We start from the raw sequence: 57,193 nt of genomic DNA, 5'->3' as shown, positions 1-57,193 counted from the left end.
GTTCGTGACGCAGCAACTCTAAAAGCCCTAGTGCAGGTTCTACTCCCGTTACACCGTGAGGTAAGTGTCATGAAGCGTCTGTTGTCTGTATTCGCCCTGGGGGGGGCGGTCGTGCTGGCTGGTTGCGTCGCGCCGACGCCCAAGCCGAACGACCCGTACTACGCGCCGGTTCTGCCGCGTACCCCGCTGCCGGCTGCAGCCAACAACGGTTCGATCTACCAGGCCGGTTTCGAGCAGGGCCTGTACACCGACCGCAAGGCGTTCCGCGTGGGTGACATCATCACCATCACCCTCAACGAACGCACCTCGGCGAGCAAGAACGCCGGTTCGCAGATCCAGAAGAACAGCAAGGCCGACATTGGCCTGACCTCGCTGTTCGGCTCCAACCCGAACACCAACAACCCGTTCGGCGGCGGCGACCTGTCGCTGGAAGCCGGCTACAGCGGTGACCGCACCACCAAGGGCGACAGCAAGGCCACCCAGGGCAACACCCTGACCGGTTCGATCACCGTCACCGTGGCCGAGGTGCTGCCCAACGGCATCATCGCCGTGCGCGGTGAAAAGTGGATGACCCTCAACACCGGTGAAGAGCTGGTGCGTATCGCCGGCCTGATCCGTGCCGACGACATCGCCACCGACAATACCGTGCCGTCGACTCGCGTGGCTGATGCGCGCATCACCTACTCGGGCACCGGTTCGTTCGCCGATGCCAGTCAGCCCGGCTGGCTGGACCGCTTCTTCATGAGCCCGCTTTGGCCCTTCTGAGTACGGATGAACATGTTCAACGTTAGGCAGTTGATAGCCGCGACCCTGCTCCTGTCCTGCGCGTTCGGTGCCCATGCCGAACGCCTCAAGGACATTGCCAGCATCTCCGGCGTGCGTTCCAACCAGTTGATCGGCTATGGCCTGGTGGTGGGGCTCAACGGCACGGGTGACCAGACCACCCAGACCCCGTTCACCCTGCAGACCTTCAACAACATGCTGTCGCAGTTCGGCATCAAGGTGCCGGCCGGCTCCGGCAACGTGCAGCTGAAGAACGTCGCGGCGGTGTCGGTGCATGCCGACCTGCCGGCCTTCGCCAAGCCGGGCCAGGTGGTGGATATCACCGTTTCGTCGATCGGCAACTCCAAGAGCCTGCGCGGCGGCAGCCTGCTGATGACCCCGCTCAAGGGGATCGACGGCAACGTCTACGCGATCGCGCAAGGTAACCTGGTGGTCGGCGGCTTCGATGCCGAGGGCCGTGACGGCTCGAAGATCACCGTCAACGTTCCGTCGGCCGGCCGTATTCCTGGCGGTGCGTCGGTCGAACGTGCGGTGCCGAGTGGTTTCAACCAGGGCAACAGCCTGACCCTGAACCTCAACCGGCCTGACTTCACCACCGCCAAGCGCATCGTCGACAAGGTCAACGACCTGCTCGGCCCTGGTGTGGCCCAGGCCGTTGATGGCGGCTCGGTGCGGGTCACCGCGCCGATGGACCCGAGCCAGCGGGTCGACTACCTGTCGATCCTCGAGAACCTCGAGATCGACCCGGGGCAGGCGGTGGCCAAGGTCATCATCAACTCGCGCACCGGTACCATCGTCATCGGCCAGAACGTCAAGGTCTCGCCGGCGGCGGTGACCCACGGCAGCCTGACCGTGACCATCACCGAAGACCCGATCGTCAGCCAGCCGGGGCCGTTCTCCAATGGCCAGACGGCGGTGGTTCCGCGTTCGCGGGTCAATGCCGAGCAGGAAGCCAAGCCGATGTTCAAGTTCGGCCCTGGGACCACGCTGGATGAGATCGTCCGCGCGGTTAACCAGGTCGGCGCGGCACCGGGCGACCTGATGGCCATCCTCGAAGCACTGAAACAGGCCGGCGCCTTGCAGGCCGACCTGATCGTGATCTGAGGACGCCGCGGATGAATTCGAAAAGCCTGGTCTCCAGCCACGCCGACAGCGGTGCCTACACCGACCTCAATCGCCTGAGCTCGCTCAAGCACGGTGATCGCGACAGCGACGCCAACGTGCGCAAGGTGGCCCAGGAGTTCGAGTCGCTGTTCATCAGCGAGATGCTCAAGGCCTCGCGCAAGGCCAGCGATGTGCTGGCCGACGACAACCCGATGAACAGCGAGACGGTCAAACAGTACCGCGACATGTACGACCAGCAGCTGGCCGTGAGCATGTCCCGCGAGGGTGGCGGTATCGGCCTGCAGGACGTGCTGGTGCGCCAGCTGTCGAAGAACAAGAGCACCCCGGTCAATACCAGCCCGTTCCCACGCGTCGACGGCAGCGCGCCGACGCTGTGGGGCAACAAGGTGGCCGACCCGGTGCAGGCAACCCAGTCCACGGCCACGCGCAACGACGTTGCCGCGCTCAACTCGCGGCGCCTGGCGCTGCCTGGCAAGCTCACCGACCGCCTGCTGGCGGGTATCGTGCCTTCGGCCACCAGCCCGGCCGCGGCCACCAATACCGCCGCCGTGCCGGCCCGTGACGGGCAGCAGGTGGCCAAGGCCATCGCCATCCCGGACAACGGCCTGCGCATCACCGGCCGTGCCGTGGCGCAGCCGCCGCTGGCGCCGAAGAAGGCCTTTGCCGACAGCGACGAATTCGTCGCCACCATGCTGCCGATGGCCGAGCAGGCCGCCAGGCGCATTGGTGTCGACCCCCGTTACCTGGTGGCCCAGGCCGCCCTGGAAACCGGTTGGGGCAAGTCGGTCATGCGCAACAGCGATGGCAGCAGCAGCCATAACCTGTTCGGCATCAAGGCCAGCAGTAATTGGCAAGGGGATTCGGCGCGGGCGATCACCAGCGAATTCCGCGACGGCCAGTTCGTCAAGGAGACGGCGGCGTTCCGTTCCTACGATTCGTACCAGGACAGTTTCCATGACCTGGTGAGCCTGCTGCAGAGCAATTCGCGCTATCAAGATGCGGTGAAGTCGGCCGATAACCCAGAACAATTCGTGCGAGAACTGCAAAAGGCCGGGTACGCCACCGACCCGAACTACGCCAGCAAGATCTCGCAGATCGCAAGACAGATGAAGTCGTACGAGAGCTACGCAATGCTCGGTACCACAACGAAACTTTAAGGGTATGGAACCATGGCGAGTCTGATCAATATTGGCATGTCGGGACTGTCGGCCTCCCAGGCGGGCCTGCATACCACCGGCAACAACATCGCCAACGCCGATGTCGCCGGCTATTCCCGCCAGCAGAACGTCCAGCGCGCCAAGGGTTCGCTCCAGGAAGGCCAGGTGTTCATGGGCACCGGCACCACCCTGGGCGATGTCCGTCGGGTGTACAACGCCTTCCTGGACGCTCAGTTGCAGACCGCCACTTCGCTCAACAGCGACAGCACCGCCTACCTGAACCAGGTAACGCCGCTCAACAACTTGCTGTCCGACAGCAGCACCGGTATCACCGGCGCGCTGACCAATTTCTTCTCCGCCCTGCAGAGTGCTGCCAACAAGCCGACCGAAGACGCTTCCCGTCAACTGTTGCTGAGCAATGCCGAGGCACTGGCCAGCCGCTTCAACAGCCTGTCTGCCCAGTTCAAGGAGCAGAACAGCAACATCAACGGCAACCTCAGCTCGATGACCTCGCGGATCAACGAGCTGACCTCCAGCATTGCGCAGTACAACGAGCAGATCTCCAAGGTCTCGGCGGTCACCGGCCAGCCAAACGATCTGCTCGACCAGCGCAACGAGGCGGTGCGCCAGCTCAACGAACTGGTGGGGGTGCAGACCGTCGAGCGTGACGGCAGTATCGACGTGTACCTGAAGAACGGTCAGTCGCTGGTGCTGGGCAAGACCACCAACAAGATGAGTGCCGAGCCAAGCGCCACCGACCCGACCCAGTTCTCGGTCAAGCTCGATCGTGGCAGCACCACCATGGATGTCACCAGCAGCATCAGCGGTGGTGAAATGGGTGGCCTGCTGCGCTACCGCAGCGAGACCCTGGCACCGGCCATGAACGAGCTGGGCCGCATCGCGCTGGTGGTGTCGCAGCAGATCAACTCGCAGCTCGGCCAGGGCATCGACAAGAACGGTGAGTTCGGTGCGGCGCTGTTCGGCGACATCAACAGCGACAAGGCCATGTCCGCGCGCAGCACGCCCAAGGTCGGCAACAGCGGCAGTGCCTCGCTGAACGTGGTTATCCGCGACACCGGCAAGCTGAGCACCAGTGATTACCAGGTGACTTTCGTCGGCCCGGGCGCGGACAAGTACCAGGTCAAGAAGCTGCCTGACGGCACTGACATGGGCACCTACAGCACCAATGACGATCCGGCACCCATCATCGACGGCTTTAGCCTCGACCTCAAGAGCGGTACTGCAGCGGTGGGCGATAGCTTCAAGATCACCCCGACCCGTAATGCCTCGGCGGAAATCGGCGTGGTGCTCACCGATGCCAAGCGCCTGTCGCTGGCCGCGCCGCTGACAGCTACTTCGGGTGCCGGCAATGTCGGTACCGGTGTGATCACCCAGCCGGTGCTGACCTCGGTGCTGGATATCGCCGACCCGGCACAACGTCTGGAACTGCAGACCGGTATCAAGTATTCCACGCCGGTGCGCCTGGTGTTCGGTAACGAAACCACCTCGCCGCAGACTTACGAAGCCTTCGATGCCAAGGGCAACAGCATTGGCACGGGCACCTTCGTTCCGGGGCAGAGCAACACCCTGAAGTTCGATGTGCCGATGATCGACTCGGCAGGCAACCCGATCAATGACGCCAGCGGTAACCAGAAGTCGTTCAGTTTCGAAATGGATGTCGCCGGTGCGCCCAAGGATGGCGACAGCTTCACCGTATCGCTGACCGGCGCCGGCTCTTCGGACAACCGCAACGCGCTGTCGCTGCAGGAATTGCAGACCAAGCAGACCATGGACGTGGGTTCGACCAAGGGCATCAGCATCACCGACGCCTACGGCAAGCTGGTGGAAAACGTCGGGGCCCAGGCCAAGCAAGGCCAGATGGACACCCAGGCAACCGGCGTCATCCTGACCCAGGCAACCGGTGCCCGTGATTCGGTGTCCGGTGTGCAACTGGATGAAGAAGCCGGCAACCTGGTCAAGTACCAGCAGTACTACACGGCCTCGTCGCAGATCATCAAGGCGGCGCAGGAAATCTTCAACACCCTGATCGCCGCGCTTTAAGGAGTCTTGACCCATGCGTATTTCCACGGCCCAGTTCTATGCGTCCAGCGCGGCAAACTACCAGCGCAACTATTCCAACCTGGTCAAGACCAACGAGGAAGCCAGTTCCTTCGTGCGCGTCAACACCGCTGCCGATGACCCGGTGGGGGCAGCGCGCCTGCTGCAACTGGGCAACCAGGCGGACATGCTGGCTCAGTTCAAGACCAACGCCACCAACATCACCAACTCGCTGAACCAGACCGAGACCACGCTGGACTCGATCAATACGATCCTGTCGCGGGTCAACGAGCTGGCACTGGAGTCGGGCAATGCCGGCTACACCGACACCGAGCGCAAGGCCAAGGCGGCCGAACTGGGCCAGCTGGAAGACCAGTTGTTGAGCCTGATGAACAGCCGCGACGAGAACGGTCAGTACCTGTTCGCCGGCTCCAAGACCGACACCGCGCCGTTCGTGCGCAATGCCGATGGCACCTACTCCTATCAGGGCGACCAGACCCAGCTGGAGCTGCAGGTCGGCGACATGCTCAAGATGGCGGGCAACAGCACCGGCTACAGCGTGTTCGAGCAAGCCCTGAACACCAGCCGCACGTCCACCACCCTGACCGCTCCGCCAGTGGATGACGGCCGGGTGAAACTGTCCAACGGCCAGGTGTCAGGCAGCGTCACCTACAACGACCGCTTCAAAAGTGGCCAGCCGTACACCATTACCATGCTCAGCAGTACCAAGTTCAGCATTACCGACAGCCAGGGCAACGACGTCACCGCAGAAGCCTCCCAGGGTGGCAGCTTCGACCCGAATACGGCGGGCGGTTCGATGGTCAGCTTCCGTGGCGTGGACCTGCGCCTGAACATCAACCTGCAGGATGGCGATGTCGCCGACACTGCCGTGGCGGGCCACACCTTCACGCTGCAGAGCAAGCCGGACACCATCACTGCCACGCGCAGCCCGGGCAACCCGTCGAACGCACAAGTGTCGTCGATCAGCGTCACCGACCCGACCAAGTACAAGGCGATGTTCCCGAGCGGTGGTGCGGTGATCAAGTTCACCAGCGACACGGACTTCGAGCTGTATGCCCAGCCGCTGACCGCAGACAGCCGGCCTGTGGCCAGTGGCAGCATGGTGGGCAACGTCGCCTCGGCAGCAGGTGTGGATTTCACGTTCACCAGTACCCCCGCGCAGCAGTCCGGTGACCAGTACATGGTGCAAGTCGACAACCACCAGACCCAGAACGTCCTGGACAGCGTGGCCAAGCTGCGTACTGCCCTGAGCCAGCCGATCGATGGCGACAATGCCGCCTACCAGCAGCTGCGCGCCGACCTGGATTCGGCCATCGCCAACATTCAGAGCGGCCAGGATGCCCTGAGCCGGGCGGTTACCGATATCGGTGCGCGGGGCAAGGCGCTGGAGATCCAGCAGAACACCAACGAAAGCCTGAGCATCGCCAACACCACCACGCAGTCGTCGATCCGCGACTCCGACCCGTCCGAGGTGCTGATCCGCCTGACTCAGCAGAAAACCACGCTCGAAGCCTCCCAGCAGGCGTTCGCGCGCATCAGCCAGTTGAGCCTGTTCAACGCCCTCTGAGTGCGCCTGTTGCCGTCACCCTTAGCCCGCCCGGGGCGAGGGCTGACGGCGCGTTGTTTCCCCCATGGTAGCGACTGTTCTGAATCCTCTGCGGGCAGTCACCTGTCGAGAGATTTGCCCCGTGTACCCAGCCCCCTTAGTCAGTCTCGTCATCCCCGCGTGCAACCCTCGGTTCTTCCGGGCGGCCCTGGCCAGCGCCCTGGCCCAGGACTACGACAACCTCGAAGTCATCGTCTGCGACGACAGCCACGGGGCCGAGATCGAAACGGTGGTGGAGGAGTTGCGCGGGCTGGCCAGTCACCCGCTGGTGTATCTGCGCAACCCACAGCCGCTGGGGTTTGTCGGCAACCTGCAGTTGGGCTTTGAGCACAGCCAGGGCGACTACATCAAATTTCTCTGCGACGACGACCGCCTGATGGCCGATTGCGTGTCCAGCCAGGTGCGGCTGTTCCAGGCCCATGACGACCTCAGCCTGGTTGCGACCCGACGGCTACTGGCCGACGCCGACGATTGCACCCTGCCGCAGCGTCTGGAAACCAGCCCGGTCACCTGCGGCGCCACGCTGTTCAATGGCGACGACCTGCTGGACTTCTTCGAGACTCGCCAGCTGAACTTCATCGGCGGCCTGAGCAGTGTGCTGATGCGTGCCGGTGACTTGCGCGAACTGCTGCCAGCACTGGCGCCAGGCTTCGTGGCCATGCTCGACTTCGTGCTCTTTGTGTGCCTGTTGCGCCGCGGGCACCTGGGCGTCACTGCCGGGGTGCACTGCATCGAACGGGTCCACCCGGGCCAGCTGAGCAGCCAGAGCGACATGAAGGCCGCCGCCGTCGCTGAAGCGCAGCACCTGCGCGATATGTTCGCCGCTCGCACCGGCGAGCGTGAACCGTTCAGCGGCTGGATACGGGTGCAAGTCCTCCGGGGGGATCAACAGGATGACCAGCGCACCTGGGAGAACCTGTTCCTGATACACACGCTGCGCTGCCTGCAGGCGATCCATGATTCCCAGGTTGGCAGCGACAGCAACAGTTTTGCCGAGCTTTACGGCCAATGGCTGGCCTGCCGACAGGACCCACTGGTACTGGCGCGGCTGATGCGCCTGAGCGAGCACTGGCCAGTGCGCCCGCGCATCGTGCCGGTGGTGATCGACAGCGAGGGCGACCCTCAGGCGCTGCAGGTGACGCTGGATAGCATCGCCCGCCAGGCCTATGCCGCAGATGCAACCCTGGTGCTGTCTTGCTCGCCTCAGGCGGCCGCGCACGAAGCTCGCGTCATCAGTCAGCCGTTGCAACCTGACTGGGCAGCGCAACTGAACACGCTGGTCGAGCAACTGGACGGGGTGGACTGGGTCTACCTGCTGCGTGCCGGCGATCGCCTCAACGGTTTCAGCCTCATGCTGCTGGCCGAGCGCATCGTGTCGCGCCCGCAGATCACTTGCTGCTACGGCGATGAAGGCGGCCTGCGCGACGATGAGTCAGTGGAGCCGGTGTTCAAGCCCGACTTCAACCTCGACCTGATGCGCGGCTATCCCTACACCGGCCGCGTGCTGGCGTTCTCCCGCAACGCCATCCAGGCCTCGGGTGGTTTCGCGGCCGGCTACCGCGAGCTGGCACCTCACGACCTGCTCTGGCGCCTGGTGGAAGGCCATGGCCCGCAGGTCATCGAGCACATTTCCGAAGTGCTGGTGGAGAGCTCTTTCGGCTATGCCGCCTGGCTGTCCTCGGCGGCGGTGATCGAAGAGAACCGCCAGTTGCTTGATGCGCATCTCAAGCGCCTGGGGGTGGCCTACCAACTGCGTAACAGCGACGGGGCGATCAATCAGGTGCGTTACCTGCACGCCACGCAGCCGCGGGTGAGCCTGGTGATCAGTGTCCGGGACCAGCTGCCGGCGCTCGAGCGCTGCCTGGAAAGCGTGCTGGAGAAGACTGCCTACGCGAATTATGAAGTGTTGATCGTGGACAATGCCAGCCAGGGTGCCGAAACCCAAGCCTGGCTGGCCGCCCTGCAGCAAGTGGGCAGTGACAAGCTGCGGGTGCTGAGCCTTGGCGAGGAAACCAGCTTCGCCGCGCTGCAGAACCTGGCCGCGCAGCAGGCGCGGGGTGATTACCTGCTGATGTTGAGCCCGTACGCCGTGGTCACCGAACCGGATTGGCTCGACGCGATGCTGAGCCATGGCCAACGTCAAGAAGTCGGCGCAGTGGGCGCGAAGCTGTGCGATGCCCGGGGTCTGGTGGTCCAGGCCGGCAGCGTGCTGGGCCTGCGCGGCGGGGTGGCTTCACCCTTTGTCGGCGAGCCGGTGGAGGCGGGCGGCTACATGCAGCGTTTGCAGGTGACGCAGAACTACTCGGCAGTGGCTGGCGACTGCCTGCTGGTTCGCAAACAGCTGTTTCTGGACCTTGGTGGGCTGAACGACACGTTGTTCAGCCTCACCTTCAGCAGTATCGATCTGGGCTTGCGGCTGGGCCAGGCAGGTTATCTGGTGGTATGGGCGGCCGACGCCCGGCTGGTACTGGACCCTCCAGCGGCCGCAGCGGTCGATGTGGCCCGTGATGCCGAGCGCCAGGCCCTTGTGGCGCAGCAGCACGAGGCATTCTCCCGGGCCTGGATGCCACTGTTGGCACGGGACCCGGCCTATAACATCAACCTGACCATGGGCGGCTCCGGATTTTGTCTGGACCCTGGCCTGAAGGCAGGCTGGATGCCATTCATTGATCGCTCGCTGCCCCATGTGCTGGCGTTGCCGATGAACACTGGCGCAGTCGGGCATTACCGGGTGATCCAGCCACTGGTGGAGTTGGAGAAGGCCGGCTGGGTGACTCAGCAGCAATACTTCGAGATACCTACCAATATCAAACTGGAGCGCGCTTCGCCGGACGTGGTGATTGTGCAGGGGCGTTACCAGGAAAACTTCGTCAAGGAGATCGAGCGCCTCAAGACGTTCTCCAAGGGCTTCTGCATCTACGAACTGGATGACTATGTGATCGATGTGCCGAAGAAGAACGACCATCTCAAGCATGTGCCTGATAGCCTGGAAAAGTCGCTGCGTCGCGGTATCGAGCGTTGCGACCGGCTGGTGGTCTCGACCCAGGCCCTGGCCGATGCGCTGTACGGCGCCCACAGCGACATCCGGGTGATGCCGAACATGCTCGCCGAGGACCTCTGGGTCGGCCTGCGCAGTCAGCGCCGCAGTTCGCGCAAGCCGCGGGTTGGCTGGGGTGGTGGTACCAGTCATAGCGGTGACCTGGAGGTCATCGCCGAGGTGGTCAAGGCCCTGGCCAGCGAGGTGGACTGGGTATTCTTCGGCATGTGTCCGCCGGCGCTGCGCCCTTACGTCAAGGAGTTCCACCCGCCGGTGGCGCTGGAGCTTTACCCGGCCAAACTGGCCAGCCTGAACCTGGACCTTGCCCTGGCGCCGCTGGAGTACCACATCTTCAACGATTGCAAGAGCAACCTGCGCCTGCTGGAGTACGGTGCCTGCGGCTACCCGGTGATCGTCACCGACACCCGAGCCTACGAAGGCTACCTGCCGTGCACGCGGATCAAGACCAATTCGACGGCGGAGTGGCTGGATGCGATTCGCATGCATCTGGCCGACCCGGATGAAAGCTACCGCCTCGGTGACCGCTTGAAGCAAGAGGTGCTACGTGACTATGTGCTGCGCGAAGAGCATGTGCAGCACTGGTACAGCGGCTGGATGCCGGGCTGAGCGCGCGGCTTCAGCGGTGCGGGCTTGCTCCGCGCTACCGGCAAAATCAGTGCCGTCGCCATCCGCACCCCACTCTGGCGCGTTTCCTGCAAGTCCCCCTTGATATCGCCATAAATCGTGCAGCCACACGAGCCATGGCCGGTGACGAACAAGAGGGGACAACATGAAGGCGGTAATTCTGGCCGGTGGACTGGGCACGCGTATCAGCGAAGAGTCCCATCTCAAGCCCAAGCCCATGATCGAGATTGGCGGCAAGCCAATTCTCTGGCACATCATGAAGCAGTACTCTGCCCATGGTATCCATGACTTCGTGATCTGCCTGGGCTACAAGGGCTATGCGATCAAGGATTTCTTCGCCAACTACTTCCTGCATACCTCGGACGTCACCTTCGACATGCGCGCCAACCGCATGGACGTGCACCAGAACTACAGCGAGCCCTGGCGTGTCACGCTGGTCGACACCGGTGAAGAAACCATGACCGGCGGCCGTCTGCGCCGGGCCGCGCGCTACCTGGAGGGGGAAAAAGCCTTCTGCTTCACCTACGGCGACGGCGTCTCGGACCTGAACATCGGCGCCCTGGTGGATTTCCACATGGCCCATGGCAAGCTCGCCACGGTGACCGCCGTGCAGCCCCCGGGGCGCTACGGCGCACTGGAGCGCGACGGTGAGCAGGTGCGCGGTTTCGTCGAGAAGCCCCGCGGCGATGGTGGCTGGATCAATGGCGGTTTCTTCGTGCTTTCGCCCAAGGTGATCGACTACATCGACGACGACCAGACGTCCTGGGAGTCCGAACCGCTTGCCCGGCTGGCTGCTGCGTCGCAGCTCAACGCGTTTCAGCATGACGGTTTCTGGCACCCGATGGACACGCTGCGCGACAAGAACCACCTGGAGCATCTCTGGCAAAACGGGGAGGCCCCATGGAAGCAGTGGGCCTGAGCCCGGCGTTCTGGCAGGGCAAGCGTGTCCTGCTGACCGGCCATACCGGTTTCAAGGGGAGCTGGCTGGCCCTCTGGCTTCGTGAACTGGGGGCGCAGGTCACAGGCTTTGCCCTGGACCCGGGAACCGAACCCAACCTGTTCGAGCTGGCCCATGTCGGCCGTGAGATCACCGATGTGCGCGGCGACCTGCGCGATCTCGGCGCGTTGCTCGAAACCGTGGCCGAGGGGCAGCCTGAAATCGTCCTGCACCTGGCGGCGCAACCGCTGGTGCGCGAGGCCTACCGCGACCCGCTGGGCACCTACTCCAGCAATGTCATGGGCACCCTTCACCTGCTGGAAGCCATGCGCCAGGTCGGTGGTGTGCGGGCCTGCGTGCTGGTGACCACCGACAAGGTCTACGCCAACCAGGAATGGCCCTGGCCGTATCGCGAAAACGAGGCGCTCGGCGGGCACGACCCGTACAGCAGCAGCAAGGCCTGCTGCGAGCTGCTGGCGCAATCCTATGCTGCTTCGTTCTTCCCGGCGGACCAACATGCCGAACACGGGCTGGCGTTGGCGACCGCGCGTGCCGGCAATGTGCTGGGCGGTGGCGACTTCGCTGCCGATCGGTTGATCCCGGACGTGCTCAGGGCGTGGTCGGCGGGTGCGCCCGTGACCCTGCGCTATCCCCAGGCCGTGCGCCCATGGCAGCACGCGCTGGAGCCGCTGGCCGGTTACCTGCAGCTGGCCGAGCGCCTGTATCGCCAAGGCCCGGCGTATGCGGGTGCCTGGAATTTCGGGCCCGGTGAGCAGGACATGTGCAGCGTCGGCGAAGTGGTGGCGAATCTCGCCCGCCAGTGGCCGGCGGCACCGGGCTTGCGGGTCGAGCCGAGCGCGCTGCACGAAGCCGGCCTGCTGCGCCTGGACAGTTCGCGTGCGCGACAACTGCTGGGCTGGCGTACGCGCTGGTCGCTGCATGAGTGCCTCAAACACACCCTGGACTGGCACCTTGCCTGGCAACGCGGCGACAACATGCGTGCCTTCACCCTTGACCAGCTGAACCTGTACGCGGAGTTGTCGTGACTGATCTGCTGCTGCATGCCTTGCCCCTCGACGGTCTGTTCAGTGTCCAGCACAAACGCCACGGCGATGCCCGTGGTCAGTTCGCCCGGCTGTTCTGCGAAACCAGCCTGGGCGCACTAGGCGCGCCATTCCTTGTGCGCCAGATCAATCATTCGCATACCGTCGGGCAGGGCAGCGTGCGCGGCCTGCACTATCAGCTCGGCGATACCCCGGAAGCCAAGCTGATCACTTGCCTGCGTGGCGAGGTGTGGGACGTGGCGGTGGACCTGCGCCAAGGCTCGCCGACCTTTCTGCACTGGCACGCCGAGCACTTGCGGGCCGGCGATGGGCGCAGCTTGCTGATCCCGGCTGGCTTCGCCCATGGCTTCCAGGTGCTGAGCGACGAGGCCGAACTGCTCTACCTGCACAGCGCCGACTATGCCCCGGGTCGCGAAGGCGGGCTGTCGGTGCACGATCCAAGGCTGGCCATCAGCTGGCCGCTGGCTGTCAAGAATCTGTCAGCCCGGGATGCCGATTATCCCTGGCTCGCCCCATCGTTCACCGGAGTGTGTCCATGAATTGCCGTGGCTGTGGTACCCGCCTGAGCCTGCCCCTGATCGACCTTGGCACTGCGCCGCCGTCCAACGCCTACCTGCGTGCCGAGCAACTGGCTGCGGCCGAGGCCTGGGTGCCGCTGAAGGTCGCGGTGTGCGAGCAGTGCTGGTTGGTGCAGACCGAGGACTACACCCGCGCCGATGCACTGTTTGATGCCGACTACGCCTATTTCAGCTCCTACTCCAGCTCCTGGCTGGCCCATGCCCGCGACTATGTGGCGCAGATGGTCGAACGTTTTGGCCTGAACGCGCAGAGCCGGGTGGTAGAGATCGCCGCCAACGATGGTTATCTGTTGCAGTACGTGGCTGAGCGCGGCATCCCTTGCCTGGGCGTTGAGCCCACCCGCAGCACGGCCCTGGCGGCGCGCGAAAAGGGGCTGGAGATCCGCGAAGTGTTCTTCGGCCAGCAGGCTGCCGAGGCGCTTGCGAGCGAGGGCTGGTCGGCCGACCTGATGGCGGCCAACAATGTGTTGGCCCATGTGCCGGACATCAACGATTTCCTGCGCGGTTTCGCGACCCTGCTCAAGGGCAATGGCGTTGCCACGTTCGAGTTCCCGCACCTGCTCTGCCTGATGGCCGAGCATCAGTTCGATACCCTGTACCACGAGCATTACTCCTACCTGTCGCTGACTGCGGTGAACACTCTTTGCCAGCGTAACGGCCTGGAGATCTTCGATGTCACCGAGCTGCCCACCCATGGTGGTTCGCTGCGGGTGTTCGTGCAGCGCGCCGGCGGCCCGCAGGCGCGCTGCAGCGGTGTCGATGACCTGCTCGCCATCGAGGCGGGGGTGGGGGTGGCCACGGCGGCGTTCTACAATACCCTGGCCCCGGCCGCCGAACGCATCAAGCACCAGCTGCTGCGTTTTCTGCTGCAGGCCAAGGCCGAAGGCAAGCGCGTGGTCGGCTACGGTGCGGCGGCCAAGGGCAATACCTTGTTCAACTATGCCGGGGTCAAGCCTGACTTGCTGGCCTGGGTGGCCGACGCCAACCCGCACAAGCAGGGCAAGTTTCTGCCGGGCAGCCGCATTCCGGTGGTGGCCCCTGAGCGGCTGGCCATCGAGCAGCCGGACTACGTGCTGGTGCTGCCCTGGAACCTGCTCAAGGAAGTCAGCGAGCAGCAGGCGCAGGTGCGTGAATGGGGCGGTCGTTTCGTCATCGCCGTGCCGGAACTGACCGTCCTGTGAGCAGCATGAACGTGCTGGTTACCGGTGCCAGTGGTTTTGTTGGCCAGCACCTGGTCGGCGCGCTTCTGGCGCGCGGTCATCAGGTGCGTGCCGTTGCGCGCCGCGTGGAATCTGCCCGGGCGCTGCCGTGGTTCGATCAGGTCGAGTTCGTCCGCGCCGATGTGCACGACCCGCAGCTGGACGTCGACGCGCTCTGTGAAGGTGTCGATGCACTGGTGCATCTGGCCTGGCCCGGCTTGCCGAATTACCAGGGGTTGTTCCACTTCGAGCACAACCTGATGGCCGACTACCGGTTCATCCAGCGTGTGGTGCAAGCCGGGGTTAGCCAGGTGCAGGTCACCGGCACCTGCCTGGAATACGGCCTGCAGGACGGCGCGCTGGGCGAGTCGCTGGTCTGCCAGCCGGGCAACCCATATGGCCTGGCCAAGCACAGCCTGCGCCTGTTCCTCGAAAGCCTGGGCCGGCAACAGCCTTTCACCCTGCAATGGGTGCGGCTGTTCTACCTGTTCGGTGCAGGCCAGAACCCCAACAGCCTGCTCGCCGCACTGGACCGGGCCATCGATGCAGGCCAGCCGCATTTCGACATGTCGGGGGGGGAGCAACTGCGTGATTTCCTGCACATCGGCACGGCTGCTGGCTATTTGGCCGAGCTGCTCGAGCGGGCTGATTTCAGCGGTGTGGTCAATTGCTGCAGCGGTCAGCCGATAGCAGTACGCACGCTGGTCGAGGCGCATATCGCCAAGCGCGGCGCGCAGATCGCGCTGAACCTGGGGCATTACCCCTATCCGGCCCACGAACCCATGGCGTTCTGGGGCGATGCCCGCCGGCTGCGGGCACTGTTGGGAGTAGCTTGTGATGAAACATGAGTTGTACCGCGCCACTGGCTTGCCTGTGCTGCAGAACCGCACCTTCGCCGACGCGGCTTCGGCTCGCGCGTCTGCCAGCGCCGACATGCGCCTGGTGCAGGATGGCCGCACGGGCCTGGTCTACAACGACGCCTTCGATGCCGACCTGCTCAGCTACGACAGCGACTACCAGAACGAGCAGGGCCACTCGGCGCGTTTCCAGCGCCACCTGGACGACGTCGAAGGCGTGATCGCCCGTCATTTCAAGGGCCGCAGCCTGATCGAGGTCGGCTGCGGCAAGGGCTGGTTCTTCGAGCTGCTGCGCGAGCGTGGTTATGCCGTCACCGGCATCGACCCGGCCTACGAGGGCGACAGCCCGGACGTGGTCAAGGCACCGTTCACCCGTGAGCTCAATCGCCGTGCCGAGGGCATCGTCTTGCGCCATGTGCTCGAGCACATCCAGGACCCGGTGGCGTTTCTGGCCGCCATCGCCGATGCCAACGGCGGGGCCGGGCAGATCTACATCGAAGTGCCTTGCCTGGACTGGATCATCGAACACAAGGCCTGGTTCGACCTGTTCTACGAGCACGTCAACTACTTCCGCCTGGACGACCTGCGCCGCCTGTTCGGCTCGGTCGCCGAGGCCGGGCACCTGTTCGACGGCCAGTACCTGTACATCGTCGCCGACCTCGCCAGCCTGCGTACCACGCTGGAGCCAGGGCCCGTACTGACCCTGCCGGCCGACTTCAGCGCCAGCCTGGACCACGCCGTGGGCATCGTGCAGCGTGACGCCGGGCGCGGTTCGGCGATCTGGGGCGCGTCGTCAAAAGGTGTGATCTATTCGCTGTTCCTGCAGCGCGCAGGCGCGGCGGTGGACTGGGTGATCGATATCAACCCGGCCAAGCAAGGCCGTTACCTGCCGCTCAGCGGCGCCCGGGTGAGTTCGCCGCAGGAGGCGCTCGACGCCTTGCCTGAGGGCGCGCACCTGTTCGTGATGAATTCCAACTACCTCGATGAAATCCGCCGCATGACCGCTGGGCGCTTCACCTACCACGCCGTCGACAGCGCTGATTTCACACACCTGCCAACCGAGACCGCACAATGACCGACTCGCCGATCAAGGCCTTCGAAGCCGAATGCACCGCGCAAATCGCTGCCCAGGGTGAAGACCAGGCGCTGCAGCAACTGTCCCGCGACTTCTTCAACAAGTCCGCCGCGCACAAATACACCTACCACTTCTCCTGGATGGGCCGGCCGATCATCCAGCTGCCCCAGGACATGATGGCGATGCAGGAGATCGTCTGGCAGGTCAAGCCGGACCTGATCATCGAGTGCGGTATCGCCCACGGTGGTTCGATCCTCTACTACGCATCCTTGCTGGAGCTGCAGGGCCATGGCGAGGTGCTGGGCATCGACATCGACATTCGCCCGCACAACCGTGAAGCCATCGAGGCACACCCTATGAGCAAGCGCGTGCGCATGATCGAAGGCTCGAGCATCGACGCCGGCATTGCCGAGCAGGTGAAGTCGATTGCCGAAGGCAAGAAAGTCATCCTGGTGCTCGACTCCAACCACACCCACGACCACGTGCTCAAGGAACTGGAGCTGTACGCGCCGCTGGTGGCCGTGGGCAGCTACTGCGTGGTGATGGACACCGTGGTCGAGGACATGCCGGCCGACTTCTTCCCCGACCGCCCGTGGGGCCATGGCGACAACCCCAAGACCGCGGTCTGGGAATACCTCAAGGGCAACGACAGCTTCGAGATCGACTACCAGTTGCAGAACAAGCTGCTGGTCACCGTGGCACCGGACGGCTACCTGCGCCGGGTTCGCTGAGACACTCAACAACGGTTCGATTTCTTCGGCGGCAACGCCAATGGTGGTGAAGACTATGCAAGGCAATTTCTCGGCAGACCAGGCAGCCACGTTGCGTGAGCGGTTCACGTTGGTACTGACGACGCACAACCGGCCAGCGTTCCTGCAGCGCACGCTGCAGTACTACAGCGATTACCCGTGCTCGATCCTCGTGCTGGATTCCTCGACCGAATCGGCTGAGGCGATGGCTGCCGGGTACCCGGGCGTCGAATACCTGCATTTGCCACAGTATTCCTATCTGGGCTTCCAGGCCAAGCTGACCTATGGCGTGAACCGGGTGAGCACGCCGTACATGGCCTTCGCCGCCGATGACGACTTCCTGCTGTTCGACGGGCTGAACCAGTCGCTGGACTTCCTCGACGCCAACCCCGATTACGGCATGTGCCACGGCTATTGCCTGAACTACCTGGCTGAAGCCACCCAGGTCAGGTACTACCGGCGCAACAAGAAAGTCCGCGAGGACTACAACGCCCCGCGCGCCGAGCAGCGTCTGATGGAGTACATGGAGGAGTTCATCCCGCCGTTTTTCGCCGTCACCCGCACCGCGTTGCTGCGCCAGTGGTTCGAATTGCTGCCCGAGGGTACCTGCTTCGAATGGCAGGAAGTCGGCCATGTGTATTTCCTGCTGAGTAACGCCAAGGCGCGCATCCTGCCGATCCCCTATGTGGTGCGCGAAACCAACTACGGCGTGTCTGAACACCAGACAGAGGTGTTCACCGTGCTGGCTTCCACCGATGCAAGGTCGGTGGCTGACCGCGAGCGCTTCGCCGACTTCCTCGCCGGCTTGCCAAGCGCCATCGAAGGGCTGGACCATGGGCAGCGGCGCCAGTTGGCCCTGGACAGTTTCGCCGCGATGGCCGAGGGTTTGCTCGCGGGGCGGGCGCTGACCCTGGAGCAGCTCTGGGTGTCGAGCTGGCTCGATCCGCTGAAACCACCGGTGCGCACCTTCGAGCGGTTCCAGTACGTCGAAATGCCGTTCTATAACCAGGCGTTCTTCGACCTGCTGACTTCGTTCGAATTCCTGATCCATGCCATGCCGGCCGGGCGCTTGCAGTTGCAGCAGCTGGAGCCGTTGCTGCTGCGCCAGGAGCAACTGTTGCAGGCGCAGGCGAACGACACTCCGGGGACTGTCTGGTCCCGCCTGTGGGAAGCGATGAAGTGCAACGGCTTCAACCGTGAGGTGGTACGCGGCCTCGCCGAGCAGTCGCGCGTCAGAGGGGAGGCCAAGGACAGCGAGGCGATGTTCGCCTGGCTGGCGCGCCTCGACGGTGTACCGCATCAGAGCAGCCGCGAACTGCTTGGCAGCATGCGTTCGGGGCGCCTGCTCGCCTGGCTGGAGGCACGCAAGCCCGACGCGGTGGCGCAAGGCGCAATCGCCAAGCACCTGGCGCTGCACCAGGGCGGGCCGCAGTTCGGCATCCTGCTGCTGGACCTGGCCAACAACCAGGTCGCGCTGCAGGATACGTTCGACAGCCTGGTGGGCGGCCTGGGCAAGGCGTTCCGCATCATGGTGTTCACCACTGGCGAGCCGCCGATGGCTACCTCGCTGCACAACACCCTGCATTTCATCAAGGTCAGCCGTGAGGACTACGTAGACCGGATCAACCAGATCGCCCGGCAGACAGCCTGCGAGTGGCTGCTGCTGGCCGAAGCCGGTGACCGGTTCACCGCCACCGGCCTGTTGCGTGCCAGCCTTGAACTGCTCAACGCGCCGGATTGCCGCGCGGTCGCGGTCGACGAGATTCAGCAGCAGGCCGATGGCACCTGGCGTGAGCTGCTGCGCCCAGGCGTCAACCTGGACTTGCTGCAGACCAACCCGGGGCTGATGGCGCGCCATTGGTTGCTGCGCCGTGAGGTATTGGTGGAGGCCGGCGGCTTCGACAAGCAGTACGGCGATGCTCTGGAATTCGACCTGCTGTTGCGCCTGATCGAACGTGGCGGCCTAAACGGCCTGGCCCACCTTGACGAACCGTTGCTGATTACCCCGGCGCCCCAGGCCTCGGACAACCAACACGCTCGCCAGGCCTTGGCCCGGCACTTGGCGACCCGCGGTTACAAAGCCCAGGTCAGTGCGCCCCTGGCGGGCACCTTGCGTATCGACTATCGGCATGTCGAGCGACCGCTGGTGAGCATACTGCTGCGCAGCCAGGACAATCTGGACGAACTGCAGCGTTGCCTGAACAGCATTCTGCAACGCACTCGCTATGCCCGCTACGAGGTGCTGATCGCCGACAACGCCAGCCAGTCGCCGCAGCTGCTCGAATGGCTGGCGCAACAGCAGCAGGTGGGCGGCAAGGTGCGTGTGCTGCAAAGCGCCGAGCGCCTCAGCCCGGCGGCGCTGTGCAATGCGGCCAGTGGCGAGGCCAAGGGCGACTACCTGGTGTTGCTGGCGGCGGATGCCGAAGTGGTCAATGCCAACTGGATCGAGGCGCTGCTGAACCAGGCGCAGCGCCCCGAGGTAGGCGTGGTCGGTGGCAAGCTGCTGGATGCTGACGGCAAGCTGACCCAGGCCGGCTTGCTGCTGGATGCCGACGTCGGCGTCTTGCCGGCATGCGCCGGTGAGGCGGCCAATGCGCCGGGTTACCTGAACAGCCTGGCCGTCGAGCAGAACCGCCCGGCGGTATCGGCAAGCTGCCTGATGGTCCGCCGCGAGGTGTTTCAGGCCTTGGGTGGCCTGGACGAAACCACCTTCGCCCAGGCCTTTGGCGATGTCGACCTGTGCTTGAAAGCAGCCGCAGCCGGCCTGTTGACGGTCTGGACCCCGCAGGTGCAGGTGATTCACGCTGGTGGGATCGCTACGGACCCGGCGGCGCTGGCGGCCCTGCGCGCCAAATGGTCGGCGCAGTGGTCGGGCGCTACTCAGGAGCTGGCCCCTGGCAAGGCGGCGCTGGACTGGGTGGGGCTGATCGGCTGACGCGACGGGTTGCGGGGCTGGCCTGTATCTTGCTTCGGGGTGGGATACAGCGCGCGCGAGTCAGAAATTTGTAGGCTGCGCGCCCGCCTGACCCTGCAACCGGGCGCCATCGCCAGTCGATGGCGCCGCTCCTAGGATCGACGTATGTTCGACGACAAGTCCATTTTCATCTCCGGAGGAACCGGGTCGTTCGGGCGCCGTTTCATCGAGCGGCTGCTCCAGCTCTACCGGCCGCGGCGAGTTGTGGTGTTCTCCCGTGACGAGCTGAAGCAGTACGAAATGCAGCAGCGCTTCAATGCGCCATGCATGCGCTACTTCCTCGGCGATGTGCGTGATGCCGAGCGCGTGCGTCAGGCCATGCGCGGTATCGACTATGTCGTCCATGCCGCAGCGCTCAAGCATGTACCCGCTGCCGAGTACAACCCCACCGAATGCATCCGCACCAACGTCAACGGCGCCGAGAACATCATTGCCGCTGCGATCGAGAACGGCGTGCAGAAGGTCGTGGCGCTCTCCACCGACAAGGCGGCCAGCCCGATCAACCTGTATGGCGCGACCAAGCTGCTGTCGGACAAGCTGTTCGTGGCCGCGAACAACTTCGCCGGGCAGCAGGAAACCCGCTTTGCCGTGGTGCGCTATGGCAACGTCGCCGGCTCGCGGGGCTCGGTGGTGCCATTCTTCAAGCGCCTTATCGAAGAGGGCGCCGGCGAGCTGCCGATCACCGACCCGCGCATGACGCGGTTCTGGATCACCCTCGAGCATGGCGTGCAGTTTGTACTCGACAGTTTTGCCCGCATGCACGGTGGCGAAGTCTTCGTACCGAAGATCCCGTCCATCCGCATTGTCGACCTCGCCAGTGGCATGGCCGGGCACTTGCCGCAAAAAGTGGTGGGTATCCGCCCGGGGGAAAAGCTGCACGAGTTGATGATCCCGCTGGATGATGCGCGCATGACCTTGGAGTTTGGCGATCATTTCACCATCGTTCCCTCGATCCGTTTCAACCACACGGATGTCGATTTTGCGGTCGATCGCATCGGTGAAGCCGGTCGCTGGGTTGCCGAGGACTTCGAGTACCGTTCCGACACCAATCCTGCCTTCCTCACTGCGCAACAGCTGGCCGACCTGCACCCAGGGCTGCCGGCGTGATTCCCTACGGGCGGCAGAACATCGATGCGTCTGACATCGCCGCAGTGATCGAGGTGCTGCAGTCCGACTGGTTGACCCAGGGGCCGCTGATCGAACGCTTCGAACAGGCCATTGCCCAGCGTTGTGGTGCGGATCATGCGGTGGCTGTGTGCAACGCTACCGCCGGCCTGCACCTGGCCTGCCTTGCTGCGGGTCTGGGCAGCGGGGACTGGCTGTGGACCAGCCCGATCAGTTTCGTCGCATCGGCGAACTGCGGGCGCTATTGCGGGGCCAACGTGGACTTCGTCGACATCGACCCGCATACCTGGACCCTCGATCCCGCTGCGCTCGCACTGAAGCTTGCCGAGGCCGCCCGCCAAGGGCGCCTGCCCAAGGTGGTGGTCGCCGTGGCATTCGCCGGTCAGAGCGCCGACATGCGGGCGATCGCGGCGCTGGCCCGGCAGTATGGCTTCACGCTGATCGAGGATGCGGCCCACGCGGTCGGTGCACGCTATGCCGGCAACCCGGTCGGCTGCGGCGAATTCGCCGATATGACAGTGTTCAGTTTCCACCCGGTGAAGATCATTACCACTGGCGAAGGCGGCATGGTCCTCAGCAATCGGGCCGACCTTGACCGGCGCCTGCGTCTGCTGCGCAGCCACGGCATCACCCGTGACCCAAGCCAGATGACCGAAGCGAGCCATGGTGCCTGGTATTATCAGCAGCTCGAGCTGGGGCTCAACTACCGTATCACCGACCTTCAGGCAGCCCTGGGGCTTTCCCAGCTGACCCGGCTGGATGCGTTTCTCTCCCGCCGTCGCGAGCTGGCGGCCCGCTACCAGCGCTTGCTGGCGCAATTGCCGGTCACGGTCCAGCAGCCCCAGGTGCAGGCCGAATCCGCCTGGCATCTGTTCATAGTGCGCCTGCAGGGTGATCGCATACAGCGTTCGCAGCGGGAGGTCTTCGATGGGATGCGGGCTGCGGGGGTTGGGGTCAATCTTCATTACATCCCGATTCACCTGCAACCGTATTACCGCGAACTGGGTTTCAAGCCTGGGGACTTTCCCCAGGCCGAAGGCTATTACGCACAAGCCCTGAGCCTGCCCTTGTATCCGGACCTGAGCGAGGCGCAGCAGGATCATGTGATCGACACCTTGCGCGGCTTGCTGGAACCGTACGCATGACTGAGTGCATGGAACGCAACGTCGCGATCATTCCAGCCCGCGGGGGTAGCAAGCGGATCCCGCGCAAGAACCTCAAGGCGTTTGCGGGGCTGCCGATCATCGCCCATTCGATTCGCGTGGCACTTGCCAGTGGCTTGTTCGATCAGGTGGTGGTCAGCACCGACGATCCGGAAATCGAGGCGGTGGCGCGGGAGCATGGCGCGCAGGTGCCGTTTCGCCGCCCCGCGCACCTGGCTGACGACCATGCGACCACCCACGCGGTGATCAGCCATGCCCTGGAGGTGCTGACCCGCCAGGGCCAGGTGCTGACCCATGCCTGTTGCATCTATGCCACTGCGCCTTTCCTGCAGCAGCGCTTCCTGCACGAGGGGCTGGCACTGCTGCGGCATCACCCTGAGCGTGCTTTCGCCTTCTCGGTGAGCGGTTTCGGCTTCCCTGTCCAGCGGGCGCTGACGCTGGATGCCGAGGGCGCGCTGGTGCCCCTGAATCCGCAGTATCGCGAGACCCGGTCGCAGGACCTGGCGCCGGCCTACCAGGATGCCGGCCAGTTCTACTGGGGCCGGGTGGAGGCCTGGTTGCAGAACGAGGTCCTGTATTCCGAGCGCAGCTTGCCAGTGATCCTTCCCCGGCACCTGGTGCAGGACATCGATACCGAGGACGACTGGTTGCGCGCGCAGTACCTGTACGCAGCGCTCAAGGCAGGAGGAGAGCTGGAATCATGAAGGTGCTGTTGCGGGCTGACGCGTCTTCATCCATCGGAATTGGCCACACGGCGCGGTGCCTGACGCTGGCCCAGGCGTTGCGTGCACAGGGGGCGCAGGTCAGTTTTGCCTGTTGCCTGCTGGACGGACACCGCCGGGCTGCCATCGAGCATGAGGGCTTCGAGGTCTTTGCCTGGCCGCAGCCCGAGCATGCGCCGGGCATCGAAGGCTGGGCGGCGGACATCGCTGCGCTGCGCGCCGTGTTGCCTGCAAATGCCGGGTTTGACTGGGTGATCGTCGATCATTACGCCCTGGACGCGCGCTGGGAGCAGGCTGCCCGGGTATTCGCCCGGCGAATCGCGGTCATCGATGACCTGGCCGACCGCGATCATGCGGCCGACCTGCTGCTGGATCAGAATTTCGGCGCCAGCGAGGCGCGCTACGCGCCCTTGCTTGCACCGACATGCCGGCGTTTGCTGGGGCCTCGATATGCACTGGTCCGGCCCGAGTTCCAGAGGGCGGTGAGTTCACCGCCACAGCAGGCACGACGGGTGTTGGTCAGCTTCGGTGGTTTCGACGTGGCCGGCATGCTACCGCTGACGTTGCAAGCGCTGGCCGGGCTGGAAGGGCTGCAGGTGACCTGCATCGCCGGGCTCAATCATGCCCATGGCGAGCTGTTGCGCCAGTTGTGCGCCGGGCAGCCAGGCTGGGAGCTGCATGACTTTGTCGATGACCTGCCGGCACGGATGGCTGCGGCGCACCTGTTCATCGGCGCTGCTGGCGGCACCACCTGGGAGCGCGCCGCGCTGGGTTTGCCAAGCCTGTGCGTCAGCGTGGCGGACAACCAGCGCATCGGCGCCGAGGCCATGGCGCGGGCGGGCATGCACCTTTATCTGGGCGAGGCCGGGCAGGTCGACGTGGCGGCGCTGCGCCAGGCGATTGCCTTGCTGCTGGGTAACCAGGCGCTGCGCCAGTGCTTCGCCGAACGCAGTCGTACCCTGGTCGATGGCCGCGGTGCGCAGCGGGTGGCGGTAGCCCTGCTGGGCGAGCAACTGGTGCTGCGCCCGGCCCGTAATGAAGACGCGCGACTGTTGTTCGACGGGCGCGACGCACCCGAGGTACGGCGCCGTTCGCAGCAGGGGCAAGCATTGCACTGGCCCGATCATCAAGCCTGGCTGGCCGCGACCTTGGCCGACCGGCAGCGCCTGCTGCTGATCGCCGAAACCACCGACGGGCCGGTCGGCAGCGTGCGCTACGACCGCCTGCCGGGCCGGCGTGCGCGAGTGTCGCTGTACCTCTTTGCGGGGCGTTTCGGCCTGGGCTGGGGCAGGGTGCTGCTCGCCCGTGGCGAGGCCTGCGCACGTGAACGATGGCCGGACCTTGAGGTGATCGAAGCCCAGGTGCTGCCAGACAATCAGGCGTCATTGCAATTATTCGCGGGTGCCGGCTTCGTGCAGTCGCCGTGCTCGTTCGAGCGGGTTTTCCAGGAGTAGCCCATGCACAGTTTCAACATCGGCCACCGCCCTGTCGGCGCGGACCAGCCACCGCTGGTGATTGCGGAGATGAGCGGCAATCACAACCAGTCGCTGGCACGCGCCCTGGAGATCGTCGAGGCGGCCGCTGCTGCGGGTGCCCATGCACTGAAGTTGCAAACCTACACCGCCGACACCATGACCCTGGACCTGGCCCATGGCGAGTTCTTCATCGCCGACCCTGGCAGCCTCTGGCAGGGTTCATCGCTTTATGCGCTTTACCAGAAGGCCCATACCCCATGGGAATGGCATCGGCCAATCTTCGAACGTGCCCGTGAACTGGGCATGCTGGCATTTTCCACGCCGTTCGACGAAACCTCGGTGGACTTCCTGGAAGGCCTGGACGTGCCGGCCTACAAGATCGCCAGCTTCGAGAACACCGACCTGCCGCTGATCCGCAAGGTGGCGGCCACTGGCAAGCCGTTGATCATCTCCACTGGCATGGCCAGCCTGGCGGAGCTCGAGCGTACCGTTCAGGTGGCGCGGGAGGCGGGGTGTCGCGATCTGGTGCTGCTCAAGTGCACCAGCACCTACCCGGCGAGCCCGCACAACAGCAACGTGCTGACCATCCCGCACATGCGCGAGCTGTTCGGCTGCCAGGTCGGGCTGTCGGATCACTCGCTGGGGGTCGGCGTGGCCGTAGCGGCGGTGGCCCTGGGCGCCACGGTGGTGGAAAAGCACTTCACCCTCGACCGCAGCGAGGGTGGCGTGGATGCGGCGTTCTCCCTGGAACCCACGGAAATGGCCGCGCTGGTGCAGGAAACCGAGCGCGGCTGGCAGGCGCTGGGGCGGGTTTACTATGGCGCGACTCAGGCCGAGCAGGCTTCGCGGCGCTTCCGGCGCTCGCTGTATGTGGTGCGTGACATGGCCGCAGGCGAGGTCTTTGACCGCAGCAATGTGCGCGCCATCCGCCCAGGCCTGGGGCTGGCGCCAGGGCATCTGGACGCGGTGCTTGGGCGCAAGGCCCGGCAACCGCTCAAGCGTGGCACGGCACTGGACTGGTCGCTGCTCGACTGAAGCACGCCCCGATCGGGGCGTGTTCCCCAGGGCAGGTGAGCCCGCTAGCACAATGTCGAGGTGACTCACCTGGGCAAAATGTGCGATTGTCTGGAAATATTCGTGACCTATCGGTCAGAGCGGGCATCTCTCTCTGTAACCGTAAATGGGGCCGGCGTGCCAATCGTCGCTTGCCTGCCCCGCCTGCTGCCGATCCACCCGGTGGCAGGCCCCGTTATTCTGGCGCTGCTCGAGTCATCCGGGCGGCGGTATTGAGCTGTTTTTTTTTGGGAAGCCATGATGATCGGCATTAAAAGCATCGCGAGCTATGTGCCCGCTTCCGGCCTGGACAACTATGTGCAAGGCGCGAAATTCGGCAAGGACGAAGAGTTCATGTTCGGCAAGATCGGCGCGAGCTTCCTGCCACGCAAGGACGCTGAGCAGGAAACTTCCGATCTGTGCGTGGAGGCGGTCAACAACCTGTTCGCCGCCAACCCGCAACTCAAGCGTGAGTCGATCGATGCGCTGATCGTCGTTACCCAGAATGGCGACGAGGAAGGCTTGCCGCACACCGCTGCCATCGTCCAGCACAAGCTCGGCCTGCCGACCCATGTTGCGGCCTTCGACATTTCCCTGGGGTGCTCCGGCTACGTCTATGGCATTTATGCGCTCAAGGGCTTCATGGAGGCCACTGGCCTGAAGAACGGCCTGCTGGTGACCGCCGACCCGTATTCGAAGATCGTCAACCCGGAAGACCGCAATACCACCATGCTGTTCGGCGACGCCGCTACCGCCACCTGGATGGGTGAGGATGCCACCTGGCAGCTGGGCAAGTCGAAGTTCGGCACCGACGGCGCCGGCGCACCACACCTGAAGGTGACCGATGGCGAGTTCTACATGAACGGTCGTCAGGTGTTCAACTTCGCCCTGATCAAGGTGCCGGCGCACCTGCACGAGCTGCTGGGCGAGTCGGGCCTCGAAAACAAGGATATCGACGCTTTCTGCATCCACCAGGGCAGTGCGGCGATCGTCGATGCCGTGGCGCGGCGCTTCGAGGAAGACCCGGAAAAATCCCAGGCTGACAAGTTCGTCAAGGACATGCTGGAGACCGGTAACACTGTATCCTCCAGCGTTCCGCTGCTGCTGCAGAAGCACATGTTCGACGGTAACTGGAAGCGTGTGGCCATCAGCGGCTTCGGCGTCGGCCTGTCTTGGGGTTCGGCGATTCTGTACAAGGCTGAATAACCGCCACCATTAGGTTACCCTTCGGTGTTTCGCAGGTAAGGGAAGCTCAACCCATGAGCGAGTTTTTCCAGCGTAACGCTGAAGTACTGCAGCGCCGCTGGCCGGCGCTGCTGGAGCGCCTGCTGGTTGAGGCAGGCGAGGCCCTCGAGGTCGAGCTGGTGGAGGGCCTGGGGTCTACCCTGAGCGTATCCGGCATCCAGCTCACCAGCCGTCACGACCGGTTGGCAGAAGCGCGCCTGCAGGCGCAAAGCCTGCCGGCAGGCAGTTCCACCGTGCATCTCTATGGCGCTGGCCTGGGTGATCTGCAGCGCGTACTGCTGGAACGGCCAGAGCTCGACCGGCTGCAGCTGCACCTGCTCAATGGCGCCTTGTTCCACCTGGTGCTGCAATTGCTCGATCAGTCCGACTGGCTCGCCGACCCCCGGGTCGAGTTGACCTACGCGGGTGACAGCCTGGAAATTGCCCTGCCGTTCTTCGCCTTGCCCTCCGAGTTGGTGCTGGCCGATGACTTCAATGCGAAGATTCGCGATCGACTGATCAGCGAGGCGCACCTGGCAGACAACAACCGCGCCTTCGATGTGGCCGATCCGCGCCTTCAGCAACTGCTTGAAGACAGCTTGCCGCTGCTGCGTCAGGACCCTGATGTGGCAGCGCTGTTCGCGACCCAGACGGGGCGTGACTGCTACGTGATCGCCACGGGGCCGAGCCTGGGCGCGCACCTGCCGGCCCTGGCAAGGGTGCGTGCGCAGGTCGAGCGGCCGCTGTTCATTTGCGTCGATACCGCATACCTGCCACTGCTGCGCGCCGGTATCCAGCCGGACATCGTGGTCAGCGTCGACCACAAGATCCGCATCCATCACTTGCCGCCGGACGACTCGGCGGCAACCACCCTGGTGTACATGCCGATGCTGGATGTCGAGCTGCTCGGCAACTGGCGCGGACCGCGCTACAGCGCCTACTCCAGCAGTGCGTTGTATGCCCGGGTGCGTGAAGCGATACCGCGCGCCGAACTGTTCGTGGGCGGCAGTGTGATTCACCCGGCGACGGACCTGGCGGTGAAGATGGGGGCGAGCAGCATTACCTTGTTCGGCGCAGATTTCGCCTTCCCTGGCGACCGCACCCATACCGGCTGGGGCGATGGTGTGCTCGGCCCGGCCATTTCGGCGTCCCGTCACTGGGTGCTGGATGGCCATGGCCGGCGGGTGCGTACCCAGCTGAACTTCCGCGGCTACCTGGTCGAGCTGGAGCGGTTCATCGCGCATCATCCCCACGTGAGGTTCTATAACACCAGTCGGGCCGGCGCACTGATAGCCGGTACCGCCTACGACCCGGTTTTCTGCCCATGAATGTCGCCAGTTACTGTACCGCTGCCCGTGAATGCGCCGCGCTGTTCCGTCTAGGGCGGGATGTGGAGGGGGCGTTGCGTATGGTTGATCTGTTCGACCAGGTACTGCCTTTGTTCGATTCCCAGGCGGGTGCGGTGGTAGTGCAGGCCATGTTCGATGCGCAGCAACGCCAGGACTGGCTGGCACTGGCCGACTACCTCGAATACGAACTGTGCCACCTGATCGAGCAGGCCCCCTCGAGCTGAAATGTGATCTGCGTCACATTATGCCTGCAGCCGTCGCGCCGCTGGGGTGGGCTGCAAAGCCCGGATTGCAAGGGGTGGCGCCGTGATGGCATTTTTTTTTGAAAAACCCCTAAAGCAACTTGCAAACCCGACGATAACCATTACGAAGGTTCTCTAGGCCACACCCGGCGGATGCCAGGGCCGGAAGCCGCAGTATCCATCCAACGAGGAATTCGTCATGGCATTAACCGTAAACACCAACACCACTTCGCTGGGCGTGCAGAAGAACCTGAACAAAGCTTCCGACGCTCTGGGCACTTCGATGACCCGTCTGTCCTCGGGCCTGCGCATCAACAGCGCCAAGGACGACGCCGCTGGCCAGCAGATCGCCACCAAGCTGCAGACCATGGTCACCGGTACCACCGTTGCCATCAAGAACGCCAACGACGGTAACTCGATCACCCAGACCGCTGAAGGCGCTCTGTCGGAAATCACCAACATCCTGCAGCGTATGCGTGAGCTGGCTCTGCAAGCTCGAAACGACTCGAACGGCACCACTGAACGTGCCGCTCTGAACAAAGAGTTCGCTGCCAAGTCCGACGAAATCACCCGTATCGCTTCGTCCACCACCTACGGCACCAGCAAGCAACTGCTGGACGGTTCGGCTGGCGACATGGAGTTCCAGGTTGGCGCGATGACTGGCTCCAGCCAGACCCTGACCGTTTCCCTGAGCACCTCGTTCGCAGCTTCGACCCTGGGTGTTGGCACCGGTACCCTGGCGATCTCGGGTACTACCGATGCCGCCGTCCACACCGCGGCTGACGCTGCTATCGACGCAATCGACACCGCTCTGCAGACCGTGAACGACACCAAGTCGGACCTGGGTGCCATCCAGAACCGCTTCCAGTCGACCATCAACAACCTGCAAAGCATGAACGAGAACTCGGCTGCCGCAATGGGTCGTGTTCAAGACACCGACTTCGCAGCAGAAACCGCTCAGTTGACCAAGCAGCAAACCCTGCAGCAAGCTTCGACCGCAGTTCTGGCCCAGGCCAACCAACTGCCATCCGCCGTACTGAAACTGCTTCAGTAATAGCGTGATGCAATCAGCGAGAGGGTGCCTGCGCACTCTCTCGCTTTTTACTTTCAGAGGTGATGCACGATGGACATAAGCGTAAAGTCGAGCCCGTCGTATCCGTTGTCGTCGGTAGCCGGCAACGTGCACAAGGATGATGCGGCACTTAAGGCCTTCGGGCAGGTCCGCGATGCATCGCAGCTACAAGACGCTACAGCCTCCGGTAACGAGACAGAGCTACACTCGGCCGTGAAGGAAATACAGGATTTCGTCCAGTCGTTGCAGCGCAACCTGGAATTTTCGGTGGATGATTCCACCGGCACTTGGGTGGTCAAGGTGGTCGCCCGCGACAGCGGTGAAGTGATTCGCCAGATCCCCTCGGAAACCGCGCTGGAACTGGCCCGCAGCCTGCAAGGTGCCAACAGCGTGCTTTTCGATATCAAGGCCTGACGGCCTGCCGACCGATTCGCCCTCTCTGGTGCAGGGGCGGTTGAGCTTGTTGGTGTTTACCAGATAAGGAGTTTGTAATGGCAAGTCCAATTCTACCGAGTTTGGGGCTGGGTTCCGGTCTCGATACTACGGCCATTGTGAAGGCCCTGGTTGATGCCGAGAAAACCCCCAAGCAGAGTCAGCTTGACCGTCGTACCTCGGCCAACACGGCGTCGATTTCGGCGGTGGGTGGTATCAAGAGCGCATTGGCGGCTTTCAAGTCTGCGCTGGACAAGCTCAACAGCAGCGACACCCCGGCTTTTCTGGGGTCGGTGGCTACCAGCTCCAACGACAAGGCGGTCAAGGCCACGGCTGGCAGCTCGGCGGTCAATGGCAGCTATTCGGTGCAGGTATCGCAACTGGCTACCGCCTCGCGGGTGGCCAGTGATCGCTACACCGACAGCAGTTCGGTGGTATCCGCCAGTGGCGGTACCCTGACCCTGACCCAGAACGGCGCCAGCGTCGATGTCACCATTCCGGCCGGTGCCACGCTGCAGCAGACCCGTGATGCCATCAACGCCCAAGCCACTGCCAAAGGCTTCACTGCCAACATCGTCAACGATGGGCAGGGCTCGCGCCTGGTGTTGAGCTCCGACACCATGGGCAAGGATTCGGACATCTCCGTGTCTGGCGTGATGACCATCAGTCCGGCAGCCGAAATGACCGCTGCCGGTGGTGCTGGTCGCATTGGCGAGCTGGCCAAGGACGCCGAGTTCAACATCGATGGCATGGCGCTTACCAGCAAGTCGAACAAGGTCGACAACGCGATCAGCGGCATGACCTTCGAACTCCTGGCCACGACAGACACCCTGTCGGCGGTATCGATCGGTGTGACCGCCAACACCGATGGCCTGAAGGCCTCCGTGCAGTCTTTCGTCGATGCCTACAACGCGCTGGTTCTGAACATCAACAGCGTCAGCAAGGCCGTGCAGAACACCGATGGTACCTGGTCCACCCCGGCGCTGGCGGGTGACTCTGCAGTGAGCGGCATGTTGACTGCGCTGCGCAATGAGCTGGTGGTGCCGTCGACGTCAGGTTCCGGGCAGCTGACCGTGATGTCGCAGCTGGGTATCAATACCTCCCAGGCCAGCGGTATGCTGGAGTTCGACGCCACCAAGTTCACCAAGGCCATTACCGACCAGAAGCTCGGTGGCGAGGTGCAGAACCTGTTCAATGGTGATGGCGGCATGCTGGATCGCCTGACCAAGGCCATGGAGCCGTACTCGGCGAGTGGCGGTGTTCTGGATACCCGCAGCAAATCGCTGGAGTCGGCGAAGAAATCGCTGGAGTTGGAGCAGTCCTCGCTCGATGCGCGCATCAAGGACCTCGAGGCTTCGTTGACCAAGAAGTACAACAACATGGACACCCTGGTCGGCCAGCTGAACTCCCAGCGCGACACCGTGACGTCCATTTTCGAGGCAATGGCGGCCCAGCAGAAGAACTCCTGACGGCATAGGGCCTGATCCGCCCGGCATCGCCCGAGTGCTGCTCGAGGTTGAAAGGCCAACGCCAAAAGCCCGACGAAGCGTGACGCTCCGTCGGGCTTTTTGTATGCTCGCTAAAGTTTTTTGACGCCGCGCCGATAGCCCGGTCATACAGTAACCCCCGTGGTGACGAGGTACCCATGAACCCAATGTTAGCCCTTCGGCAGTACCAGAAGATTGGCGCCCAGGCGCAGACCTCCGAGGCGAGCCCGCATCGTCTGGTGCAACTGCTGATGGAAGGCGGCCTGGACCGTATTGCCCAGGCGAGTGGTGCGATGCAGCGCAAGGATATTGCTGGCAAGGGTATCGCCATCGGCAAGGCCATCGCCATCATCGGTGGGCTGCGTGACGGCCTGGACCGCGACAACATGACCGAAGAGCTCAATCGCCTCGACAGCCTGTACTTGTACATGACGCGTCGCCTGAGCGAGGCCAACATGAAGAACGATCCGGCGATTCTCGATGAAGTCAGGGATCTGTTGATCACTGTCAAGGAAGGCTGGGACGCCATCGGCGCACAGTAGGAGGGTGTATGAGCAAGGTGATCGAGCGTATCGAGCAGACCCGCGACGAGTTGCTTGCGGCGTTGGCCAGCCGCGACTGGCAGGCTGTCGGTGAGCTTGACCTTGCGTGCCGTGTCTGTGTCGAGGATGTGCTGGCCGAAGCGCTCAGCAATGAGGCCGCGGTGCGTTCGAGTCTGGAGGAGTTGCTCGTGGTCTACGGGCAATTGATTGATGTTGCAAGTAGCGAGCGTCAATCAATAGTCGACGAGATAACACAAATCCGTCAGGCGAAAAATGCCGCCAAGGTATACCATATGTTCACCTGACCACGGATGTGCAAAAAGCCGGGCGCCATTAATTTGACTGCATCGGCTTTTTTGACTTTACTAGTGGCTGTTTTCGAATTTCAGACGTCCGAACACTGACCATTCAGTCGGAGATGTCGAGCATGCCCTGAGAAGGGCGCCGATATGACTAGGGAAGTTGCTATTGCATGTGGCGTGAAACCAAGATTCTCCTGATCGATGACGACAGTGCACGCCGCCGCGATCTGGCGGTGGTCCTGAACTTTCTCGGCGAAGAAAACCTCCCTTGCTCCAGCCAGGACTGGCAGCAGGTTGTAGGGAACCTCTCTTCGAGTCGTGAAGTGCTCTGCGTGCTGATCGGTACCGTCAATGCTCCGGGCAATGTGCTTGGGTTGCTTAAGACAGTGGCTGGGTGGGATGAGTTCCTTCCGGTTTTGCTGATTGGTGAAATTTCTTCTGTGGACTTCCCGGAAGAGCTGCGCCGTCGGGTCCTGTCCAATCTCGAAATGCCGCCGAGCTACAGCCAGTTGCTCGATTCGCTGCACCGTGCCCAGGTCTATCGCGAGATGTACGACCAGGCCCGGGAGCGCGGTCGTCAGCGCGAGCCCAACCTGTTCCGCAGCCTGGTCGGCACCAGCCGGGCCATCCAGCATGTGCGGCAGATGATGCAGCAGGTGGCCGATACCGACGCCAGCGTGTTGATCCTTGGCGAGTCCGGCACTGGCAAGGAGGTGGTCGCGCGCAACCTGCACTACCACTCCAAGCGCCGCGAAGCGCCGTTCGTGCCGGTCAACTGCGGGGCGATCCCTGCCGAATTGCTGGAAAGCGAACTGTTCGGCCATGAGAAGGGCGCCTTCACCGGCGCGATCACCAGCCGTGCCGGGCGCTTCGAGCTGGCCAATGGCGGTACGCTGTTTCTCGACGAGATCGGCGACATGCCGTTGCCGATGCAGGTCAAGCTGCTGCGTGTGCTACAGGAGCGTACCTTCGAGCGCGTGGGCAGCAACAAGACCCAGAGCATCGACGTGCGCATCATTGCGGCGACCCACAAGAACCTCGAAACCATGATCGAGGGCGGGACGTTCCGCGAAGACCTGTATTACCGCCTCAATGTGTTCCCCATCGAGATGGCGCCTCTGCGCGAGCGCGTGGAAGACATCCCGTTGCTGATGAACGAGCTGATTTCGCGCATGGAGCACGAGAAGCGCGGTTCGATCCGCTTCAACTCCGCCTCGATCATGTCGCTGTGCCGGCATGGCTGGCCGGGCAACGTCCGGGAGCTGGCCAACCTGGTCGAGCGCATGGCGATCATGCACCCGTATGGGGTGATCGGGGTGTCGGAGCTGCCGAAGAAGTTCCGCTACATCGATGACGAGGACGAGCAGCTGGTCGACAGCCTGCGCAGCGACCTCGAAGAGCGCGTGGCAATCAATGGCCATGCGCCCAACTTCAGCAACCCTGCCATGTTGCCGCCCGAGGGCCTGGACCTCAAGGACTACCTCGGTAGCCTCGAGCAGGGCCTGATCCAGCAGGCGCTGGACGATGCCAACGGTATCGTTGCGCGGGCGGCTGAACGTTTGCGCATTCGCCGCACCACCCTGGTCGAGAAGATGCGCAAGTACGGCATGAGCCGCCAGGGCGGCGAGGATCAGGTAGAAGACTGATTCCGCCTGTGCCGGCCTCTTCGCGGGGCAAGCCCGCTCCCACAGGATCACCACAATGGCGAATATTGTGGAGTCCCTGTGGGAGCGGGCTTGCCCCGCGAAGAGGTCGGGTCTGTAGAAGCAAATCCCCATCCCCGGCACGGCTATTGCTACACCGCTGGCATCACACCGTTTTTATGACGGTCAGCCATGCGAGAGAGCACGATGCCCCAGGCCGCCCACTTTTCCCGAGTCCCTGATCCGCAGGGGCATACCCCGGTCGAACAGGAGAGTCGACAGGGCCTGGAGCAGGCATTCGCCCTGTTCAACCAGGTGTCCTCCCAGCTCAACCAGTCCTACAGCATGCTCGAAGCCCGTGTCAGCGAGCTCAAGGGCGAGCTGGCGGTGGTCGGCGCGCAGCGCATGGCCGAGCTGAACGAAAAGGAGCGCTTGGCCAACCGCTTGCAGAACCTGCTCGACCTGCTGCCAGGCGGGGTGATCGTGATAGACGACCAGGGCCGGGTGCGTGAAGCCAACCCGGCAGCCTGCCAGTTGCTCGGCGAGCCCCTGATCGGCCAGCTGTGGCGCCAGGTGATCGCGCGCAGCTTCGCCCCGCGCAAGGACGACGGCCATGAGGTCTCGCTACGCGATGGCCGCCGCCTGTCCATCGCCACCCGCTCGCTGGATGCCGAGCCCGGCCAGCTGGTGTTGCTCAACGACCTGACTGAAACCCGCCGTCTGCAAGACCAGCTGGCCCGGCACGAGCGCTTGTCTTCGCTCGGGCGCATGGTCGCCTCGCTGGCGCACCAGATCCGTACGCCGCTGTCGGCGGCCATGCTCTATGCCAGCCATCTGGCCGATGGCGAGCGCGAGCTCGCGCCAGAAACCCGCCAGCGCTTCGCCGGCAGCCTCAAAGAGCGCCTGCATGAGCTGGAGCACCAGGTGCGCGACATGCTGGTGTTTGCCCGTGGTGAACTGCCGCTGGGTGATCGTTTGACCCCCAAGGCCCTGTTCCAGGCGCTGCAGCAAGCGGCTCAGCCCCACGTGCAAGGGCATGCTGTGCGCTGGCAGTGCGACAGTCATCTGGGCGAGTTGCTGTGCAATCGCGACACCCTGGTCGGCGCCTTGCTCAACGTGGTCGAGAACGCCTTGCAGGCCAGTTACAGCCCGGCTCGGCTGAAGGTGCACCTGTTCCGCCGGGAACGTACCTTGCACCTGAACATCAGCGATGCGGGCAGTGGCATCGATGCCGAATTGCTGGGGCGTCTGGGCGAACCGTTCTTGACTACCAAAGCCACTGGAACAGGGCTTGGGCTGGCGGTGGTCAAGGCTGTGGTGCGTGCGCACCAAGGCAAGCTGCAGCTGCGCTCGAAGGTCGGGCGTGGCACCTGTGTAAAAGTTGAGCTGCCGTTGATCGACGGGCAGGCAACGGAGGTCGTGTGATGGCAATCAAGGTGCTGCTGGTCGAGGATGACCGCGTCTTGCGCCAGGCGCTGGGCGATACCCTGGAGATCGGCGGGTTTGCCTTCGATGCGGTCGGCAGTGCCGAGGAGGCGCTGGAGGCAGTGCTGGGCGAGGCTTACAGCCTGGTGGTCAGCGACGTGAACATGCCGGGAATGGATGGGCATGAGTTGCTGGCCCAGCTGCGACGGCACCATCCACATTTGCCGGTGTTGCTGATGACCGCCCACGCGGCCGTCGAGCGCGCCGTGGAGGCCATGCGCCAGGGGGCTGCGGACTACCTGGTCAAGCCGTTCGAGTCCAAGGCGTTGCTGAGCCTGGTCGAGCGCCATGCCGCCGGGCGCCTGACAGCAGCCGACGATGAGGGGCCGGTGGCGTGCGAGGCCGCCAGCCGGCAGCTGCTGGAGCTGGCAGCGCGTGTGGCCCGCAGCGACTCGACCGTGCTCATTTCCGGCGAGTCGGGTACCGGCAAGGAGGTATTGGCGCGCTACATCCATCAGCAGTCGCCGCGGGCGGCGCAGCCATTCGTTGCGATCAACTGCGCGGCGATCCCGGACAACATGCTCGAGGCCACGCTGTTCGGCCACGAGAAGGGCGCTTTCACCGGGGCCATCGCTGCCCAGGCCGGCAAGTTCGAGCAGGCCGAGGGCGGCACCTTGCTGCTCGACGAGATCTCCGAGATGCCCCTTGGCCTGCAAGCCAAGTTATTGCGGGTGCTGCAGGAGCGCGAGGTGGAGCGGGTCGGTGGGCGCAAGCCGATCGCCCTGGATATCCGCGTGCTGGCTACCAGCAACCGCGACATGGCCGGCGAAGTGGCGGCGGGGCGCTTCCGCGAAGACCTGTACTACCGCCTTTCGGTATTCCCGCTGGCCTGGCAGCCGCTGCGCGAGCGTGCCGGCGATATCCTGCCGCTGGCCGAGCGCTTGCTCGCCCGCCACGTGGCGAAGATGAAGCATGCGCCAGTGCGGCTGTCAGCCGGGGCGCGTGCCTGCCTGCAGGCGCATGCCTGGCCGGGCAACGTGCGCGAGCTGGATAATGCTGTGCAGCGGGCGTTGATCCTGCAGCAGGGCGGGGTGATCGAGGCGGCAGATTTCTGTCTGGCAGGCGCCATTCCATTGTCGGCTGCAGGGGCGGTGGCGGTATCGGCATCACCTGTGGCGGTGACGCAGGACTCCGGTGGCCTGGGTGACGACATGCGTCGCCATGAATTTCAGATGATCATCGACACCCTGCGCGCCGAGCGTGGGCGGCGTAAGGAAGCTGCCGAAAAGCTTGGCATCAGCCCGCGTACCTTGCGCTACAAGCTGGCGCAGATGCGTGATGCCGGGCTCGATGTGGAAGCCAGCCTGTTCGGCTGAAACAGTCATTTATAGGTTTGCGGGGCGGGCTGGCACATGAGTTGCTAGTTCAGCGCTATCCGCCGCATGAGTGTCAAAAAAATGCGGCCGCCGGAGAGAGAAGGTCATGAGCCAAGGTGTTGAATTCAATCGTCTGATGTTGGACATGCGGGCCATGCAGGCCGATGCCATGTCGTTGCCCAAAGCCACTGTCGCCCCCGAACTGGCGCCTGGCCAAAGCAGCTTTGCCGACATGCTTGGCCAGGCCATCGGCAAGGTCAACGAGACCCAGCAGGCGTCGACCCAGCTCGCCAATGCCTTCGAAATCGGCAAGAGCGGCGTTGACCTGACCGACGTGATGATTGCCTCGCAGAAAGCCAGTGTATCCATGCAGGCATTGACCCAGGTACGCAACAAGCTGGTCCAGGCGTACCAGGACATCATGCAGATGCCGGTTTGAGGGCGGAAGTAAGTCATGGCTGAAGCAGTCGTCGATAACGCCCCCGCCAAGAGCGGTGCGCCAGGTTCCAAGCCACCGTTCCTGAACATGGCGTTCCTGGAAAACATCTCGCAGATGCCCATGCTGCGTCAGGTCGGCCTGCTGGTCGGACTGGCAGCGAGCGTGGCGATCGGCTTCGCCGTGGTGCTGTGGTCGCAACAACCGGACTACCGGCCGCTGTACGGCAGCCTGGCTGGCATGGACACCAAGCAGGTCATGGATACCCTGGCCTCTGCAGACATCCCCTATCACGTCGAGCCCAACTCCGGCGCTCTGCTGGTCAAGGCCGACGACCTCTCCCGTGCGCGCCTGAAGCTGGCGGCTGCCGGCGTGGCGCCGAGCGATGGCACTGTCGGCTTCGAGCTGCTCGACAAGGAACAGGGGCTGGGCACCAGCCAGTTCATGGAAACCACTCGCTATCGCCGCGGCCTGGAAGGTGAGCTGGCGCGAACCGTTTCCAGCCTGAACAACGTCAAGGCCGCCCGCGTACACCTGGCGATTCCGAAAAGCTCGGTGTTCGTGCGTGACGAGCGCAAGCCCAGCGCCTCGGTGCTGGTCGAACTGTACCCGGGCCGTTCGCTGGAAGCGGGCCAGGTCATGGCTATCGTCAACCTGGTCGCCACCAGTGTGCCCGAGCTGGACAAGTCGCAAGTGACCGTGGTCGACCAGCGCGGCAACCTGCTCTCCGACCAGTTGCAGGACACCGCGCTGACCATGGCCGGCAAGCAGTTCGATTACAGCCGCCGCATGGAAGGCATGCTGACCCAGCGTGTGCACAACATCCTGCAGCCGGTGCTGGGCAATGACCGCTACAAGGCCGAGGTCTCCGCCGACCTGGACTTCAGTGCGGTCGAGTCGACCTCCGAACAGTTCAACCCGGACCAGCCGGCGCTGCGCAGCGAGCAGGCGGTCAACGAACAGCGCGCCAGCAGCCAAGGCCCGCAGGGCGTGCCGGGCGCGCTGAGCAACCAGCCACCAGGGCCGGCGTCGGCGCCGCAAACCACCGGGGGTACCGCCGGGGCGGCCACTGCCATCCAGCCTGGCCAGCCGCTGGTGGATGCCAATGGTCAACAGATCATGGACCCGGCCACCGGCCAGCCGATGCTGGCGCCGTACCCGTCGGACAAGCGTGAGCAGACCACCAAGAACTTCGAGCTGGACCGTTCGATCAGCCACACCCGTCAGCAGCAGGGTCGCCTGACCCGCCTGTCGGTGGCGGTGGTGGTCGACGACCAGGTCAAGGTCGGTGCCAATGGCGAAACCACGCGTGCGCCATGGGGAGCCGAAGACCTGGCGCGCTTCACGCGTCTGGTGCAGGACGCGGTGGGCTTCGATGCCAGCCGTGGCGACAGCGTGACCGTGATCAACGTGCCGTTCGCCGCCGACCGTGGCGAAGAGATCGCCGATATCGCGTTCTATCAGCAGCCGTGGTTCTGGGACATCGTCAAGCAGGTACTGGGCGTGCTGTTCATCCTGGTGCTGGTGTTCGGCGTGCTGCGTCCGGTGCTCAACAACATCACCGGTGGCGGCAAGCAGGCTGCTGCGGACAGCGACATGGAACTGGGCGGGATGATCGGTCTGGATGGCGAACTGGCCAACGACCGTGTCAGCCTCGGTGGCCCGTCAAGCATTCTGTTGCCGAGCCCGACCGAGGGTTACGAAGCACAGCTCAACGCAATCAAAGGCCTGGTGGCCGAAGATCCGGGCCGCGTAGCCCAGGTCGTCAAAGAGTGGATCAACGCCGATGAGTGACAATCGAGCCATTACCGCCAAGCTGAGCCGGGTCGACAAGGCCGCTATCCTGCTGCTGTCGCTCGGTGAGACTGATGCTGCACAAGTGCTGCGACACATGGGCCCGAAGGAGGTGCAGCGGGTCGGTGTGGCGATGGCGCAGATGGGCACCGTGCACCGCGAGCAGGTCGAGCAGGTGATGAGCGAGTTCGTCGAGATCGTCGGCGACCAGACCAGCCTGGGCGTGGGCTCTGACGCCTATATCCGCAAGATGCTCAACCAGGCATTGGGCGAGGACAAGGCCAATGGCCTGGTCGACCGCATCCTGCTCGGTGGCAACACCAGCGGCCTGGACAGCCTCAAGTGGATGGAACCGCGTGCCGTGGCCGATGTGATCCGCTACGAGCACCCGCAGATCCAGGCCATCGTGGTCGCCTATCTCGACCCCGACCAGGCCGGTGAAGTGCTGAGCAACTTCGACCACAAGGTGCGCCTGGACATCGTCCTGCGCGTGTCGTCGCTCAATACCGTGCAGCCGGCGGCGCTCAAGGAGCTGAACCAGATCCTCGAGAAGCAGTTCTCGGGCAACTCCAACGCTGCGCGTACCACCCTGGGTGGCATCAAGCGCGCCGCCGACATCATGAACTTCCTCGACAGTTCGGTGGAAGGTGCGCTGATGGACGCGATCCGCGAGATCGACAGCGACCTGTCGGAGCAGATCGAAGACCTGATGTTCGTCTTCAACAACCTGGCCGACGTCGACGACCGTGGCATCCAGGCGCTGCTGCGCGAAGTCTCCTCCGACGTGCTGGTGGTGTCGCTCAAGGGCGCCGACGAGCGGGTCAAGGACAAGATCTTCAAGAACATGTCCAAGCGTGCCTCCGAGCTGCTGCGTGACGACCTCGAGGCCAAGGGCCCGGTGCGCGTGAGCGACGTGGAAACGGCGCAGAAGGAAATCCTCACCATCGCCCGCCGCATGGCCGAGGCCGGCGAGATCGTGCTCGGCGGCAAGGGTGCCGAGGAAATGATCTGATTCACAGGCCCCTGACAGATGCAGGGGCCTTGTTGGTTTTGAGTAGCTGAGAACATGCCCACCAAAGAATCCCATCCCAGCGACCTGATCCGCGCCCGCGACCTCGAGGGGTTCGATGTCTGGGCGTTGCCCAGCTTCGACCCGGAGCCTGAGCCGGAACCCGAGCCTGAGCCGGAAGTCATCGAGGAGGAAGTCGAGGAAGTACCGCTGGAAGAAGTCCAGCCACTGACCCTCGAAGAACTCGAAGCGATCCGCCAGGAGGCCTACAACGAAGGCTTCGCCACCGGCGAGCGCGAGGGCTTCCACAGCACCCAGCTGAAGGTGCGCCAGGAGGCCGAGGAGGCGCTCGCCGTCAAGCTGGCCAGCCTGGAGCAACTGATGGGGCACTTGCTGGAGCCGATCGCCGAGCAGGACACGCAGATCGAACGCAGCCTGGTGCATCTGGTTGCGCATATGGCGCGCCAGGTCATCGGCCGCGAACTGCGCAGCGACTCCAGCCAGATCACCCGGGTGCTGCGCGAGGCGCTGAAGCTGCTGCCGATGGGCGCCGACAACATTCGCATCCACCTCAACCCGCAGGACTTCGAGCAGGTCAAGGCGTTGCGCGAACGCCATGAGGAGCGCTGGAAGCTGCTCGAAGACGAGGCCCTGCTGCCGGGCGGCTGCCGCATCGAGACCTTGCACAGCCGCATCGACGCGACCATGGAGACGCGCATCGAGAAAGCCGTGGCGCAACTGTTCGACCAGCTGCACGATCAGGCCCTGCACCCGGCGACACCAGACCTGTCGATCGAACTGGACGCCCGCGATGCGCCTTGACCGCACCAGCTTTGGCAAGCGCCTGGGTGGCTACGCCGAGGCGATCGGGCTGCCGGTACAGCCGGTGGTCGAAGGCCGCCTGTTGCGCATGGTCGGCCTGACCCTCGAAGCCGAAGGGCTGCGCGCTGCGGTGGGCGGGCGTTGCCTGGTGATCAACGACGACAGCTACCACCCGGTGCAGGTCGAAGCCGAGGTGATGGGCTTTGCCGGCAACAAGGTATTCCTGATGCCGGTGGGCAGCATTGCCGGCATCGCGCCGGGTGCCCGCGTGGTGCCGCTGGACGACAGTGGCCGCCTGCCCATGGGCATGAGCATGCTCGGCCGGGTCCTCGACGGTGCCGGCCGCGCCCTCGACGGCAAGGGCGGCATGCGCGCCGAAGACTGGGTGCCGATGGACGGCCCGGTCATCAACCCCCTCAACCGTGACCCGATCAGCAAGCCGCTCGACGTGGGCATTCGCAGCATCAACGGCTTGCTCACCGTCGGACGCGGCCAGCGCCTGGGCCTGTTCGCCGGTACTGGCGTGGGTAAATCGGTATTGCTGGGCATGATGACCCGCTTCACCGAGGCGGACATCATCGTGGTCGGGCTGATTGGCGAGCGGGGGCGCGAGGTCAAGGAGTTCATCGAGCACATCCTCGGCGAGGAAGGGCTCAAGCGCTCGGTGGTGGTGGCATCGCCTGCTGACGATGCGCCACTGATGCGTTTGCGTGCCGCCATGTACTGCACACGCATTGCCGAGTACTTCCGCGACAAGGGCAAGAACGTCCTGCTGCTGATGGACTCGCTGACCCGTTTCGCCCAGGCCCAGCGCGAAATTGCCCTGGCCATCGGTGAACCGCCGGCCACCCGTGGCTATCCGCCGTCGGTGTTCGCCAAGCTGCCCAAGCTGGTCGAGCGCGCGGGTAACGGCGAGCCCGGTGGCGGCTCGATCACGGCGTTCTATACGGTGTTGTCCGAGGGTGACGACCAGCAGGACCCGATCGCCGACTCGGCGCGGGGTGTGCTCGACGGCCACTTCGTGCTGTCCCGGCGCCTGGCCGAGGAAGGCCATTATCCGGCCATCGACATCGAGGCCTCGATCAGCCGGGTCATGCCGCAAGTGGTCGATGCCGACCACTTGCGCCAGGCCCAGAAGTTCAAGCAGCTGTGGTCGCGCCTGTCGCAGAGCCGTGACCTGATCAGTGTGGGCGCCTATGTCGCCGGTGGCGATCCGGAAACCGACCTGGCGATTGCCTTGCAGCCCAAACTGGTGGATTTCCTGCGCCAGGGCCTGGACGAGAATGTCGGCATGGGCCAGAGCCGCGACGAACTGGGGGCGATCTTCACGCCCCCGGCCAAGGGCTGATAGCCCATGAGCTTGTCCGGTCGCGCAGCGCGCCTGGCCCCTGTGGTCGACATGGCCGAAGAGGCTGAGCGCAAGGCTGCCCAGCGGGTGGGGCACTTCCAGCAGCAGGTGGTCCAGGCCCAGGCCAAGCTGGCCGAGCTGGAATCGTTCCGCGAAGGGTACCAGGCGCAGTGGATCAACCGTGGCGGGCAGGGCGTGAATGGCAGCTGGCTGCTCAACTATCAGCGCTTCCTGGCCCAGCTGGAAACGGCCATGACCCAGCAGCGGCAGAGCCTGGCCTGGCATGAGAACAACCTGAAGAATGCCCGTGGCACCTGGCAGCAAGCCTATGCCCGGGTGGAAGGGCTGCGCAAGCTGGTGCAGCGTTACCTGGACGAGGCGCGGCGGGCTGAGGACAAGCGTGAGCAGCGCTTGCTGGACGAGTTGTCGCAGCGGTTGCCGCGCCAGGGCCATCTGTAACCTTGATAGTCCAGCCCCGGGCTGCTAAACCTTGAAGAGTTGCATTCGCCATCATCGAAGGAATCGCTAGCATGGCAGTCGAGACTGATTTTTCGCAGGACGGGAAAAAGCTCACGATCAAGGTCAAGGGGCGCTTCGATTTTGGCAAGCATCAGGAATTCCGTGATGCCTACGAGCGCCAAGAGAACAAGCCCGACTCGGTAGTGGTCGACCTCAAGGAAGCTACCTACCTGGACAGCTCTGCGCTGGGCATGCTGTTGCTGTTGCGTGACCATGCCGGCGGTGACGATTCGGACGTGCGCGTCGTGCATGCCAACTCCGACGTGCGCAAGATCCTGGCCATTTCCAATTTCGAAAAACTGTTCGATATCAGTTGAGTGTCCAGATGCCGGCCGAGCATGCGTTGACCGTACTGGTGGCGGAGGACAGTGCGGTAGACCGCTTGCTGCTGGCGCAGATCGTGCGTCGCCAGGGCCACCATGTGTTCACCGCGGAAAACGGCGAGCAGGCCGTGGCGCTGTTTGCCGAGCAGCGTCCGCAACTGGTGTTGCTCGACGCCCTGATGCCGGTGATGGATGGTTTCGAGGCGGCGCGGCAGATCAAGGCGCTGGCCGGCGAGGCGCTGGTGCCGATCATCTTCCTGACCTCGCTGAGCGAAGAGGATGCCCTGGTGCGCTGCCTGGAGGCCGGCGGTGACGACTTCATGGCCAAGCCCTACAGTGCGGTGATTCTTGCAGCCAAGATCCGCGCCATGGACCGCCTGCGCCGTTTGCAGGCAACCGTGCTCGAACAACGTGACCAGATCACCCGCCACCATCACCACTTGCTCAACGAGCAGCGGGTAGCCAAGGCGGTGTTCGACAAGGTCGCGCATTCCGGCTGCATCACCGCGCCGAACATCCGTTACCTGCAGTCTCCCTATGCCTTGTTCAATGGCGACTTGCTGCTGGCTGCGTTTACCCCGGCCGGTGACATGCATGTGCTGCTGGGGGATTTCACTGGCCATGGCTTGCCGGCGGCGGTAGGTGCAATGCCGCTGGCGGAAGTGTTCTATGGGATGACCGCGAAGGGCTACGGCCTGGCGCAGATGCTGCGCGAGATGAATGCCAAGCTCAAGCGCATCCTGCCGGTGGACATGTTCTGCTGTGCGCTGCTGCTCAACCTGAGCGTGCAGCGCGGGGCGGTGGAGGTGTGGAATGGTGGCATGCCGGATGGCTACCGGCTGTCGGTAGACGGCGACGTGCTTGGCAGGCTGCGGTCACGTCATCTGCCGCTGGGCATCCTCGCGCCGGAGCGCTTCGATGACAGCACCGAACTGCTGCCGATGGCGGCAGGTGAGCGGCTGTTGCTGCTGTCCGATGGCGTGGTCGATACCGCCGACGAGCACGAGCGCCTGTTCGGTGTCGAGCGCTTGCGCGAGGTGCTGGCCGCCAATCGTGATCCGGCGCTGCTGTTCGATGAGGTGATGCAGGCCCTGGCGCGTTTTGGCGGAAGTCCCCGGGATGACATCAGCCTGTGCGACATACGCATGTTCAGTGGCGAGGACCGGGTGCCCGCGCCGACCCTGTATTCCGACAGTGGGCGCTCCAGTCCGCTGGACTGGGCGTTGGCGTTCGAGCTGCGCGGTGAAAGCCTCAAGCGATTCAACCCGGTGCCTTACCTGGTGCAGTTGTTGCAGGAGATTCATGGCCTGCGGCCGCACACTGGCGCTTTGCACAACGTGCTCAGTGAACTGTTCAGCAATGCGCTGGAACATGGTGTTTTGGGCCTGGATTCGCAGCTCAAACGGGATGTGCAGAGTTTTGCCGACTACTATGAGGAGCGCGCCCGGCGCCTGGCGACCCTGGCCGAAGGCTTCGTGCGTATCGACTTGAAGGTTGAACCCTCGGGGCCGGGCGGGCGTCTCACCATCGAGGTCCGTGACAGTGGCGCGGGGTTCGATGTGCAGCGTGTGTTGTCGCGTCCGTCGCTGGAGCAGGCGTTGAGCGGACGCGGGCTGCACCTGGTGCGGCGGCTTGGCAGCCATGCCGAGTGGTGCGAAGGCGGCCGCTGCGCCCGCGTGCGGTTTGATTGGTGATGCGTCTGGAGGGCCGCAGGGCGGCTCAGGCATAATCCGGCTTGATCAAGGAGTGAGCAAGTGACTGACATGCATATTGACCACAAGGTGCTCAGCGACCTGCAGGAGGTCATGGAAGATGGCTACCTGCAGCTGCTGGACACCTTCCTGGAAGACTCCGAACAGCGTTTGAACCAGCTGCATGAGGCCAAGAGCGCCGATGAGCTCGGCATGGCCGCGCACAGCTTCAAGGGCAGCAGCAGCAACATGGGCGCCGTTGGCCTTTCCCGGTTGTGCCAGCAGTTGGAGGAGCGCGTCAAAGAGCGGCCGCTGTATGGCATCGAAGACCTGATCAACCGGATCGACCAGGAGTACCTGGAGGTGAAAGGCTTCTATCGTGGCGAGCGTGAGCGCGTTTCGGCGAGCTGATGGCAAGTTGGCGCGACTTTTGCCTCTCAGTGCCAGATGATATTCCAGTTTCTGGCGCGGAGACCGCTCAATGCCTGTCGCATCCAACCCTTTGTTGCAAGCCAACACCCTGAGCAAGCCGTCGAGCGCGGGCTCCTCGCGGGTGGACAAGCCGCTGCAGGCGGGGGGCGGGGCGGGTAGCGGCTTCGATCAGGTCATGGCCGGGCAGGGGCGTGACAAGGCGCCTGTACGCAACGACAAGGCGGCCCAGCCTGTCGCGAAGGACAAGCCTGACGTTGCCCAGGGCGGCAACAAAGAGGCCGCCGACAAACCGGCGGTTGCCGATGACGGCAACACATTGCCAGCAGACGAAGCGCCGCCTGCCACGGCCGACGTTGCCGTGCCCAGTGACGTCGGGTCGCTCGACGCCAGCCTGGTGGCGGGCCAGGTGACCGACGCGCAGCCCGGCGCGCAGTTGCTGCAAGCCCAGGCCGAAGCCGTGGCGCCAGTGTTGCAGGCGGCTATCCAGCAGCCGCCCGTGGCCGAGGTTGCACAGCCACTGCCGGAACAGCCGCAGACCGAGGCGTTTGACCCGGATGCCGACCCGTTGGCCAACCTGCCGACGTTGCGTCTGGCCCTGGAGCAGAGCGCCCAGGCCAAAGGCACGACGTCGACGCACGCTGCAGAGCCTGGCAAAACCCAGCCCGACGACAGTCAGGCGGCCGTCAATCCGTTGGCGACCCTGATCGACAAGGTCGAGGGCGAGGCTGGCAAGTCCGAGACCGGCGACAAGGCGTTCGCTAGCTTGCTTGAAGACGGGCTCAAGGACACCAAGAGCGCCAGCAGCGATACCCGCGTCGATGACTTCGCCAATCGCCTGGCCAGCCTTACCCAGGCAGTGACTGCCAAGACGGCCAATGCCGTGCCTGTCAATGCCAATCCGCTGCATCAGCCTTTGCAGATGAATCAGGGCGCGTGGGCCGAAGGCCTGGTCAACCGGGTCATGTACCTGTCCAGCCAGAACCTCAAGTCGGCGGATATTCAGCTGGAACCGGCTGAGCTCGGCCGCCTCGATATTCGCGTCAACGTGGCGACCGACCAGTCCACGCAAATCACCTTTGTCAGCGGCCATGCCGGAGTGCGCGATGCGCTGGATAGCCAGGTGTATCGCCTGCGCGAGCTGTTTGCCCAGCAGGGGTTGGCGCAGCCGGACGTCAACGTTGCCGACCAGTCGCGCCAGCAACAGCAACAGGCGCAGCAGGACGGCTCGCAGTTGTCCGGGGTGGCTGCGCGCCGGGCGCAGGGCGGCGAGGGCGAACAGAGTGGGGCGGGCGACCATACCCGGGCTGTCGAGCAGCAGGTGGTGATTGGCGACAGTGCTGTCGATTACTACGCCTGACGTACTGGCCTTTTTCGCGGGCACCTGAAAAACACATCCTGACAAATCTGGCATAACACTTGCTCAAGCCACGTCATCCTTCTTTGAAACCCCGATGGACGACGGATTATTGGCATGGCGAAGAGCGACGCAGTGAAAGACCCCGCCGCAAAAGGCAAACTCAAGCTGATCCTGCTGCTGGTGCTGGCCCTGTTGCTGGCAGTCGGCCTGTCGGTGGGCGCCACCTGGTTCATCATGCACAAGAATGAATCGGCACCCGCCCCGGAAGCAGCCGCCACCAACGCCAAGGCCCCGGCGATCTACGTGCCGCTGGCGCCTGCTTTCGTGGTCAACTTCAACCAGAACGGCCGCCAGCGCTACATGCAGTTGAGCATCACCATGCAAGGCCGCAGTCAGGCCGACCTGGACGCGCTCACGGTGCACATGCCGGTGATCCGCAACAACCTGGTGATGATGTTCTCCGGGCAGGGCTTCGACACCCTGGCGGCCAGCTCGGTGGGCCAGGAGATGCTGCGTCAGAAAGCCACCGCGGTGGTTCAGGAAGTGGCGCAGAAGGAAGTCGGCAGGCCGGTGGTCGACCAGTTGCTGTTCACCAATTTCGTATTGCAGTAGGAGTCCGCAATGGCCGTACAGGACCTGCTGTCCCAGGATGAGATCGATGCCCTGTTGCATGGCGTCGACGATGGGCTGGTACAGACCGAGAGCGCTGCCGAGCCTGGCAGCATCAAAAGCTACGACCTGACCAGCCAGGATCGGATCGTGCGGGGTCGCATGCCGACCCTGGAAATGATCAACGAGCGTTTCGCCCGCTACACCCGCATCAGCATGTTCAACCTGCTGCGCCGCTCTGCCGACGTGGCTGTCGGCGGCGTGCAGGTGATGAAGTTTGGCGAGTACGTGCATTCGCTGTACGTGCCGACCAGCCTCAACCTGGTCAAGATCAAGCCACTGCGTGGTACCGCACTGTTCATCCTCGACGCCAAGCTGGTGTTCAAGCTGGTGGACAACTTCTTCGGTGGGGACGGCCGTCACGCCAAGATCGAGGGCCGCGAATTCACCCCCACCGAGCTGCGCGTGGTGCGCATGGTGCTGGACCAGTGCTTTGTCGACCTCAAGGAGGCCTGGCAGGCGATCATGCCGGTCAACTTCGAGTACATGAACTCCGAGGTCAACCCGGCCATGGCCAACATCGTCGGCCCGAGCGAAGCGGTGGTGGTGTCGACCTTCCACATCGAACTGGACGGCGGTGGCGGCGACCTGCACGTGACCATGCCGTATTCGATGATCGAGCCGGTGCGGGAAATGCTCGACGCCGGCTTCCAGTCCGACCTCGACGACCAGGACGAGCGCTGGGTCAAGGCCCTGCGCGAGGACGTGCTGGATGTCTCGGTGCCGCTGACCGCCACGGTTGCCCGCCGCCAGCTGAAGCTGCGCGACATCCTGCACATGCAGGCCGGCGACGTGATCCCGGTCGAGCTGCCCGAGCACCTGGTACTGCGCGCCAATGGCGTGCCGTCGTTCAAGGCGCGCCTGGGTTCGCACAAGGGCAACCTGGCCCTGCAGATCATCGACCCGATCGAACGCCGCTGAACGCGTGCCGATCGCTCTCAACGAATTGAATGCCTGTCGAGGACATCATGGCTAACGAAAACGAGATCACTTCCCCTGAAGACCAGGCTTTGGCCGATGAATGGGCTGCGGCCCTGGAAGAAACCGGTGATGCCGGCCAGTCCGACATCGACGCATTGCTCGCCGCTGACAGCGGCAAGCCGGGTGCCGGTCGCCTGCCGATGGAGGAGTTCGCCAGCTCGCCGCGGCCAAACGAGAACGTCAGTCTCGAAGGCCCGAACCTGGATGTGATCCTGGATATTCCGGTGAGCATTTCCATGGAAGTGGGCAGTACCGAAATCAACATCCGCAACCTGCTGCAACTCAACCAGGGCTCGGTGATCGAACTTGACCGCCTGGCCGGTGAGCCGCTCGATGTGCTGGTCAACGGCACGCTGATCGCCCACGGTGAAGTGGTGGTGGTCAACGAGAAGTTCGGCATCCGCCTGACTGACGTGATCAGCCCCAGCGAACGTATCAAGAAGCTGCGCTGAGTGAAGGGCACGATGCGGGCCGTGTTGGCCCTGGCCACGCTGCTGGTGAGCGACCTGGCCATCGCCGCTGCCACGCCTGCTGCCTCTCCGGCTACGGTGCAGGCCACTGCGCCCGGCAGCCTGGGCGGGCAGTTGGCGCAGATGGTGTTCGGCCTGTTGCTGGTGGTGGGGCTGATCTTCTTCCTGGCCTGGGCGCTGCGCCGCATGCAGGGTGCCACGCCCAAGGGCGGGCAGGTGATCGAGATCGTCGGCAGCCGCGCCATCGGCCCGCGTGACCGGCTGCTGCTGGTGCAGGTCGGCAAGGAGCAGATCCTCATCGGCCACACGCCAGGCAGCATCGAAGCCTTGCATGTCATGGCCGAACCCGTCGAAGTGCCCGTCAGCGCCCGCCAGGCGACGCCAGAATTTGCCCAGCGGCTGATGGAGCTGATGGGCAAGGATCAGAAGGACAAGAAGTGATGAATGGCGCGTTGCGCATTTTGTTGAGCACCTTGTTGCCACTCGTGCTGCTGCTGGCAGCGCCGCTGGCCCAGGGCGCGGACCCGCTGTCGATCCCGGCCATCACCCTGTCCAACACTGCGGACGGCCAGCAGGAGTATTCGGTCAGCCTGCAGATCCTGCTGATCATGACGGCGCTGAGCTTCATCCCGGCGTTCGTCATCCTGATGACCAGCTTCACCCGCATCATCATCGTGTTCTCGATCCTGCGTCAGGCGCTGGGCCTGCAGCAGACACCATCGAACCAGGTGCTGACCGGCATGGCCCTGTTCCTGACGATGTTCATCATGGCGCCGGTGTTCGACCGGGTTAATCAGGATGCCCTGCAGCCGTACCTGAGCGAGAAGATGACCGCCCAGCAAGCCATCGACAAGGCCCAGGGCCCGCTCAAGGACTTCATGCTGGCGCAGACCCGGCAAAGCGATCTCGACCTGTTCATGCGCCTGTCCAAGCGCACCGACATCGCTGGCCCCGACCAGGTCCCGCTGACGATCCTGGTACCGGCATTCGTTACCTCGGAATTGAAGACCGCGTTCCAGATCGGCTTCATGATCTTCATCCCGTTCCTGATCATCGACATGGTCGTGGCCAGCGTGCTGATGGCCATGGGCATGATGATGCTGTCGCCGCTGATCATCTCGCTGCCATTCAAGATCATGCTGTTTGTCCTGGTCGATGGCTGGGCGCTGATCATGGGCACCTTGGCCGGCAGTTTCGGCGGCGTGTGACGCTGCCAGGGAGAGCCTACGCATGACACCTGAAGTCGCTGTCGACCTGTTCCGTGACGCACTGTGGCTGACCACCCTGATGGTTGCCATCCTGGTGATACCGAGCCTGCTGGTTGGCCTGGTCGTGGCGATGTTTCAGGCGGCCACGCAGATCAACGAACAGACCCTGAGCTTCTTGCCGCGCCTGTTGGTGATGCTGGTCACGCTGATCGTCGCCGGACCCTGGCTGGTACAGAAGTTCATGGAGTACATCACCGGCCTGTACACCAGCATCCCGCAGCTGATCGGTTGAGCCTGCCATGCTGGAGCTGACCGACGCGCAGATCGGCACCTGGGTCGCCACTTTCATCCTGCCGCTGTTCCGGGTGACGGCGGTGCTGATGACCATGCCGATCTTCGGCACTCGCATGCTGCCAGCGCGCATTCGCTTGTATGTGGCGGTGGCGATTACCGTGGTGATCGTGCCGGCCCTGCCGCCCCTGCCGGAGTTCGACCCGCTGAGCCTGCGCGGCCTGCTGCTGTGTGGCGAGCAGGTGATCGTTGGCGCGTTGTTCGGGTTTTCGCTGCAGCTGCTGTTCCAGGCCTTCGTCATCGCCGGGCAGATTGTCGCCGTGCAGATGGGCATGGCCTTTGCCTCCATGGTCGACCCGGCCAACGGGGTCAACGTGACCGTGATCAGCCAGTTCATGACCATGCTGGTCAGCGTGCTGTTCCTGCTGATGAATGGCCACCTGGTGGCGTTCGAAGTGCTCACCGAGAGCTTTACCACCTTGCCGGTAGGCAATGCCCTGGTTGTCAGTCACTTCTGGGAGCTGGCCGGGCGCCTGAGCTGGGTGTTCGGTGCCGGCCTGCTGCTGATCCTGCCGGCCATCACCGCGCTGCTGGTGGTGAATATCGCGTTTGGCGTGATGACCCGCGCAGCGCCCCAGCTGAATATCTTTTCCATCGGTTTTCCGCTGACGTTGGTGCTGGGCATGGGCATCTTCTGGGTCGGTCTGGCCGACATTCTCTCCCACTACCAGGCGTTGGCCAGTGACGCGTTGCAGTGGCTGCGTGAACTGGCAAGGGCGCGCTGAGCATGGCTGAAAGCGAGAGCGGGCAGGACAAGACGGAAGATCCCACCGACAAACGCAAGCGCGATGCGCGCGAGAAAGGTGAGATTGCCCGGTCCAAGGAACTCAACACCGTAGCCTCTACCCTGGCCGGTGCCGGCGCGCTGCTGGCCTTTGGTGGCAACCTGGCGGAAACGTTGATGACGCTGATGCGGATGAACTTTTCCCTGACCCGTGAGGTGCTGACCGACGAGCGCTCGATGGGCATGTTCCTGCTGGCGTCGGGCAAGATGGCCATATGGGCGGTACAGCCGGTGCTCATGCTGCTGTTCGTGATTGCCTTCGTGTCACCCATCGCCCTTGGCGGGTTCATCTTTTCCGGAAGCCTGTTGCAGCCCAAGTTCAGCCGGATGAACCCGTTGTCAGGTATCAAGCGGATGTTTTCGCTGAACTCGCTGACCGAGTTGCTCAAGGCGATGGCCAAGTTCTTCGTGATCCTGATCGTGGCGCTGGTGGTGCTGGGCAATGATCGCCAGGCGTTGTTGGCCATCGCCAACGAGCCGCTGGACCAGGCGATCATCCACAGCGTCCAGGTGGTCGGCTGGAGTGCCTTGTGGATGGCGGCCGGGTTGCTGTTGATCGCGGCGGCGGACGTGCCGTTCCAGCTCTGGCAGACGCACAAGAAGCTGAAGATGACCAAGCAGGAGGTCAAGGACGAGTACAAGGACAGCGAAGGCAAGCCTGAGGTCAAGCAGCGCATCCGCCAGTTGCAGCGCGAGGTGTCGCAGCGGCGCATGATGGCCGCCGTGCCCGAGGCCGACGTGATCATCACCAACCCGACGCACTATGCCGTGGCCCTGCAGTACGACCCGGAGAAGGGTGGCGTGGCGCCGTTGCTGGTGGCCAAGGGGACCGACTTCATTGCCTTGAAGATTCGCGAGATTGGTGTCGAGCACAAGGTGCAGATCCTCGAATCGCCGGCCTTGGCGCGGGCGATCTACTACTCCACCGAGGTCGAAGGGGAGATTCCGGCAGGGCTGTACCTGGCGGTGGCGCAGGTGCTGGCTTATGTGTTCCAGATCCGCCAGTACCGCTCGGGCAAGGGCAAGCGGCCAGAGCCGCTTAAAGAAGACCTGCCGATCCCGCCTGATCTTCGCCGCGACAACTGATTCCAGCCTGTGCCGGCCTCTTCGCGGGGTTACCCGCGAAAAGGCCGGCATAGGCAACATACATCCATAGCCGAGCAAAGTTGGAAAGCTTCTTGCAGAGCCACGCCCAAGCGCCCCTTGGGCGTCAAAGTTTTGCATCAAGAGGACTCGCGGTGGATCGCACTCAGTTAATCAGCAACGCCCGCAACAACCTGGCCGGGCTCGGCCGGGGCAACCTGGGCGTGCCGTTGCTGCTGCTGGTGATGTTGGCAATGATGATGTTGCCGATACCGCCGTTCCTGCTCGACGTGTTCTTCACCTTCAACATCGCCCTGTCGATCGTGGTCCTGCTGGTTTGCGTGTACGCCCTGCGCCCGCTGGACTTCGCCGCGTTCCCGACCATCCTGCTGGTGGCGACCTTGCTGCGCCTGGCGCTGAACGTGGCCTCGACGCGGGTGGTGATGCTCCATGGCCAGGAGGGCCATGGCGCTGCCGGTAAAGTGATCCAGGCCTTCGGTGAGGTGGTGATCGGCGGCAATTACGTCGTGGGTGCGGTGGTGTTCGCCATCCTCATGATCATCAACTTCGTGGTGGTGACCAAAGGTGCCGGGCGTATTTCCGAGGTGAGTGCGCGCTTCACCCTCGATGCCATGCCGGGCAAGCAGATGGCCATCGACGCCGACCTCAATGCCGGTCTGATCGACCAGGCCCAGGCCAAGGCGCGTCGTGCCGAGGTGGCCCAGGAGGCCGAGTTCTACGGCTCGATGGACGGCGCCAGCAAGTTCGTCCGTGGTGACGCCATCGCTGGCCTGCTGATCCTCTTCATCAACCTCATTGGCGGCATGCTGATCGGTATGCTGCAACACAACATGTCGTTCAGCGATGCGGGCAAGGTCTACGCCTTGCTGACCATCGGTGACGGTTTGGTGGCGCAATTGCCATCACTGCTGCTGTCCACGGCCGCCGCGATCATGGTGACTCGTGCCTCGGGCTCCGAGGACATGGGCAAGCTGATCAACCGCCAGATGTTCGATTCGCCCAAGGCGCTGGGGGTGTCCGCGGCGCTGATGATCATCATGGGCCTGGTGCCGGGCATGCCACACATTGCCTTCCTCAGCCTCGGCCTGCTGGCCGGTGGCGGTGCCTACCTGGTATGGAAGAAGCAGCAGAAGGCCAAGCTCGAGGCGCAGAAGGAAGCGCAGCGCCAGCAGGACCTGCTGCCGTCGCCGCAGCGCGCGCTGGAGACCAAGGAGCTGGGCTGGGACGACGTGACGCCGATCGACATGATCGGCCTGGAAGTGGGCTACCGCCTGATTCCGCTGGTCGACCGCAACCAGGGTGGGCAACTGCTGGCGCGGATCAAGGGGGTGCGCAAGAAGCTGTCGCAGGACCTGGGTTTTCTCATGCCGACCGTACACATCCGCGATAACCTCGACCTGCAGCCCAGCGCTTATCGCCTGACGCTGATGGGGGTGATCCTGGCGGAGGCCGATATCTATCCGGACCGCGAACTGGCGATCAACCCCGGCCAGGTGTTTGGCACCCTCAACGGTATCGCCGCGCGCGACCCGGCATTCGGCCTGGAGGCGGTGTGGATCGACGTCGGTCAGCGCGCGCAGGCGCAGTCGCTGGGGTACACCGTGGTCGACGCCAGTACCGTGGTTGCCACCCACCTCAACCAGATCCTGCAGAAGCACTGCCATGAGCTGATCGGCCATGAAGAGGTCCAGCAACTGTTGCAGGTCTTGTCCAAGGCGTCGCCTAAACTTGCAGAAGAGTTGGTGCCGGGTGTCATTTCCTTGTCGGGGCTGCTCAAGGTCCTGCAGGCATTGTTGTCCGAGCAAGTCCCGGTGCGTGACATCCGCAGCATTGCCGAGGCCATCGCCAACAATGCCAGCAAGAGTCAAGATACCGCCGCGCTGGTGGCGGCAGTGCGCGTCGGATTGTGTCGTGCCATCGTCCAAAGCATTGTCGGCGTTGAGTCCGAGCTTCCGGTGATCACCCTTGAACCAAGGTTGGAACAGATTTTGCTCAATAGTTTGCAAAGGGCCGGGCAAGGCCAGGAAGACGGTGTTCTTCTTGAGCCAAGCATGGCCGAAAAGCTGCAGCGCTCGTTGATCGACGCCTGCCAGCGCCAGGAAATGCAAGGCCAGCCGGCCATTCTCCTGGTCGCTGGCCCGATCCGTGCCATGCTGTCGCGCTTCGGCCGCCTGGCTGTACCGAATTTGCATGTTCTGGCGTATCAGGAAATACCGGATAACAAGCAAGTCACCATCGTTGCCACAGTGGGCCCCAACGGCTGAGGTAGTGGGTTATGCAAGTCAAGCGTTTTTTCGCCGCCGATATGCGTCAGGCCATGAAGCTGGTCCGTGATGAGCTGGGCTCCGATGCCGCCATCATTGGCAACCGCCGCATCGCCGGGGGTGTCGAGCTGACCGCCGCGCTGGACTACAAGCTGTCCGCGCTGGCCCCCCGCGTGCCCAACGTCGCGCTGGAAGAAGAGCTGCGCAAGACTCAGTCGCGCATCGCCACAGCCCAGGCCGAACTCGACAACCGCGCCGAGGCCAGCGAAGGCAACCGCCAATTGTTTGCCGGCCAGTCGCTGACCGCGGCCGAGCCGTTGATCGAGCCGCACGTTGAGGCGCCGGCACCCGCTGCCGCGCCCGCCCCGGCACCGGTCGACCCGCGCCTGTTCGACGCCATGCGCTCGGAGCTCTCGGGCCTGCGCGAACTGCTCGAAGTGCAGCTCGGCTCGCTGGCCTGGAACCAGCTGCAGGGCAGCAAACCGGCACAGGCCAACCTCTGGCGTCGCCTGCAGCGCATCGGCCTGTCCGGCCCGATCGCCCGCGAACTGCTCGACCTCATCCAGGAGATCGAAGAGCCGCGTCAGGCCTGGCGCATGTTGCTGGCGCACCTGGCGCGGATGATCGAAGTGCCGCAGATCGAGCCTATCGAAGAGGGCGGGGTCATCGCCATGGTCGGCCCTGCCGGCATGGGCAAGACCACCACCCTGGCCAAGCTGGCGGCACGCTATGTGCTCAAGTACGGCCCGCAGAACCTGGCCCTGGTGAGCATGGACAGCTTCCGCATCGGTGCCCAGGAACAGCTCAAGACCTTGGGGCGCATCCTCAATGTGCCGGTGACCTACGTCGACCCTGGCCAGTCGCTTGCAGCAGCGCTGGAGCCGCTGCTGCGCAAGCGCGTGGTCCTGATCGATACCGCCGGCCTGCAGGCCAGCGACCCGGCCCTGCGCATGCAACTGGAAACCCTGGCCGGGCGTGGCATCGCCGCGAAGAACTACCTGGTGCTGGCCACCACCAGCCAGAAGCAGGTGCTGACGGCCGCCTACCATAGCTACAAGCGCTGCGGCCTGGCCGGCTGCATCCTGACCAAACTCGATGAAACGGCGAGCCTCGGCGATGTGCTGAGCCTGGCCATCAGTCATGAACTGCCCGTGGCCTACCTCACCGATGGCCCGCGTATTCCTGACGACCTGCACCTGCCACGCCCGCACCAACTGGTGACCCGCGCGGTCAATGTGCAGTTGCAGGACGAGCCCAGCGAAGAGGCAATGGCCGACATGTTCGCTGATCTCTACCACAACCCGCGGCGCGCGGGTTGAGGATGAAGCGTATGCAAAGTACCTACATTCCGGGGTTGGCAGTGTTGCCCCGCGTGTGGCTTGGGTCCAAGCGAGACAAGGTAAACAACGAACATGGGTAGCATGCATCCCGTACAGGTGATCGCCGTCACCGGTGGCAAAGGTGGCGTCGGCAAGACTAACGTTTCAGTGAACTTGTCCCTGGCGCTGGCTGAACTCGGCCGCCGGGTGATGTTGCTGGACGCCGACCTTGGCCTGGCCAATGTCGACGTATTGCTGGGCCTCACCCCGAAGCGCACCCTGGCCGATGTCATCGAAGGGCGCTGCGAGCTGCGCGACGTGCTGTTGCAGGGGCCGGGCGGTGTGCGCATCGTGCCGGCCGCCTCCGGCACCCAGAGCATGGTGCATCTGGCCCCGGCGCAGCACGCCGGGTTGATCCAGGCCTTCAGCGAAATCGGCGACAACCTCGATGTGCTGGTGATCGACACCGCTGCGGGTATCGGTGACTCGGTAGTCAGCTTCGTGCGCGCCGCCCAGGAAGTGCTGCTCGTGGTGTGCGACGAGCCGACCTCGATCACCGACGCCTACGCGCTGATCAAGCTGCTCAACCGCGACTACGGCATGAACCGTTTCCGCGTGCTGGCCAACATGGCGCAAAGCCCGCAGGAAGGGCGCAACCTGTTCGCCAAGTTGACCAAGGTCACCGACCGCTTCCTCGACGTCGCCCTGCAATACGTCGGTGCCGTGCCTTACGACGAAAGCGTGCGCAAGGCGGTGCAGAAGCAGCGTGCGGTGTACGAGGCGTTCCCGCGCTCCAAGTGCGCCCTGGCGTTCAAGGCCATCGCGCAGAAGGTTGACAGCTGGCCGTTGCCTGCCAACCCGCGCGGCCATCTTGAGTTCTTCGTCGAGCGCCTGGTGCAACCCACCAGCGCAGGGCCCGTGCTATGAACGCGAGCGGCTTCAAGATGTACAGCAAGGCGTCGAAAGACGCCCAGTTCGAACTGGTGGAGCGCTATGCACCGCTGGTCAAGCGCATTGCCTACCACCTGCTGGCGCGCTTGCCGGCCAACGTCCAGGTCGAAGACCTGATCCAGGCCGGCATGATCGGCCTGCTGGAAGTGGCCAACAAATACGACGCCAGCAAGGGCGCCAGCTTCGAAACCTACGCCGGTATCCGCATCCGCGGGGCCATGCTCGACGAGGTCCGCAAGGGCGATTGGGCACCGCGTTCGGTGCACCGCAACACGCGCATGGTCAGTGACGCGATGCGCGCCGTGGAAGCAAGAACTGGCCGCGACGCTAAAGATCATGAAGTTGCTGCCGAACTCCAATTGAGTCTCGATGATTACTACGGGATCTTGAACGATACCTTGGGCAGCCGCCTGTTCAGTTTCGACGACCTGCTGCAGGACGGCGAGCACGAAGGGTTGCACGAGGACGGCGCCAGTAGCCAGGTCGAGCCGTCACGCGATCTGGAAGACGAGCGCTTCCAGGCTGCCCTGACCGATGCGATCGCCAACCTGCCGGAGCGTGAGCGCCTGGTGCTGGCGCTGTACTACGACGAAGAGCTGAACCTCAAGGAAATCGGTGAGGTGCTGGGGGTCAGCGAATCGCGTGTCAGCCAGTTGCACAGCCAGTGTGCCGCGCGCCTGCGCAGCCGCCTGGGGGAATGGCGGGCGCGTTGAACCGGGGTCGTTGCAGTCGTTTTCCACGTTGTACCGAATTGAATGAATACGCGTGCTCGGGGCCGAGCGCGTTTGAGACTGCTTGGAGGTCTACTTGAACAAAGACATGAAAATCCTCATCGTTGACGACTTTTCGACGATGCGGCGGATC

At 63.8% G+C, this 57,193-nt stretch carries 54 protein-coding genes (2 of these 54 running past the window's edge); all 54 read left to right on the top strand.

Annotation, left to right across the window (positions count from 1 at the left end; translation table 11 throughout):
- On the top strand, positions 1–22 hold the 3' portion of the coding sequence (flgG, locus tag ACQKPS_RS23855; RefSeq protein ID WP_027921148.1) for a flagellar basal-body rod protein FlgG. Its footprint begins 764 nt before the window's first position; the window shows 22 of its 786 coding nt (coding positions 765–786); the start codon falls outside the window, past its left edge; its stop codon occupies positions 20–22.
- A 47-nt stretch (positions 23–69) separates the two neighbouring features.
- Positions 70–765 (top strand): flagellar basal body L-ring protein FlgH, encoded by a 696-nt coding sequence (gene flgH, locus ACQKPS_RS23850; RefSeq protein WP_254484245.1) that lies wholly within the window; start codon positions 70–72, stop codon positions 763–765.
- 12 nt (positions 766–777) lie between these two features.
- On the top strand, positions 778–1,887 hold the full coding sequence (locus ACQKPS_RS23845; protein WP_176508759.1) for a flagellar basal body P-ring protein FlgI: 1,110 nt from the start codon (positions 778–780) through the stop codon (positions 1,885–1,887).
- A gap of 11 nt (positions 1,888–1,898) precedes the next feature.
- Positions 1,899–3,065 carry a flagellar assembly peptidoglycan hydrolase FlgJ gene (gene flgJ, locus ACQKPS_RS23840; protein ID WP_427605727.1) on the top strand — a complete coding sequence of 389 codons (1,167 nt, stop codon included), beginning with the start codon at positions 1,899–1,901 and terminating at the stop codon, positions 3,063–3,065.
- 12 nt (positions 3,066–3,077) lie between these two features.
- Positions 3,078–5,126, top strand: coding sequence for a flagellar hook-associated protein FlgK (gene flgK / locus ACQKPS_RS23835; RefSeq protein WP_427605726.1), 2,049 nt, complete (start codon positions 3,078–3,080; stop codon positions 5,124–5,126).
- A gap of 13 nt (positions 5,127–5,139) precedes the next feature.
- Positions 5,140–6,711 (top strand): flagellar hook-associated protein 3, encoded by a 1,572-nt coding sequence (locus tag ACQKPS_RS23830; protein ID WP_427605725.1) that lies wholly within the window; start codon positions 5,140–5,142, stop codon positions 6,709–6,711.
- A gap of 121 nt (positions 6,712–6,832) precedes the next feature.
- Positions 6,833–10,414, top strand: a complete 3,582-nt coding sequence (locus tag ACQKPS_RS23825) for a glycosyltransferase (RefSeq protein ID WP_427605724.1) — start codon at positions 6,833–6,835, stop codon at positions 10,412–10,414.
- Between the two features lie 163 nt (positions 10,415–10,577).
- Complete coding sequence (rfbF, locus tag ACQKPS_RS23820) at positions 10,578–11,351, top strand: glucose-1-phosphate cytidylyltransferase (RefSeq protein ID WP_254484255.1); 774 nt, start codon at positions 10,578–10,580, stop codon at positions 11,349–11,351.
- Positions 11,333–12,415, top strand: coding sequence for a CDP-glucose 4,6-dehydratase (rfbG, locus tag ACQKPS_RS23815; protein WP_427605723.1), 1,083 nt, complete (start codon positions 11,333–11,335; stop codon positions 12,413–12,415). The genes rfbF and rfbG overlap by 19 nt, the downstream gene beginning before the upstream one ends.
- Positions 12,412–12,972 (top strand): dTDP-4-dehydrorhamnose 3,5-epimerase family protein, encoded by a 561-nt coding sequence (locus tag ACQKPS_RS23810; protein WP_427605722.1) that lies wholly within the window; start codon positions 12,412–12,414, stop codon positions 12,970–12,972. The genes rfbG and ACQKPS_RS23810 overlap by 4 nt, the downstream gene beginning before the upstream one ends.
- Entirely contained in the window at positions 12,969–14,192 is a 1,224-nt protein-coding gene (locus ACQKPS_RS23805) for a class I SAM-dependent methyltransferase (protein ID WP_254484261.1), read from the top strand. The genes ACQKPS_RS23810 and ACQKPS_RS23805 overlap by 4 nt, the downstream gene beginning before the upstream one ends.
- Positions 14,193–14,197: 5 nt before the next feature.
- Positions 14,198–15,058 (top strand): NAD-dependent epimerase/dehydratase family protein, encoded by an 861-nt coding sequence (locus tag ACQKPS_RS23800; RefSeq protein WP_427605721.1) that lies wholly within the window; start codon positions 14,198–14,200, stop codon positions 15,056–15,058.
- Positions 15,048–16,142: a class I SAM-dependent methyltransferase gene (locus ACQKPS_RS23795; protein ID WP_254484265.1), complete on the top strand. Its 1,095-nt coding sequence runs from the start codon at positions 15,048–15,050 to the stop codon at positions 16,140–16,142. Before ACQKPS_RS23800 ends, ACQKPS_RS23795 begins: the two co-directional genes overlap by 11 nt.
- Positions 16,139–16,873 (top strand): cephalosporin hydroxylase family protein, encoded by a 735-nt coding sequence (locus ACQKPS_RS23790; protein WP_254484267.1) that lies wholly within the window; start codon positions 16,139–16,141, stop codon positions 16,871–16,873. Before ACQKPS_RS23795 ends, ACQKPS_RS23790 begins: the two co-directional genes overlap by 4 nt.
- Before the next feature lie 55 nt (positions 16,874–16,928).
- Entirely contained in the window at positions 16,929–19,826 is a 2,898-nt protein-coding gene (locus ACQKPS_RS23785) for a TIGR00180 family glycosyltransferase (protein WP_254484268.1), read from the top strand.
- A 144-nt stretch (positions 19,827–19,970) separates the two neighbouring features.
- Positions 19,971–20,972, top strand: a complete 1,002-nt coding sequence (pseB, locus tag ACQKPS_RS23780) for a UDP-N-acetylglucosamine 4,6-dehydratase (inverting) (protein WP_254484273.1) — start codon at positions 19,971–19,973, stop codon at positions 20,970–20,972.
- Positions 20,969–22,135: a UDP-4-amino-4,6-dideoxy-N-acetyl-beta-L-altrosamine transaminase gene (gene pseC / locus ACQKPS_RS23775; protein WP_254484275.1), complete on the top strand. Its 1,167-nt coding sequence runs from the start codon at positions 20,969–20,971 to the stop codon at positions 22,133–22,135. Before pseB ends, pseC begins: the two co-directional genes overlap by 4 nt.
- Positions 22,132–22,857, top strand: coding sequence for a pseudaminic acid cytidylyltransferase (pseF, locus tag ACQKPS_RS23770; protein WP_254484277.1), 726 nt, complete (start codon positions 22,132–22,134; stop codon positions 22,855–22,857). The genes pseC and pseF overlap by 4 nt, the downstream gene beginning before the upstream one ends.
- On the top strand, positions 22,854–24,329 hold the full coding sequence (gene pseG / locus ACQKPS_RS23765; protein WP_254484279.1) for a UDP-2,4-diacetamido-2,4,6-trideoxy-beta-L-altropyranose hydrolase: 1,476 nt from the start codon (positions 22,854–22,856) through the stop codon (positions 24,327–24,329). The genes pseF and pseG overlap by 4 nt, the downstream gene beginning before the upstream one ends.
- 3 nt (positions 24,330–24,332) lie before the next feature.
- Complete coding sequence (gene pseI, locus ACQKPS_RS23760) at positions 24,333–25,385, top strand: pseudaminic acid synthase (RefSeq protein ID WP_254484281.1); 1,053 nt, start codon at positions 24,333–24,335, stop codon at positions 25,383–25,385.
- A gap of 279 nt (positions 25,386–25,664) precedes the next feature.
- Entirely contained in the window at positions 25,665–26,609 is a 945-nt protein-coding gene (locus ACQKPS_RS23755) for a ketoacyl-ACP synthase III (RefSeq protein ID WP_254484283.1), read from the top strand.
- A gap of 53 nt (positions 26,610–26,662) precedes the next feature.
- Positions 26,663–27,955 carry a motility associated factor glycosyltransferase family protein gene (locus ACQKPS_RS23750; protein ID WP_427605720.1) on the top strand — a complete coding sequence of 431 codons (1,293 nt, stop codon included), beginning with the start codon at positions 26,663–26,665 and terminating at the stop codon, positions 27,953–27,955.
- Complete coding sequence (locus tag ACQKPS_RS23745; protein WP_427605719.1) at positions 27,952–28,200, top strand: hypothetical protein; 249 nt, start codon at positions 27,952–27,954, stop codon at positions 28,198–28,200. Before ACQKPS_RS23750 ends, ACQKPS_RS23745 begins: the two co-directional genes overlap by 4 nt.
- Positions 28,201–28,417: 217 nt before the next feature.
- Positions 28,418–29,272, top strand: a complete 855-nt coding sequence (locus tag ACQKPS_RS23740) for a flagellin domain-containing protein (RefSeq protein ID WP_254484294.1) — start codon at positions 28,418–28,420, stop codon at positions 29,270–29,272.
- A gap of 69 nt (positions 29,273–29,341) precedes the next feature.
- The gene (locus ACQKPS_RS23735) at positions 29,342–29,704 is read left to right on the top strand and encodes a flagellar protein FlaG (RefSeq protein WP_254484296.1); all 363 of its coding nucleotides are present in this window, start codon (positions 29,342–29,344) and stop codon (positions 29,702–29,704) included.
- 77 nt (positions 29,705–29,781) lie between these two features.
- Positions 29,782–31,191, top strand: a complete 1,410-nt coding sequence (fliD, locus tag ACQKPS_RS23730) for a flagellar filament capping protein FliD (RefSeq protein WP_427605718.1) — start codon at positions 29,782–29,784, stop codon at positions 31,189–31,191.
- A 176-nt stretch (positions 31,192–31,367) separates the two neighbouring features.
- Positions 31,368–31,751, top strand: coding sequence for a flagellar export chaperone FliS (fliS, locus tag ACQKPS_RS23725; RefSeq protein WP_313202075.1), 384 nt, complete (start codon positions 31,368–31,370; stop codon positions 31,749–31,751).
- Positions 31,752–31,759: 8 nt separating this feature from the next.
- Complete coding sequence (locus tag ACQKPS_RS23720; RefSeq protein WP_427605717.1) at positions 31,760–32,056, top strand: flagellar protein FliT; 297 nt, start codon at positions 31,760–31,762, stop codon at positions 32,054–32,056.
- A gap of 167 nt (positions 32,057–32,223) precedes the next feature.
- Positions 32,224–33,699 (top strand): transcriptional regulator FleQ, encoded by a 1,476-nt coding sequence (fleQ, locus tag ACQKPS_RS23715; RefSeq protein ID WP_254484312.1) that lies wholly within the window; start codon positions 32,224–32,226, stop codon positions 33,697–33,699.
- A gap of 204 nt (positions 33,700–33,903) precedes the next feature.
- Positions 33,904–35,121, top strand: coding sequence for a sensor histidine kinase (locus ACQKPS_RS23710; RefSeq protein WP_427605716.1), 1,218 nt, complete (start codon positions 33,904–33,906; stop codon positions 35,119–35,121).
- Positions 35,121–36,497, top strand: a complete 1,377-nt coding sequence (locus ACQKPS_RS23705; protein WP_427605715.1) for a sigma-54-dependent transcriptional regulator — start codon at positions 35,121–35,123, stop codon at positions 36,495–36,497. Before ACQKPS_RS23710 ends, ACQKPS_RS23705 begins: the two co-directional genes overlap by 1 nt.
- 106 nt (positions 36,498–36,603) lie before the next feature.
- Complete coding sequence (gene fliE / locus ACQKPS_RS23700; protein ID WP_254484318.1) at positions 36,604–36,936, top strand: flagellar hook-basal body complex protein FliE; 333 nt, start codon at positions 36,604–36,606, stop codon at positions 36,934–36,936.
- 15 nt (positions 36,937–36,951) lie between these two features.
- Complete coding sequence (gene fliF, locus ACQKPS_RS23695) at positions 36,952–38,727, top strand: flagellar basal-body MS-ring/collar protein FliF (RefSeq protein WP_427605714.1); 1,776 nt, start codon at positions 36,952–36,954, stop codon at positions 38,725–38,727.
- Complete coding sequence (gene fliG / locus ACQKPS_RS23690) at positions 38,720–39,739, top strand: flagellar motor switch protein FliG (RefSeq protein ID WP_054887156.1); 1,020 nt, start codon at positions 38,720–38,722, stop codon at positions 39,737–39,739. Before fliF ends, fliG begins: the two co-directional genes overlap by 8 nt.
- Before the next feature lie 54 nt (positions 39,740–39,793).
- Positions 39,794–40,558: a flagellar assembly protein FliH gene (gene fliH, locus ACQKPS_RS23685; protein ID WP_427605713.1), complete on the top strand. Its 765-nt coding sequence runs from the start codon at positions 39,794–39,796 to the stop codon at positions 40,556–40,558.
- Positions 40,548–41,906, top strand: a complete 1,359-nt coding sequence (gene fliI, locus ACQKPS_RS23680) for a flagellar protein export ATPase FliI (protein ID WP_254484324.1) — start codon at positions 40,548–40,550, stop codon at positions 41,904–41,906. Before fliH ends, fliI begins: the two co-directional genes overlap by 11 nt.
- A gap of 6 nt (positions 41,907–41,912) precedes the next feature.
- The gene (gene fliJ, locus ACQKPS_RS23675) at positions 41,913–42,365 is read left to right on the top strand and encodes a flagellar export protein FliJ (protein WP_427605712.1); all 453 of its coding nucleotides are present in this window, start codon (positions 41,913–41,915) and stop codon (positions 42,363–42,365) included.
- Positions 42,366–42,436: 71 nt separating this feature from the next.
- On the top strand, positions 42,437–42,742 hold the full coding sequence (locus ACQKPS_RS23670; protein WP_176506610.1) for an STAS domain-containing protein: 306 nt from the start codon (positions 42,437–42,439) through the stop codon (positions 42,740–42,742).
- 8 nt (positions 42,743–42,750) lie between these two features.
- Positions 42,751–44,442, top strand: coding sequence for a SpoIIE family protein phosphatase (locus ACQKPS_RS23665; RefSeq protein WP_427605711.1), 1,692 nt, complete (start codon positions 42,751–42,753; stop codon positions 44,440–44,442).
- Between the two features lie 60 nt (positions 44,443–44,502).
- Positions 44,503–44,850: an Hpt domain-containing protein gene (locus ACQKPS_RS23660; RefSeq protein ID WP_054887150.1), complete on the top strand. Its 348-nt coding sequence runs from the start codon at positions 44,503–44,505 to the stop codon at positions 44,848–44,850.
- Between the two features lie 70 nt (positions 44,851–44,920).
- A complete protein-coding gene (locus ACQKPS_RS23655) occupies positions 44,921–46,228 on the top strand; it encodes a flagellar hook-length control protein FliK (protein ID WP_427605710.1) in 1,308 nt (435 codons plus the stop codon).
- A 114-nt stretch (positions 46,229–46,342) separates the two neighbouring features.
- Positions 46,343–46,840, top strand: coding sequence for a flagellar basal body-associated protein FliL (gene fliL, locus ACQKPS_RS23650; RefSeq protein ID WP_254484334.1), 498 nt, complete (start codon positions 46,343–46,345; stop codon positions 46,838–46,840).
- 9 nt (positions 46,841–46,849) lie between these two features.
- On the top strand, positions 46,850–47,818 hold the full coding sequence (gene fliM, locus ACQKPS_RS23645; RefSeq protein WP_054884190.1) for a flagellar motor switch protein FliM: 969 nt from the start codon (positions 46,850–46,852) through the stop codon (positions 47,816–47,818).
- 47 nt (positions 47,819–47,865) lie between these two features.
- Positions 47,866–48,330, top strand: a complete 465-nt coding sequence (gene fliN / locus ACQKPS_RS23640) for a flagellar motor switch protein FliN (protein ID WP_254484336.1) — start codon at positions 47,866–47,868, stop codon at positions 48,328–48,330.
- Between the two features lie 12 nt (positions 48,331–48,342).
- Positions 48,343–48,789 (top strand): flagellar biosynthetic protein FliO, encoded by a 447-nt coding sequence (fliO, locus tag ACQKPS_RS23635; protein WP_254484337.1) that lies wholly within the window; start codon positions 48,343–48,345, stop codon positions 48,787–48,789.
- The gene (gene fliP / locus ACQKPS_RS23630; protein WP_427605709.1) at positions 48,789–49,556 is read left to right on the top strand and encodes a flagellar type III secretion system pore protein FliP; all 768 of its coding nucleotides are present in this window, start codon (positions 48,789–48,791) and stop codon (positions 49,554–49,556) included. Before fliO ends, fliP begins: the two co-directional genes overlap by 1 nt.
- 22 nt (positions 49,557–49,578) lie before the next feature.
- Entirely contained in the window at positions 49,579–49,848 is a 270-nt protein-coding gene (gene fliQ / locus ACQKPS_RS23625) for a flagellar biosynthesis protein FliQ (RefSeq protein ID WP_054884188.1), read from the top strand.
- Positions 49,849–49,855: 7 nt separating this feature from the next.
- Positions 49,856–50,632: a flagellar biosynthetic protein FliR gene (gene fliR / locus ACQKPS_RS23620; protein ID WP_254484341.1), complete on the top strand. Its 777-nt coding sequence runs from the start codon at positions 49,856–49,858 to the stop codon at positions 50,630–50,632.
- Positions 50,633–50,634: 2 nt separating this feature from the next.
- Positions 50,635–51,777 (top strand): flagellar biosynthesis protein FlhB, encoded by a 1,143-nt coding sequence (gene flhB / locus ACQKPS_RS23615; protein ID WP_283724945.1) that lies wholly within the window; start codon positions 50,635–50,637, stop codon positions 51,775–51,777.
- 152 nt (positions 51,778–51,929) lie between these two features.
- On the top strand, positions 51,930–54,059 hold the full coding sequence (gene flhA, locus ACQKPS_RS23610) for a flagellar biosynthesis protein FlhA (RefSeq protein ID WP_254484345.1): 2,130 nt from the start codon (positions 51,930–51,932) through the stop codon (positions 54,057–54,059).
- Between the two features lie 11 nt (positions 54,060–54,070).
- The gene (flhF, locus tag ACQKPS_RS23605) at positions 54,071–55,378 is read left to right on the top strand and encodes a flagellar biosynthesis protein FlhF (RefSeq protein ID WP_254484347.1); all 1,308 of its coding nucleotides are present in this window, start codon (positions 54,071–54,073) and stop codon (positions 55,376–55,378) included.
- A 93-nt stretch (positions 55,379–55,471) separates the two neighbouring features.
- A complete protein-coding gene (gene fleN, locus ACQKPS_RS23600; protein WP_054884183.1) occupies positions 55,472–56,305 on the top strand; it encodes a flagellar synthesis regulator FleN in 834 nt (277 codons plus the stop codon).
- On the top strand, positions 56,302–57,042 hold the full coding sequence (fliA, locus tag ACQKPS_RS23595; RefSeq protein ID WP_054884182.1) for an RNA polymerase sigma factor FliA: 741 nt from the start codon (positions 56,302–56,304) through the stop codon (positions 57,040–57,042). Before fleN ends, fliA begins: the two co-directional genes overlap by 4 nt.
- Positions 57,043–57,148: 106 nt before the next feature.
- A protein-coding gene (locus tag ACQKPS_RS23590) for a chemotaxis response regulator CheY (protein WP_103446503.1) crosses the window boundary here: on the top strand, positions 57,149–57,193 show its beginning. Its footprint extends 330 nt past the window's final position; only the first 45 of its 375 coding nucleotides appear in the window; the start codon lies at positions 57,149–57,151; the stop codon falls past the right edge of the window.

The sequence above is a fragment of the Pseudomonas sp. NPDC086566 genome (assembly GCF_050280885.1).
In the GTDB taxonomy this organism is placed as follows: domain Bacteria; phylum Pseudomonadota; class Gammaproteobacteria; order Pseudomonadales; family Pseudomonadaceae; genus Aquipseudomonas; species Aquipseudomonas vlassakiae.
This window is presented reverse-complemented; position numbering and strand designations above follow the sequence as displayed.

What these genes read in the sequence shown, in the direction of transcription:
- flgH (WP_254484245.1), top strand. Translation starts at nt 70, where the DNA reads ATGAAGCGTCTGTTGTCTGTATTCGCCCTGGGGGGGGCGGTCGTGCTG.
- ACQKPS_RS23845 (WP_176508759.1), top strand. Translation starts at nt 778, where the DNA reads ATGTTCAACGTTAGGCAGTTGATAGCCGCGACCCTGCTCCTGTCCTGC.
- flgJ (WP_427605727.1), top strand. Translation starts at nt 1,899, where the DNA reads ATGAATTCGAAAAGCCTGGTCTCCAGCCACGCCGACAGCGGTGCCTAC.
- flgK (WP_427605726.1), top strand. Translation starts at nt 3,078, where the DNA reads ATGGCGAGTCTGATCAATATTGGCATGTCGGGACTGTCGGCCTCCCAG.
- ACQKPS_RS23830 (WP_427605725.1), top strand. Translation starts at nt 5,140, where the DNA reads ATGCGTATTTCCACGGCCCAGTTCTATGCGTCCAGCGCGGCAAACTAC.
- rfbF (WP_254484255.1), top strand. Translation starts at nt 10,578, where the DNA reads ATGAAGGCGGTAATTCTGGCCGGTGGACTGGGCACGCGTATCAGCGAA.
- rfbG (WP_427605723.1), top strand. Translation starts at nt 11,333, where the DNA reads ATGGAAGCAGTGGGCCTGAGCCCGGCGTTCTGGCAGGGCAAGCGTGTC.
- ACQKPS_RS23805 (WP_254484261.1), top strand. Translation starts at nt 12,969, where the DNA reads ATGAATTGCCGTGGCTGTGGTACCCGCCTGAGCCTGCCCCTGATCGAC.
- ACQKPS_RS23800 (WP_427605721.1), top strand. Translation starts at nt 14,198, where the DNA reads ATGAACGTGCTGGTTACCGGTGCCAGTGGTTTTGTTGGCCAGCACCTG.
- ACQKPS_RS23795 (WP_254484265.1), top strand. Translation starts at nt 15,048, where the DNA reads ATGAAACATGAGTTGTACCGCGCCACTGGCTTGCCTGTGCTGCAGAAC.
- ACQKPS_RS23790 (WP_254484267.1), top strand. Translation starts at nt 16,139, where the DNA reads ATGACCGACTCGCCGATCAAGGCCTTCGAAGCCGAATGCACCGCGCAA.
- ACQKPS_RS23785 (WP_254484268.1), top strand. Translation starts at nt 16,929, where the DNA reads ATGCAAGGCAATTTCTCGGCAGACCAGGCAGCCACGTTGCGTGAGCGG.
- pseB (WP_254484273.1), top strand. Translation starts at nt 19,971, where the DNA reads ATGTTCGACGACAAGTCCATTTTCATCTCCGGAGGAACCGGGTCGTTC.
- pseF (WP_254484277.1), top strand. Translation starts at nt 22,132, where the DNA reads ATGACTGAGTGCATGGAACGCAACGTCGCGATCATTCCAGCCCGCGGG.
- pseG (WP_254484279.1), top strand. Translation starts at nt 22,854, where the DNA reads ATGAAGGTGCTGTTGCGGGCTGACGCGTCTTCATCCATCGGAATTGGC.
- pseI (WP_254484281.1), top strand. Translation starts at nt 24,333, where the DNA reads ATGCACAGTTTCAACATCGGCCACCGCCCTGTCGGCGCGGACCAGCCA.
- ACQKPS_RS23755 (WP_254484283.1), top strand. Translation starts at nt 25,665, where the DNA reads ATGATCGGCATTAAAAGCATCGCGAGCTATGTGCCCGCTTCCGGCCTG.
- ACQKPS_RS23750 (WP_427605720.1), top strand. Translation starts at nt 26,663, where the DNA reads ATGAGCGAGTTTTTCCAGCGTAACGCTGAAGTACTGCAGCGCCGCTGG.
- ACQKPS_RS23745 (WP_427605719.1), top strand. Translation starts at nt 27,952, where the DNA reads ATGAATGTCGCCAGTTACTGTACCGCTGCCCGTGAATGCGCCGCGCTG.
- ACQKPS_RS23740 (WP_254484294.1), top strand. Translation starts at nt 28,418, where the DNA reads ATGGCATTAACCGTAAACACCAACACCACTTCGCTGGGCGTGCAGAAG.
- ACQKPS_RS23735 (WP_254484296.1), top strand. Translation starts at nt 29,342, where the DNA reads ATGGACATAAGCGTAAAGTCGAGCCCGTCGTATCCGTTGTCGTCGGTA.
- fliD (WP_427605718.1), top strand. Translation starts at nt 29,782, where the DNA reads ATGGCAAGTCCAATTCTACCGAGTTTGGGGCTGGGTTCCGGTCTCGAT.
- fliS (WP_313202075.1), top strand. Translation starts at nt 31,368, where the DNA reads ATGAACCCAATGTTAGCCCTTCGGCAGTACCAGAAGATTGGCGCCCAG.
- ACQKPS_RS23720 (WP_427605717.1), top strand. Translation starts at nt 31,760, where the DNA reads ATGAGCAAGGTGATCGAGCGTATCGAGCAGACCCGCGACGAGTTGCTT.
- fleQ (WP_254484312.1), top strand. Translation starts at nt 32,224, where the DNA reads ATGTGGCGTGAAACCAAGATTCTCCTGATCGATGACGACAGTGCACGC.
- ACQKPS_RS23710 (WP_427605716.1), top strand. Translation starts at nt 33,904, where the DNA reads ATGCCCCAGGCCGCCCACTTTTCCCGAGTCCCTGATCCGCAGGGGCAT.
- ACQKPS_RS23705 (WP_427605715.1), top strand. Translation starts at nt 35,121, where the DNA reads ATGGCAATCAAGGTGCTGCTGGTCGAGGATGACCGCGTCTTGCGCCAG.
- fliE (WP_254484318.1), top strand. Translation starts at nt 36,604, where the DNA reads ATGAGCCAAGGTGTTGAATTCAATCGTCTGATGTTGGACATGCGGGCC.
- fliF (WP_427605714.1), top strand. Translation starts at nt 36,952, where the DNA reads ATGGCTGAAGCAGTCGTCGATAACGCCCCCGCCAAGAGCGGTGCGCCA.
- fliG (WP_054887156.1), top strand. Translation starts at nt 38,720, where the DNA reads ATGAGTGACAATCGAGCCATTACCGCCAAGCTGAGCCGGGTCGACAAG.
- fliH (WP_427605713.1), top strand. Translation starts at nt 39,794, where the DNA reads ATGCCCACCAAAGAATCCCATCCCAGCGACCTGATCCGCGCCCGCGAC.
- fliI (WP_254484324.1), top strand. Translation starts at nt 40,548, where the DNA reads ATGCGCCTTGACCGCACCAGCTTTGGCAAGCGCCTGGGTGGCTACGCC.
- fliJ (WP_427605712.1), top strand. Translation starts at nt 41,913, where the DNA reads ATGAGCTTGTCCGGTCGCGCAGCGCGCCTGGCCCCTGTGGTCGACATG.
- ACQKPS_RS23670 (WP_176506610.1), top strand. Translation starts at nt 42,437, where the DNA reads ATGGCAGTCGAGACTGATTTTTCGCAGGACGGGAAAAAGCTCACGATC.
- ACQKPS_RS23665 (WP_427605711.1), top strand. Translation starts at nt 42,751, where the DNA reads ATGCCGGCCGAGCATGCGTTGACCGTACTGGTGGCGGAGGACAGTGCG.
- ACQKPS_RS23655 (WP_427605710.1), top strand. Translation starts at nt 44,921, where the DNA reads ATGCCTGTCGCATCCAACCCTTTGTTGCAAGCCAACACCCTGAGCAAG.
- fliL (WP_254484334.1), top strand. Translation starts at nt 46,343, where the DNA reads ATGGCGAAGAGCGACGCAGTGAAAGACCCCGCCGCAAAAGGCAAACTC.
- fliM (WP_054884190.1), top strand. Translation starts at nt 46,850, where the DNA reads ATGGCCGTACAGGACCTGCTGTCCCAGGATGAGATCGATGCCCTGTTG.
- fliN (WP_254484336.1), top strand. Translation starts at nt 47,866, where the DNA reads ATGGCTAACGAAAACGAGATCACTTCCCCTGAAGACCAGGCTTTGGCC.
- fliO (WP_254484337.1), top strand. Translation starts at nt 48,343, where the DNA reads ATGCGGGCCGTGTTGGCCCTGGCCACGCTGCTGGTGAGCGACCTGGCC.
- fliP (WP_427605709.1), top strand. Translation starts at nt 48,789, where the DNA reads ATGAATGGCGCGTTGCGCATTTTGTTGAGCACCTTGTTGCCACTCGTG.
- fliQ (WP_054884188.1), top strand. Translation starts at nt 49,579, where the DNA reads ATGACACCTGAAGTCGCTGTCGACCTGTTCCGTGACGCACTGTGGCTG.
- fliR (WP_254484341.1), top strand. Translation starts at nt 49,856, where the DNA reads ATGCTGGAGCTGACCGACGCGCAGATCGGCACCTGGGTCGCCACTTTC.
- flhB (WP_283724945.1), top strand. Translation starts at nt 50,635, where the DNA reads ATGGCTGAAAGCGAGAGCGGGCAGGACAAGACGGAAGATCCCACCGAC.
- flhF (WP_254484347.1), top strand. Translation starts at nt 54,071, where the DNA reads ATGCAAGTCAAGCGTTTTTTCGCCGCCGATATGCGTCAGGCCATGAAG.
- fleN (WP_054884183.1), top strand. Translation starts at nt 55,472, where the DNA reads ATGGGTAGCATGCATCCCGTACAGGTGATCGCCGTCACCGGTGGCAAA.
- fliA (WP_054884182.1), top strand. Translation starts at nt 56,302, where the DNA reads ATGAACGCGAGCGGCTTCAAGATGTACAGCAAGGCGTCGAAAGACGCC.